This window comes from Streptomyces sp. NPDC025651, assembly GCF_055558735.1.
The window spans coordinates 115343-173013 of sequence record NZ_JBVHLZ010000009.1 but is presented as its reverse complement, the minus strand read 5'-3'; the positions used below and the strand labels follow the sequence as shown (position 1 = coordinate 173013).

General features: G+C 73.1%; 50 protein-coding genes and 2 pseudogenes (2 of these 52 running past the window's edge). 25 read left to right on the top strand and 27 right to left on the bottom strand.

Annotated elements, in window-relative coordinates; all coding sequences use genetic code 11:
• Both ACZ4D5_RS29545 and ACZ4D5_RS29540 read left to right on the top strand, forming a co-directional pair.
• On the top strand, window positions 1-686 hold the end of the coding sequence (locus ACZ4D5_RS29545; protein WP_467775485.1) for a hypothetical protein. The gene continues 1648 nt to the left of window position 1, outside the view; only the last 686 of its 2334 coding nucleotides appear in the window; the start codon falls outside the window, past its left edge; the stop codon is at window positions 684-686.
• Between the two features lie 188 nt (window positions 687-874).
• Window positions 875-3769 (top strand): CHAT domain-containing protein, encoded by a 2895-nt coding sequence (locus tag ACZ4D5_RS29540; RefSeq protein WP_467775484.1) that lies wholly within the window; start codon window positions 875-877, stop codon window positions 3767-3769.
• A gap of 25 nt (window positions 3770-3794) precedes the next feature.
• Here the strand turns inward: ACZ4D5_RS29540 and ACZ4D5_RS29535 are convergent, their stop codons facing one another.
• The 5 genes from ACZ4D5_RS29535 to ACZ4D5_RS29515 form a co-directional block, all read right to left on the bottom strand.
• The gene (locus tag ACZ4D5_RS29535) at window positions 3795-5687 is read right to left on the bottom strand and encodes a caspase family protein (RefSeq protein WP_467775483.1); all 1893 of its coding nucleotides are present in this window, start codon (window positions 5685-5687) and stop codon (window positions 3795-3797) included.
• 69 nt (window positions 5688-5756) lie between these two features.
• Window positions 5757-6164, bottom strand: a complete 408-nt coding sequence (msrB, locus tag ACZ4D5_RS29530) for a peptide-methionine (R)-S-oxide reductase MsrB (protein WP_467775482.1) — start codon at window positions 6162-6164, stop codon at window positions 5757-5759.
• A 23-nt stretch (window positions 6165-6187) separates the two neighbouring features.
• Window positions 6188-7591, bottom strand: coding sequence for a UDP-N-acetylmuramate--L-alanine ligase (gene murC / locus ACZ4D5_RS29525; RefSeq protein WP_467775481.1), 1404 nt, complete (start codon window positions 7589-7591; stop codon window positions 6188-6190).
• A 119-nt stretch (window positions 7592-7710) separates the two neighbouring features.
• On the bottom strand, window positions 7711-8175 hold the full coding sequence (locus tag ACZ4D5_RS29520) for an indole-3-glycerol phosphate synthase (protein WP_467775683.1): 465 nt from the start codon (window positions 8173-8175) through the stop codon (window positions 7711-7713).
• Window positions 8176-8325: 150 nt separating this feature from the next.
• On the bottom strand, window positions 8326-9174 hold the full coding sequence (locus ACZ4D5_RS29515; protein ID WP_467775480.1) for a pyrimidine reductase family protein: 849 nt from the start codon (window positions 9172-9174) through the stop codon (window positions 8326-8328).
• A 36-nt stretch (window positions 9175-9210) separates the two neighbouring features.
• On the opposite strand from ACZ4D5_RS29515, the gene zapE reads away from it, so the two are divergent.
• The 3 genes from zapE (at window position 9211) to ACZ4D5_RS29500 (ending at window position 12813) form a co-directional block, all read left to right on the top strand.
• Window positions 9211-10302, top strand: a complete 1092-nt coding sequence (zapE, locus tag ACZ4D5_RS29510) for a cell division protein ZapE (RefSeq protein ID WP_467775479.1) — start codon at window positions 9211-9213, stop codon at window positions 10300-10302.
• A 150-nt stretch (window positions 10303-10452) separates the two neighbouring features.
• Complete coding sequence (locus tag ACZ4D5_RS29505; protein WP_467775478.1) at window positions 10453-11814, top strand: alkaline phosphatase PhoX; 1362 nt, start codon at window positions 10453-10455, stop codon at window positions 11812-11814.
• Between the two features lie 54 nt (window positions 11815-11868).
• Complete coding sequence (locus ACZ4D5_RS29500; RefSeq protein WP_467775477.1) at window positions 11869-12813, top strand: PPK2 family polyphosphate kinase; 945 nt, start codon at window positions 11869-11871, stop codon at window positions 12811-12813.
• Here the strand turns inward: ACZ4D5_RS29500 and sph are convergent, their stop codons facing one another.
• Complete coding sequence (sph, locus tag ACZ4D5_RS29495) at window positions 12814-13803, bottom strand: sphingomyelin phosphodiesterase (protein ID WP_467775476.1); 990 nt, start codon at window positions 13801-13803, stop codon at window positions 12814-12816.
• 244 nt (window positions 13804-14047) lie between these two features.
• Between sph and ACZ4D5_RS29490 the strand changes: the two are divergent.
• Window positions 14048-14705, top strand: a pseudogene (locus ACZ4D5_RS29490) (SAM-dependent methyltransferase); the annotation flags it as partial.
• 26 nt (window positions 14706-14731) lie between these two features.
• Here ACZ4D5_RS29490 and ACZ4D5_RS29485 read toward each other — a convergent pair.
• From ACZ4D5_RS29485 to ACZ4D5_RS29460, 6 genes are all read right to left on the bottom strand, one after another.
• Window positions 14732-15796, bottom strand: a complete 1065-nt coding sequence (locus ACZ4D5_RS29485) for a cytochrome P450 (RefSeq protein ID WP_467775475.1) — start codon at window positions 15794-15796, stop codon at window positions 14732-14734.
• A gap of 182 nt (window positions 15797-15978) precedes the next feature.
• Complete coding sequence (locus ACZ4D5_RS29480) at window positions 15979-16059, bottom strand: tryptorubin family RiPP precursor (RefSeq protein ID WP_365450461.1); 81 nt, start codon at window positions 16057-16059, stop codon at window positions 15979-15981.
• Between the two features lie 325 nt (window positions 16060-16384).
• Window positions 16385-16963, bottom strand: coding sequence for a TetR/AcrR family transcriptional regulator (locus ACZ4D5_RS29475; RefSeq protein WP_467775474.1), 579 nt, complete (start codon window positions 16961-16963; stop codon window positions 16385-16387).
• A gap of 49 nt (window positions 16964-17012) precedes the next feature.
• Entirely contained in the window at window positions 17013-17465 is a 453-nt protein-coding gene (locus ACZ4D5_RS29470) for a RidA family protein (RefSeq protein WP_467775473.1), read from the bottom strand.
• A 5-nt stretch (window positions 17466-17470) separates the two neighbouring features.
• A complete protein-coding gene (locus ACZ4D5_RS29465) occupies window positions 17471-18724 on the bottom strand; it encodes a Cmx/CmrA family chloramphenicol efflux MFS transporter (protein ID WP_467775472.1) in 1254 nt (417 codons plus the stop codon).
• A 185-nt stretch (window positions 18725-18909) separates the two neighbouring features.
• The gene (locus tag ACZ4D5_RS29460; protein WP_467775471.1) at window positions 18910-20058 is read right to left on the bottom strand and encodes a methyltransferase; all 1149 of its coding nucleotides are present in this window, start codon (window positions 20056-20058) and stop codon (window positions 18910-18912) included.
• Between the two features lie 348 nt (window positions 20059-20406).
• Between ACZ4D5_RS29460 and ACZ4D5_RS29455 the strand changes: the two genes are divergently transcribed.
• Together ACZ4D5_RS29455 and ACZ4D5_RS29450 are read left to right on the top strand one after the other, a co-directional pair.
• Entirely contained in the window at window positions 20407-21099 is a 693-nt protein-coding gene (locus ACZ4D5_RS29455) for an alpha/beta fold hydrolase (protein ID WP_467775470.1), read from the top strand.
• A 149-nt stretch (window positions 21100-21248) separates the two neighbouring features.
• Window positions 21249-22163, top strand: a complete 915-nt coding sequence (locus ACZ4D5_RS29450) for a polysaccharide deacetylase family protein (protein ID WP_467775469.1) — start codon at window positions 21249-21251, stop codon at window positions 22161-22163.
• 55 nt (window positions 22164-22218) lie between these two features.
• On the opposite strand, the gene ACZ4D5_RS29445 is transcribed toward ACZ4D5_RS29450, so the two are convergent.
• Window positions 22219-22887: an ABC transporter gene (locus ACZ4D5_RS29445; RefSeq protein ID WP_467775468.1), complete on the bottom strand. Its 669-nt coding sequence runs from the start codon at window positions 22885-22887 to the stop codon at window positions 22219-22221.
• Between the two features lie 29 nt (window positions 22888-22916).
• Complete coding sequence (locus ACZ4D5_RS29440) at window positions 22917-23831, bottom strand: ABC transporter ATP-binding protein (RefSeq protein ID WP_467775467.1); 915 nt, start codon at window positions 23829-23831, stop codon at window positions 22917-22919.
• Window positions 23832-23900: 69 nt separating this feature from the next.
• Between ACZ4D5_RS29440 and ACZ4D5_RS29435 the strand changes: the two genes are divergently transcribed.
• Together ACZ4D5_RS29435 and ACZ4D5_RS29430 are read left to right on the top strand one after the other, a co-directional pair.
• The gene (locus tag ACZ4D5_RS29435) at window positions 23901-24644 is read left to right on the top strand and encodes a peptidyl-tRNA hydrolase (RefSeq protein ID WP_467775466.1); all 744 of its coding nucleotides are present in this window, start codon (window positions 23901-23903) and stop codon (window positions 24642-24644) included.
• Between the two features lie 128 nt (window positions 24645-24772).
• Entirely contained in the window at window positions 24773-25459 is a 687-nt protein-coding gene (locus tag ACZ4D5_RS29430; protein WP_467775465.1) for an HAD family hydrolase, read from the top strand.
• Between the two features lie 76 nt (window positions 25460-25535).
• Here ACZ4D5_RS29430 and ACZ4D5_RS29425 read toward each other — a convergent pair whose 3' ends face one another.
• The 9 genes from ACZ4D5_RS29425 to ACZ4D5_RS29385 form a co-directional block, all read right to left on the bottom strand.
• Window positions 25536-26441 (bottom strand): NAD-dependent epimerase/dehydratase family protein, encoded by a 906-nt coding sequence (locus tag ACZ4D5_RS29425; RefSeq protein ID WP_467775464.1) that lies wholly within the window; start codon window positions 26439-26441, stop codon window positions 25536-25538.
• 74 nt (window positions 26442-26515) lie between these two features.
• Complete coding sequence (locus tag ACZ4D5_RS29420; protein ID WP_467775463.1) at window positions 26516-27691, bottom strand: hypothetical protein; 1176 nt, start codon at window positions 27689-27691, stop codon at window positions 26516-26518.
• Window positions 27685-28860, bottom strand: a complete 1176-nt coding sequence (locus tag ACZ4D5_RS29415; RefSeq protein WP_467775462.1) for a cytochrome P450 — start codon at window positions 28858-28860, stop codon at window positions 27685-27687. The genes ACZ4D5_RS29420 and ACZ4D5_RS29415 overlap by 7 nt, the downstream gene beginning before the upstream one ends.
• Window positions 28857-29744, bottom strand: coding sequence for an HIT family protein (locus tag ACZ4D5_RS29410; RefSeq protein WP_467775461.1), 888 nt, complete (start codon window positions 29742-29744; stop codon window positions 28857-28859). Before ACZ4D5_RS29410 ends, ACZ4D5_RS29415 begins: the two co-directional genes overlap by 4 nt.
• Window positions 29745-29762: 18 nt before the next feature.
• A complete protein-coding gene (locus tag ACZ4D5_RS29405; RefSeq protein ID WP_467775460.1) occupies window positions 29763-30425 on the bottom strand; it encodes a DUF6182 family protein in 663 nt (220 codons plus the stop codon).
• Entirely contained in the window at window positions 30422-31051 is a 630-nt protein-coding gene (locus ACZ4D5_RS29400) for a dTMP kinase (RefSeq protein ID WP_467775459.1), read from the bottom strand. Before ACZ4D5_RS29400 ends, ACZ4D5_RS29405 begins: the two co-directional genes overlap by 4 nt.
• Before the next feature lie 42 nt (window positions 31052-31093).
• A complete protein-coding gene (locus tag ACZ4D5_RS29395) occupies window positions 31094-31978 on the bottom strand; it encodes a hypothetical protein (RefSeq protein ID WP_467775458.1) in 885 nt (294 codons plus the stop codon).
• Complete coding sequence (locus ACZ4D5_RS29390; protein ID WP_467775457.1) at window positions 31975-34734, bottom strand: PEP/pyruvate-binding domain-containing protein; 2760 nt, start codon at window positions 34732-34734, stop codon at window positions 31975-31977. The genes ACZ4D5_RS29395 and ACZ4D5_RS29390 overlap by 4 nt, the downstream gene beginning before the upstream one ends.
• Entirely contained in the window at window positions 34731-35591 is an 861-nt protein-coding gene (locus tag ACZ4D5_RS29385; protein ID WP_467775456.1) for an AfsA-related hotdog domain-containing protein, read from the bottom strand. Before ACZ4D5_RS29385 ends, ACZ4D5_RS29390 begins: the two co-directional genes overlap by 4 nt.
• Before the next feature lie 1006 nt (window positions 35592-36597).
• Between ACZ4D5_RS29385 and ACZ4D5_RS29380 the strand changes: the two genes are divergently transcribed.
• The 8 genes and pseudogenes from ACZ4D5_RS29380 (at window position 36598) to ACZ4D5_RS29345 (ending at window position 44943) form a co-directional block, all read left to right on the top strand.
• Window positions 36598-37254, top strand: coding sequence for a TetR/AcrR family transcriptional regulator (locus ACZ4D5_RS29380; protein ID WP_467775455.1), 657 nt, complete (start codon window positions 36598-36600; stop codon window positions 37252-37254).
• 148 nt (window positions 37255-37402) lie between these two features.
• Window positions 37403-37651 (top strand): maleylpyruvate isomerase N-terminal domain-containing protein, encoded by a 249-nt coding sequence (locus ACZ4D5_RS29375; RefSeq protein ID WP_467775454.1) that lies wholly within the window; start codon window positions 37403-37405, stop codon window positions 37649-37651.
• Window positions 37652-37717: 66 nt separating this feature from the next.
• Entirely contained in the window at window positions 37718-38485 is a 768-nt protein-coding gene (locus tag ACZ4D5_RS29370; protein WP_467775453.1) for a DUF4142 domain-containing protein, read from the top strand.
• A 279-nt stretch (window positions 38486-38764) separates the two neighbouring features.
• Window positions 38765-40216 carry an MbnB/TglH/ChrH family RiPP precursor modification enzyme gene (locus ACZ4D5_RS29365; protein WP_467775682.1) on the top strand — a complete coding sequence of 484 codons (1452 nt, stop codon included), beginning with the start codon at window positions 38765-38767 and terminating at the stop codon, window positions 40214-40216.
• A gap of 4 nt (window positions 40217-40220) precedes the next feature.
• A complete protein-coding gene (locus ACZ4D5_RS29360; protein ID WP_467775452.1) occupies window positions 40221-41324 on the top strand; it encodes a TIGR04222 domain-containing membrane protein in 1104 nt (367 codons plus the stop codon).
• Window positions 41325-41466: 142 nt separating this feature from the next.
• Window positions 41467-42210 (top strand): annotated as a pseudogene (locus ACZ4D5_RS29355) (DUF4142 domain-containing protein); the annotation flags it as partial.
• Window positions 42211-42456: 246 nt separating this feature from the next.
• Window positions 42457-43230 carry a TIGR04222 domain-containing membrane protein gene (locus ACZ4D5_RS29350; protein ID WP_467775451.1) on the top strand — a complete coding sequence of 258 codons (774 nt, stop codon included), beginning with the start codon at window positions 42457-42459 and terminating at the stop codon, window positions 43228-43230.
• A gap of 111 nt (window positions 43231-43341) precedes the next feature.
• Window positions 43342-44943: an alpha/beta hydrolase gene (locus ACZ4D5_RS29345; RefSeq protein WP_467775450.1), complete on the top strand. Its 1602-nt coding sequence runs from the start codon at window positions 43342-43344 to the stop codon at window positions 44941-44943.
• Window positions 44944-45007: 64 nt separating this feature from the next.
• Here ACZ4D5_RS29345 and ACZ4D5_RS29340 read toward each other — a convergent pair whose 3' ends face one another.
• The 3 genes from ACZ4D5_RS29340 to hemG form a co-directional block, all read right to left on the bottom strand.
• Window positions 45008-45382, bottom strand: coding sequence for an RNHCP domain-containing protein (locus tag ACZ4D5_RS29340; RefSeq protein WP_467775449.1), 375 nt, complete (start codon window positions 45380-45382; stop codon window positions 45008-45010).
• Window positions 45383-45550: 168 nt separating this feature from the next.
• Complete coding sequence (gene hemQ, locus ACZ4D5_RS29335; protein WP_467775448.1) at window positions 45551-46279, bottom strand: hydrogen peroxide-dependent heme synthase; 729 nt, start codon at window positions 46277-46279, stop codon at window positions 45551-45553.
• Window positions 46280-46283: 4 nt separating this feature from the next.
• Entirely contained in the window at window positions 46284-47747 is a 1464-nt protein-coding gene (gene hemG / locus ACZ4D5_RS29330; RefSeq protein ID WP_467775447.1) for a protoporphyrinogen oxidase, read from the bottom strand.
• Between the two features lie 125 nt (window positions 47748-47872).
• Between hemG and ACZ4D5_RS29325 the strand changes: the two genes are divergently transcribed.
• From ACZ4D5_RS29325 to ACZ4D5_RS29315, 3 genes are all read left to right on the top strand, one after another.
• Window positions 47873-48823 (top strand): DUF4349 domain-containing protein, encoded by a 951-nt coding sequence (locus ACZ4D5_RS29325; RefSeq protein ID WP_467775446.1) that lies wholly within the window; start codon window positions 47873-47875, stop codon window positions 48821-48823.
• A gap of 93 nt (window positions 48824-48916) precedes the next feature.
• Entirely contained in the window at window positions 48917-50296 is a 1380-nt protein-coding gene (locus ACZ4D5_RS29320; RefSeq protein WP_467775445.1) for an FAD-dependent oxidoreductase, read from the top strand.
• Between the two features lie 614 nt (window positions 50297-50910).
• Complete coding sequence (locus tag ACZ4D5_RS29315) at window positions 50911-51837, top strand: NAD-dependent epimerase/dehydratase family protein (RefSeq protein ID WP_467775444.1); 927 nt, start codon at window positions 50911-50913, stop codon at window positions 51835-51837.
• A gap of 237 nt (window positions 51838-52074) precedes the next feature.
• Here the strand turns inward: ACZ4D5_RS29315 and hemE are convergent, their stop codons facing one another.
• Window positions 52075-53148, bottom strand: coding sequence for a uroporphyrinogen decarboxylase (gene hemE, locus ACZ4D5_RS29310; protein ID WP_467775443.1), 1074 nt, complete (start codon window positions 53146-53148; stop codon window positions 52075-52077).
• A gap of 86 nt (window positions 53149-53234) precedes the next feature.
• Here hemE and ACZ4D5_RS29305 point away from each other — a divergent pair, with 86 nt between their 5' ends.
• From ACZ4D5_RS29305 to ACZ4D5_RS29290, 4 genes are all read left to right on the top strand, one after another.
• A complete protein-coding gene (locus ACZ4D5_RS29305; protein WP_362334608.1) occupies window positions 53235-53894 on the top strand; it encodes a DUF3000 domain-containing protein in 660 nt (219 codons plus the stop codon).
• 226 nt (window positions 53895-54120) lie between these two features.
• Window positions 54121-54783 carry a response regulator transcription factor gene (locus tag ACZ4D5_RS29300; RefSeq protein ID WP_030687574.1) on the top strand — a complete coding sequence of 221 codons (663 nt, stop codon included), beginning with the start codon at window positions 54121-54123 and terminating at the stop codon, window positions 54781-54783.
• Window positions 54784-54861: 78 nt separating this feature from the next.
• Window positions 54862-56127 (top strand): HRDC domain-containing protein, encoded by a 1266-nt coding sequence (locus ACZ4D5_RS29295; protein WP_467775442.1) that lies wholly within the window; start codon window positions 54862-54864, stop codon window positions 56125-56127.
• A 322-nt stretch (window positions 56128-56449) separates the two neighbouring features.
• A protein-coding gene (locus ACZ4D5_RS29290) for a thiolase family protein (RefSeq protein ID WP_467775441.1) crosses the window boundary here: on the top strand, window positions 56450-57671 show its 5' portion. Its footprint extends 5 nt past the window's final position; the window shows 1222 of its 1227 coding nt (coding positions 1-1222); its start codon is at window positions 56450-56452; its stop codon lies beyond the right edge, outside the window.

The window sequence follows — 57671 nt, the reverse complement described above, 5'->3', positions numbered from 1 at the left end:
CCGGGTTCGGCGATCTGATCCTGGGCTACGGCGACCGAACCGGCGCGGCCGACGTCATGGCCAAGGCCACCGAACTGGAGGCCAGACGCATCGCCCGGCTGCCCGACGAGCAGCGCTCCGCCGCGCTCGCCGCGTTCCTGGACGGCGAGGCCGACCCGTCGGACGCCCCGCCCGAGCACCCTGTGGACACCGGCGCCCTCGACGAACTCCTGGACGTCCACGACCGGTTGAGGCCCCGCATCCCCGCCGGCTGCCGGGAACACCGCTTCCTGCGCGACATGCGCGGCATGCTGCTCGTACTGAAGGCCATGCACACCCCGGGCGACCAGAAGACGCGGCTGCGGGCGATGCGGGAGGCCCTGCCGCTGATGCGGGAGTCGATGGAGACGATGCCCGCCCTCCTCCAGGAGATCGGGGTCACGCCCGAACTGTTCGGCGCGCACACCGCGTTGGCATACGCGGACGAGTCACCGTTCGACCGCTTCGACGCGCCGGAGCGAGCGGTGAAGGGCTGCCGCCGCTCCGTCGCCGAGCTGGCCCCCGGCTCGCCGGAGCACACCGAGGCCCGCGCCTGCCTGGCCATGAGCCTGTTCACGCGCCACACCCGCTGTTCCACCGCACCCTGGCGCCCGCGATGCCGGCCGCGCGCCCGCTGCCCGCCGCGCTCGCCCTGCACCGCACGGTGAGCGCGCTGCGCCACAGCCACCGGGACCGGCCCTGGACGTGGTCGAGCCTGGTGCACGCGGGGGAGTGAGGGGCCTCGCCGTACGCACGCGGAAGGACGCCGTCCGGCACTCGGATGCCGGGAGAGCGGATGCCGGGAAAGCGGATGCCAGCAGAACAGGCATCGGGAGAACGAACACCGGGAGGGCAGATGCCGGGAAAGCCGTACGACCTCCACGCCTTGCTGTGGGAGATCAAGCAGACGTCCGCCCAGGGCCTGTCGAGCGCCCACGACCTGACGCGGCTCACGACGCTGATCCTCGACCGGCTCGGCTGCGCCACGGCGGCCGAGGCCTTCGCCGTGCTCCACGCCGACTGGCGTGCGCTGCCCGCGGGCACGATGCTCTCCGGCACGCGCGCGGGCCAGATCCTGAACATCCTGCCGCTGCTGGGGTTCGCCGGACAGATCCCGTCCGACGGAATGGACGAACTCCGCCGCGCGGCGAAGGACCACGGCCCCTCGGACGCGCAGTGGCAGGCGAACATCACCGCCCTCGACACGGTGGCGGTGACGCAGTTCCCCTCGACGCAGAGCCCCGCCGAGCTGGAGGCGGCCCTGGTGCGGATCGAGCACGCCAGGCAGGCGCTGCCGCAGGACAGCCCGCTCCGCGACGCCTTCGACATGGTGCACGCCTGTCTGCGGGCGCACCTGGCCCAGCTCCACGGCGGCGTCGACGACTTCGACTCGGCCGTGGACGACCTGGCCCGGCTGCGGGACTCGCCGGTCCTCACCGCGGACCAGCGGCTGACGATCGACGGCCAGCTCGCTTCGTTCCGGGCCATGCAGGCCGCCCGGCGCGAGGACGAGTCGGCCCTCGCCGCGCACGTCCGCGAGCAGGAGGCCGTCCTCGCGCGACTGCCGCCCGACCACATGGACCGCGTCCGGATGGAGGCGCAGCTCAACGCGGACCGGGGCAATCTGACGATCCTGCGGGCGCACCGCGCCGGGCTGCCCGACCCCTACAAGTCGCTTCCCTACCGCGACCCCGCGGCCCTGGCGGGAACGGCGACGGTGGGCGAGGTGCGGCGCCAGATCACCAGCATGCCGCGCAACGCTCGGGCCGACCTCTTCCTGGAGGCCGGGAGCACCCGCATGGGACTCGCCGTCTCCGCCGAGTCCCCCCAGGAAGTGGTCCTGTCCATGGGCCTGTTGGAGGACGCCCTCGACCTCCTCGAACCCGACGACGAGCGGTGGCTGCGCGCCGCCTGCGCGCTCGGCGGCGGGCACTACATGCAGTCCCAGCGTCGGGGAGTGCCCCGCGCCGACCGCGCCCGCCACCTCGACCAGGGCATCGCCTGGCTCGCCCACGCACGACGACTGACCGAGGGCCCCGAGCACCCGATGCGGGTCAACACGGGCATGATCCTGGCCGGTGCCTATCGCACACGCGGCGAAGAGAACAAGCGCAACTCCCGTGCCAGGGAACTCAATTACGCCGAGGCCCGCCGAGTGGGCCTGGACGCGGCGCGGGCCTCGTCCTGGAGCGCCCTGCTCCAGTCCGGCAGCGCGCACGCGGCACAGAGCGCGCGCCACGCCGGGGACCAAGCGCTCAGCGTGGCCCGGTGGTGCATCGCCGACGGCTTTCTCGACGACGCGGTACACGCCCTGGACTGCGGACGCGGCCTCGTGCTGCACGCGGCCACCGTCTCGGCATCGGTGCCCGAGATGCTGGAGTCCGTCGGCGCGGCCGCCCTCGCCGACGAGTGGCGGGCGGCGGGGGCCGTGGGGCCCGAACCGGGCGACGCGGCCGTGCTGACCGGCCGGGCCGCGGCGTCGGGCCCCTCCAGCCGGCTCCGCCGCCGCGCCCTGGAGGCGCTCGGCGCCTCACCGGTGCGGCGGCGGCTCCTCGACACCCCCTCGCCCGGGGACATCGGACAGGCCCTGCGCGCCATGGGCACGACCGCGCTGGTCTATCTGGTGCCCGCGGGCGACCACATTCCCGGCACGGCGCTCGTCGTCTCCGCCGACGGATCCGTCAGTGCGCTGCGGCTTCCCGAACTCGCGCTGGACGCGCCCCCGTTGAAGGAGTACCGCACGTGGAGCGGGCCCGGGCGCGACGCGGGCGGACCCCCGGCCGCCGCGCAGAATCCGGCCTCTCCCCCGCCCCCCGTGCCGTCCCCGGCAGACGGCGGCCGGGCGCTGGAGCGGCTGTGCGACTGGGCGGGCAGAGCGGTGATGGGCCCGCTCCTGGAGAAGCTGCCCCGCGGCTACGGCACGGCCCCCTCCCTCGTACTCGTCCCCATGGGAGAGCTGGGCGTGGTGCCCTGGCACGCCGCCCGCCTGCCCGGCCGGTGGCGGGGCGCACGCCGCCACGCCTGCCAACAGGCACAGATCTCGGCCGTGCCGTCCGCCCGCATGCTGTGCGAGGTGGCGGCGCGCCCGCCGGCCGGCGGGCGCCACGCGGCAGGCGCCCCGGACGCCCTCGTCGTCGGCAACCCCACCCGGGACCTCCACCACGCAGGCGAGGAGGCCGCGGCCATCCACCGCGCCTTCCACCCGGGCGGCAGCCTCCTGGGCCCCGGCACGGCCACGCCCGCCGCCGTACGGGACTGGCTGCGGCGCCAGCACGGCGGGACGCTGCACCTCGCCTGCCATGGCGTGGTGCGCCAGGGCGAGCGGCACAGCGCGTATCTCGCCCTGTCCGGAGGCGAGTTGGCGGCGGAGGAGCTGACCGACGGCATGTCGGGTCACCGGCGGCTGGAGCTGGTGCTGCTCGCGGCGTGCCGCACGCATGTGTCGGGGCGCGGCTACGACGAGGCGTACAGCCTGGCAACCGCCTTCCTCGTCGCGGGGGCCCGCTCGGTGATCGGCTCGATGTGGCCGGTGCCGGACGAGGCGACGTCGCTCCTGATGTACATGACGCACCACTTCATGAGCGGCGAGGGCCTGCCGCCGGGCCGGGCCCTGCGCCGCGCCCAGCTGTGGATGCTGGACGACGGGCGGCGGGCGCCGGACGGCATGCCGCCGCACCTGCGGGCCCAGGTGCCCCGCATCAAGGGCGACGACCTGACGGGCTGGGCCGGCTTCACACACCTCGGCTGGTGAGCGGCAAGAGTCCCGAGGACCGGCCTCAGGGCACCTCGGTGCGGATCGTCACCGACGCCGTGCCCCAGCGGCCGGCGCCCCGCGGCGCCGCACCCGCGTCGCGGCCGGCCGCCCGCCCGGCCAGCCACACCAACTCCCCTCCCCCGTGGCCGGCTCCGGCGCCTCGCACACCCGTCGAACCCCCGGGCGACCAGGCAGGCAGCACGAACGGCGCGGTGTTCAGCTCGTTCTCCGCGGCGATCACCTTCAGTACGTCCCGGGTGAAGGCGCCGCGCACCACGGAACGCCCCGGCGGCAGCCGCAGCCACACCGGTTCGCCCTGCCGCGCGAGGCCCGCGCGACCGGGCCCGACGAAGTCGCCCTCGTAGAGCGCGGGCGACACCGCATAGCTGTCGGTCAAGTCAAGGAGCACGCACCACAGTTGCCGGTGCCAGTCATTGTGGATCCGCACCCGGACCTGCGGTTCGGCACGGTCGCGCGTGTACGAGCAGACGGTCTCGCCGCCACCGTCCGTGTGTACGTCGATGTCGCCCACCAGGGGCTCGACGGTGATCCGCAGCCGCTCCGACAGCCTCCGGTCGGGGTTGGCGAGGTCCCGCAGATGGTGCCAACGCACCACGTGGGCAAGGCAGTCGGCGACCGCGGCGGCATCGCCGGCCGTCCGCAGCGGCAGCGGGGGCAGGGGGTGCCCGGCCCCGCCGGAGACGCGGGCCAGACCGTCGCCGCCCACCGCCACGCCCAGCGGCAGCCCGTCGCCGCCCCTGGCCAGGAGCGGCTGTCCGTCGAGGGCCGTCGAGAGCAGGCGTACGGCCGCGCCGGGGCCGGAGAGCGTGACCGCGGCCGGTGGGAAGGCCAGCGCGGACGGCGTCACGCCGTGCGCCGCGTCCCGGTCGGCGGGGCCCGGCCACCAGCCGACCGGCTCCACGAGCGCGGACTCGGGTCGCAACGCGCGCACCACGACCACCCGCGGCGGCGCGCCCGGGGGGCCGCCGTCCGGCTCCGGGAGGGTGAACTCGGCGCCCACGGCGCGCAGTCCGTGCGCGGACCCGCAGTTCACCTCCCAGCCGTCGCGCGTGTGGCGGAGCAGGAAGGGCGACGCGGGCAGGGTGTCGCCGTGCAGGAAGCGGCTGCTCGCGGGGCCGCGCAGCTGGGGGTTCTGGTCGCGGTGTGCCGCGCGCACCCGCTCCTCGGTGAGGGCGTGCAGGGCGCCGTAGGTGGCCGTGGTGTCCAGGCGCCGCAGCGACTGGAGCAAGGCGCGGCTGAAGCAGCCGTTGCTGCGGCCGTCACGCCACGTCTCGTAGGCGTTCTCGCTCGGCCGGCACGCGGCGAGCACCACGTGCCGCCCCGCTTCGGCGCCCGGCCCGCCGGCACCCCGCCACGCGCGGCCGACGGGCGCCGTACGCATCCCCCGGCGCCCCCGCGTACGCCACCACGGCTGCCACGCGACGCCACGGGTCCGCGCCCCCGGACCGGTGCTCTCGCGGGTCGCGCCGCCCGCGTGACAGCAGTCGAGGACGGCGACGACATGGGCGCCCCCACGGGCGATCCGGTCGAGGAGCGCGCCGAGTTCGCTGTCACGCAGAAGCGGCTGCCCGCCCTCGCGGAGGCTGTCGTGGCACACCAGGGACTCGCTTCTCCCGGTCGCGGCACGCGGATCACCGGTGTCCCGCTCGCTGCCGTGCCCGCTGAACCACAGCAGGGCGGTGTCACCGGGCCCGCTGCGCCCCAGATGCCCCTCGATGGCGTCAACGACCCTTTGCCGGGTGGCCTGTTGGTCGTGCAGGGCCAGGACACGGGGCTCGATACCACGCTGCCCGCACAGCCAGTCCGCGGCCTCGGTCACGTCGTTGACACACCCGTCGAGCGGCTTGCCCGGGTAGTCGTCGATGCCCACGAAGAGTGCGTTCACGGTCCGCATCCGGCGATCCTGCCAGCTCACCGTGGGCACGGACAGGCCGCTTCGGTGCCGGGAAGCGGCCGACGGGCGTCAGCCCTCGTCCGGCGTCAACCGCAGCGAGATGCTGTTGATGCAGTACCGCTGATCGGTGGGCGTCGGATACCCCTCGCCCTCAAACACGTGCCCGAGATGCGATCCGCACCGCGCGCACCGCACCTCCGTGCGCACCATGCCGTGCGACGTGTCCTGGAGCAGCTCGACCGCGTCGGTGTCCTTCGGGTCGAAGAAGCTCGGCCAGCCGCAGTGCGACTCGAACTTCTCGCCGGAGGTGAAGAGTTCGGCGCCGCACGCCCGGCAGGAGTAGACGCCCTTGGTCGTGGTGTCGGTGTACTCGCCGACGAACGCGGGCTCCGTGCCCGCCTGGCGCAGGACCGCGTACTCCGAGGGGGTCAGCTGCGCGCGCCACTCCTCGTCCGGCTTCTCCACGTCGTACGACATGACTCAGAACCCCTTACGTCGACTTACTTCGACAGCTCGGCCAGGATCTGCGGGCCGAGGTCCGTGACGTCGCCCGCTCCCATGGTGAGAACGAGATCGCCGGGCTTCGCCATTCCCGCGATCGTCCGCACGGCCTCCGTCTTGTCGTGCGCGGCCACCACCTCGGCGCCCGCCGCGCCCGCGGCGTCGATGATCAGGGCGCTGGTGATGCCGGGGATCGGGTCCTCGCGCGCCGGGTAGATGTCCAGGACCACGGAGGAGTCGGCGAGGGCGAGGGCCTCGCCCATCTCCTTGCCGAGCTCCTGGGTGCGCGAGAAGAGGTGGGGCTGGAAGAGGACGAGGATGCGCGCGTCGCCCGCGGCGGAGCGCATCGCCTCCAGGTCGGCCGTCATCTCGGTCGGGTGGTGGGCGTAGGAGTCGATGACCTGGACGCCCGCGGCCTCGCCCTTGAGCTGGAGGCGGCGCTTGACGCCGGTGTACGACTTCAGGGCGCCGGCCAGGTTCCGGGACGGGATGCCGAGCGCGATGCCCGCCGCGAGGGCCGCGACGGCGTTGTTCGCGTAGTGGCGGCCGGGCACCGAGACGGTGAAGGTGAGCAGCTTGCCGTCGAGGAGGACGGTGACCTCGCTGGTCAGACCGCGCGCGGTGATCTTGTGGATGCGCAGGTCGGCGGTCTCGGACTCGCCGTAGGTGACGACCTTGAGGTGCCCGAGGTCCCGGACGCGCCGGGTCAGCTCGACCGCGCCGGGCTGGTCCGCCGAGACGACGAGCGTGCCGCCGGGGACGACCTTGCCCGCGAAGACCTCAAAGGACTCGTAGATCTCGTCCATCGACGCGTAGTTGGCGTGGTGGTCGAGCTCCACGTTGAGGACGATGGCGACCTCGGGCGTGTACTTGTGGAAGCTGCGGTCGCTTTCGTCGGCCTCGGCGACGAAGATGTCGCCCTTGCCGTGCAGCGCGTTCGTGCCGGGGGCGTCCAGGTCGCCGCCGATGGCGTACGACGGGTCGAGGCCGAGGGTGGAGAGCGTGACGGCGAGCATCGAGGTCGTCGTGGTCTTGCCGTGCGTACCGGCGACGGCGATCGGGCGCAGGCCGTCCATCAGGGAGGCCAGGGCGTCCGAGCGGTGCACGACGGGGATGCCGAGCTCGGTGGCGCGGGCCAGCTCGGGGTTGTCGGCGCGGATCGCGGAGGAGACGACGACGCAGGTCGCGTCGGGCGCGAGGTGCGCGGCGTCGTGCCCGATGTGGACGGTGGCGCCGAGCGCGCGCAGGGCCTCGGCGGTGGCGGAGTCACGGGCGTCACTGCCCGCGACCTCGGCGCCGCGCTGGGCCAGGATCTTCGCGATGCCCGACATTCCGGCGCCGCCGATGCCGATGAAGTGCGGTCGGTCCATGTCGGCCATGGACTGGGGCAGGCCGGGTGCCATGCGTGTGTCTCCCCTGGTGTTGCGTTACGTGTGTCGTACCCCGCGCCGTGCGACGCGTGGGCAGCCCCAGCCTATTGCCTTCGCGGGGGCGAGCCGCCGGGCCCGCCGGGACGCTCCGGCTACGCCTCGTCGACGGCGCTGTGCGAGAACAGCTTCAGGACGGGCACGCCCACCTTGTGCCGCGCCCGCGAGGCCCAGTCCCGGTGGAAGAACTCCTCCACGTAGTGCGGGTCGGTCAGGACGATCACCTCGTCGGCGTCCACGTCGTCGACCAGGCTCTTGAGGGCGTCCAGCGGGTGGTCCTCGATGAGCCGCCCCTGCGCCGCGCAGCCCGCCGCGCGCAGCGCCGTGAGCGAGACCTGGAGCGCCTGCTCGCCGGGGCCCTTCGCGTCCTGCCCCTCGGGGGTCTCGCCCTCGCGCGCGGCCTCGTCGAGCTCGCCGAGGGCGACGTCGTCGATGGCCCGAAGGAGGCGGTCCGCCTGGTCGCCCCTGGGCTGGAGCAGCACGTGGAAGGTGACGGGCTCGTCCCCGTGCAAGGTGGTGACGAACTCCACGTCGGCGGACGTCAGGGCCTTCTCGATCATCAATACGCTTGTGAACACGCCAGGCGCCCTTCTCATCCGTGGGCCGTCCTGAGGCCCTTGCGGAAACCATCCTGCCCCGTGCCCGCACGGGGTCTGCGAGATCTAGTGTGCCCAGCCGAAGCCAAACGGAACGGCTGATTCCGCTGATTGTCAGGTACGACGGTATCGGGTGTAGAGGAACCCGGCCTCCTCCAGTACGGACGCCAGTACGAATCGTTCCGGCACCTCGAGCGCGGGCCCGACCGAGATCCGCTGCGCGTCCCCTGCGGTCAGCATCGGCGACACCGACAGACAGAGCTCGTCCAGCGCCCCGGCGGCCACGAACTGGCCGAGCATGCGGGGCCCGCCCTCCGTGAGCAGCCGGGTCAGCCCTCGCTCGGCCAGCGCGGGCGCCACCCGCCCCGGCTCCACGGTCGCGCCCTCGCCCGCGACCACCACGACGGCCCCCGCCTTCCCGGCGGCGTCGATGCGGTCGGCGGGCGCCGCGGCCCCCGTCACCACGAAGGTGGGCGTCAGGGGCGAGGCGAAAAGCGGAAGCGAAAAGTCCAGGTCAAGGCTTGCGCTGACCACCGCGATGGCCGGCGCGGGCGTCTGCCCGGCGGCGGCCCTGCGCTCCGCGAAGGCCTCACGCGCGCGTGCCGGGCGATAGCCCTCCTTGCGGACCGTCTCCGCGCCGACGACCACGACGTCCGCGAGGGCGCGCAGGGTCCCGAAGATCCGCATGTCGGTGTCGCTGGAGATGGGCTGGGAGCGGCCGTCGTGCTGGGCCGCGCCGTCGAGCGTGGAGACCATGTTGGCCCGCAGCCAGGTCGCCTCCCCCGAGGGGTAGGCGTAGGCGTCGGCCAGTTCGTCGAGGCTCCACTCCCGGTCGGCCGTCTCGTCCGACCGGTTGTTCCTCCGGTCATCCGTCCGATCGTCCCTCCGGTCAAGTGTCCGGTCCTCCGTCCGGGTGTCCGTCCGGTCGGCTGTCTGGTCGGTCACAGGGAACAGGCGTCGCATGTCCGCAGTCTTGCACGCCCCCTAAACTGAGGAACTGTGTCGTCCTGCACCACTGCCTCCGGGCCAAGCCCCCTAGCCGACGTCGGGCCGCAGTCCCTGTGCGCCCGCGAGCCGCGCGTTCCCGCCGACCGCCTGGTCGCCGAGATGGTGCCGCCGCCGCGCTTCGACTCGGTCCGCTTCGATACGTACATCCCGGACCCGACCCAGCCCAGCCAGACCGAGGCGGTCCGCGTCCTGAGCGGCTTCGCGGCGGGACTCGGCGGAGCGCACGCCTCCGGCGCGGGCAAGAAGCGGTGGTTCCAGAAGAAGGCCGCCGCCCCCACCGGGCCCCGCGGCGTCTACCTCGACGGTGGCTACGGCGTCGGCAAGACCCACCTCCTCGCCTCCCTCTGGCACGCGACGCCCGCGGCGCCCGAGCAGAAGGCGTTCGGCACCTTCGTCGAGCTCACCAACCTCGTCGGCGCGCTGGGCTTCCAGGAGACCGTGCGCACCCTCAGCGGCCACCGGCTGCTCTGCATCGACGAGTTCGAGCTCGACGACCCGGGCGACACGGTCCTGGTGTCCTCCCTGCTCGCCAAGCTCGTCGAGCAGGGCGTGGCGCTCGCCGCGACCTCCAACACGCTGCCGGGCAAGCTCGGCGAGGGCCGGTTCGCGGCCACGGACTTCATGCGCGAGATCCAGGGCCTGTCCGCCCACTTCAAGGCGCTGCGCATCGACGGCCAGGACTACCGCCACCGAGGCCTGCCGGAAGCTCCCGCTCCGTACTCGGACGAGCAGGTCACCAAGGCGGCGTACGCGACCGACGGCGCCTCGCTCGACGACTTCCCGCACCTGCTCGCGCACCTGGCCAAGGTCCACCCCAGCCGGTACGGCGCGCTGACGGACGGCCTCACCGCCGTCTGCCTCACCGACGTGACGCCGGTGCCGGACCAGTCGACGGCCCTGCGCCTTGTGGTGCTCGCCGACCGGCTGTACGACCGAGAGGTACCGGTGCTCGCCTCCGGCGTGCCCTTCGACAAGCTCTTCAGCGAGGAGATGCTGAACGGCGGGTACCGCAAGAAGTACTTCCGGGCCATCTCCCGGCTCACGGCGCTCGCGCGGGACGCCAAGGGGCTCGTGGACGGGTAGCTCCCGGTACGGCACAGAACACACAGGACGCGCACAGCGATACGCAAAAGGACGCGTGAAACGGAAGCTACGCGCGTGGTTCCCGTGCACCGAGGCGCGTGGTACACACATCCGGTCACATTCCTGTCCGCCAGCAGGAGGTTGCCCATCATGTCTGCCACACGACGTCAGGTCCTTGCCCGCACCGGTGCGCTGGGCGCGGGAATCGCCTTCACCGGCGCCCTCTCGGAACTCTTCGCGGGCACCGCGGCCGCGCACGGGAAGGCCGGGTACGGCCCCCTCGTCCCCGACCCCGAGGGACTGCTCGACCTGCCCGAGGGGTTCCGCTACAAGGTCCTCTCCCGCGAGGGCGACGAACTGCGCTCCGGCGAGGGCAAGGTGCCGAGCAACCACGACGGCATGGCCGCCTTCCGAGGAAGGCACGGCGGCGTCAACCTGGTCCGCAACCACGAGAACCGCGTCACCGGCAAGATCGGCGTGCCGACGGTCGAAGGCCTCACGTACGACCCGATGGCCAAGGGCGGCTGTACGACGCTCTCGCTCGACCGGAGGAACAACGTCGTCGGCGAGCGCGTGGGGATCGCCGGCACCGCCGTCAACTGCGCGGGCGGGCCCACCCCTTGGGGCACCTGGCTCACCTGCGAGGAGACCGAGGACAAGGCGGGCACGAACGGCTACACCAAGGACCACGGCTTCGTCTTCGAGGTCGACCCGGTCGACCCGCACCGCACCGGAGCCGTGCCGCTCACCGCGATGGGCCGCTTCCAGCACGAGGCGATCGCCGTCGACCCCAAGCGCGGCATCGTCTACGAGACCGAGGACGCCTTCCAGAAGCCCTTCGGCCTCTTCTACCGCTTCCTGCCCAACAGGCCCCAGGGCGGCCGGGGTTCACTGCGCGCGGGCGGCAGGCTGCAGGCGATGCGGGTGCCGGGCGTGCCCGACCTGTCCTCGATCCAGGAGACGGGCGCGTCCTTCGACGGCATCGAGTGGGTCGACGTACCGGACCCGCTGGCGGCCCGAACCCCCATCCGCCTCCAGGACTTCGGCCCCAAGGGCATCACCCACGCGCAGAAGCTGGAGGGCTGCTACTGGGGCGGCTCGTCCGTCTACTTCGTCTCCTCCTTCGCGCGCAGCGCGGAGGGCTCGGCCGGTGACCACTTCGGGCAGATCTGGCGGTACGACCCCTCAAGACGCCGCCTCACCCTCGTCATCGCCTTCGGCCCGAGCACCGACATCCAGCTGCCCGGCGAGTCCCCGGACAACATCTGCCTGGCGCCGAGCGGCGGCCTGATGGTGTGCGAGGACGGCGACGGGGTCCAGCACGTGTACGGCCTCACCCGGCGCGGCGAGGTCTACGCGATGGCCCGCAACCGGCAGAACATCGGCACCCCCGAGAAGCCGGAGTGGGGCGAGTTCGCGGGCGTCGCCTTCTCGCCCGACGACGACACGATGTACGTGAACTGCTACACGCCCGGCACGACGTTCGCGGTGACGGGGCCCTGGCACGAGTAGCGCCCCGTCCGCCCTCATCGCACGATCGAGGGACACGACCGGAAGGGGTGCGCGGTGGCGAAGGCCAAGAAGGACGGCAAGGGCGCCAGGAAGGACGGCAAGGGCGCGCGGAAGAAGGGCAGGGCCGGCAAGAAGGCGCCGGCCCCGCCCCTCCTCACCGACCTGCTGCGCATCCCCGAAGGAGAGCGGGTCGACCTCTCCTCCCACGACGCCGCCGGGACCCCCGCGGGCCCCTCCGACAAGCGCGCGGGACTCGCGGCCACCGCCCTGATGGGTGAACGCCTCGCCGACCTCCAGGAGCGCCTGTACGCGGCGAGCACCAAGGGCGACCGCCGCCGGATCCTCCTGGTCCTCCAGGGCATGGACACCAGCGGCAAGGGCGGCACGGTCAAGCACGTCATCGGCCTGTTCAACCCCTCGGGCTGCCGCATCAAGGCCTTCAAGGCACCGACGCCCGAGGAGCAGAACCACCCGTTCCTGTGGCGCATCATGAAGGCGCTCCCCCAGCCCGGCGAGATCGGCATCTTCGACCGCTCGCACTACGAGGACGTCCTGATCGCCCGCGTCCGCGAGCTGGCCCCGCGCAGCCAGCTGGGCCGCCGCTACGGCCAGATCAACCGCTTCGAGAAGGCCCTCGCGGACGACGGCGTCACGATCGTCAAGTGCTTCCTGCACATCTCGTACGAGCAGCAGGGGCGCCGCCTGCTGGAACGCCTCGACAACCCGGACAAGCACTGGAAGTTCAACCCGGGCGACATCGAGGAGCGCGCCCTGTGGTCCGCGTACCAGGAGGCCTACGAACTGGCCCTGGAACGCTGCTCCACACCACCGGCCCCCTGGTACCTGATCCCGGCGGACCGCAAGTGGTACCGCAACTGGGCGATCAGCAAGCTGCTCCTCGAGCACCTCGAAGAGCTCGACCCCCATTACCCGAAGGCGGACTTCGACGTGGCGGAGAGCCGAAGCCGCCTTCAGGAAACGGCGAGGCGCGAGGCGTGATCAGCGGCCGATCACCGGGTAGTGGTCCGACAGGTTCGTGTACGTGTACTGCTTGCCCCAGCTGGAGACCGTCCACGGGGCGCTCTGTTCCTTGACGACCTCGTTGGTCCAACTCGCGGGGCGGGCGTGGCCCTTGCGGTGGAGAACGTAGTCGAGGTCCTCGCGCGGGTCGTCGGGGTAGCGCTCGGCGGCGATCGAGTTGTCCTGGGTGTCGAAGGAGTACGGGTGGCCGGTGCGGGTGTCGGCCGGGACGAAGCCGCCGTCCGTGAGCATCGAGGCGTACTCGGGGCTGTGCGAGTCGACGTTGAAGTCGCCCGCCACGAGGACCTGTTCGTCCGCCGGGATGTTCTTGGCGTCCAGGAAGGCGTCCATCTCCTTGAACTGCTTCGCGCGCGTGGCGGCGGCCTCGCCGCTGCCGCAGCCCGGGTCGGTGGACTGGGCGTGCGTGCCCACGACGTGCGCCTTGGTGCCGTTCACGTCCAACACCGCGTAGACGAAGCCCTTGTTGGAGTAGGAGTCGGCGCCGCACGCGTCCTTGTAGACGTACTGCTCCTTGCGCACGATCGGCCACTTGCTCAGGACCGTCACACCGCCGTCCTCCGGCGTCACCGAGGAGTACGCGCCGCCGGTGGCGTCCCAGCCGTCCTTGCTCCGGCCCATCACCGGGGTCTGGTGCGGGTAGCGGTCCTCGGCATTGGCCTGCAGCGCGTCGGACGAGGAGTTGTCGAAGGCCTCCTGGAGCACGACCACGTCCTGCCCCTGGAAGAAGTCGGCGGCCGGGATCGCCTTGGCGCGGTGGTCCTGACCCCAGTTCGGGTACAGCGTCTTGCTGAACAGGAAGGCGTTGTACGTGAGCACCTTCAGCGAGGGCGTGGCCGCGGGGGTGGCGTCGGCGGCCGTCGCGGAGGGGGTGGCGGCGGCGAGCGTGGCGGCGGCGAGCACGGTCGTGATCGCGGCCGCGTGGGTCCTGCGCAGCGCTGCGTACGGCACGGAAACTCCTGAGGGTGGGGGGTTGTTGGTGCTGTGACGGGTGGTGCGGATGCTGCCGCCGGTGCGGCGCTCGCACATAAAACCAGCTGGGATTACTTCTGGGGATACTGCGCGTGAACAAGCCCCGTCGGCGGGATCGCGGAAGAGGCTCTGGCGGCCTCGCCCTGACCCCCCTCGCAACAGCCCCTGACCTGGTCCTTCATCCGCCCCGGACCTACAATCGGCCCTCAGGGACGGGGACTTGGTGGACCGCGCCATCCGCACGACGGACGATGTGATGAGGCTTCTGGACGGCCTGTTCGCGCCCGAGGCCGACCGCTGGACGGCCGAAGGCGCCGCCTGGTGGGACGGGTTCTACGCGGACCGCGACAGGCCGGTGCCGTTCTTCGCCGCGAAACCGGACGAGAACCTCGTCTCGTACGTGGAGCGCGGCATCGTCACGCCGGGCCGCGCCCTCGACCTGGGCCGAGGACCGCGCCCGCGAGGCCGGGGCCGGGGCCCGCGTGCGGTTCCACCGCGGCGACGCCTTCGACCTCACGGCGACCGAACTGACGGGCCCCTACGACCTGATCCACGACTCGGGCCGCTTCCACCACCTGCCGCCGCACCGCCGCGTCAGCCACCTGGCCCTCGTCGACCGCGTCCTGGGACCCGGCGGCCACTTCTCCCTCACCTGCTTCGCGGCGGGCGAGCAGGGCATGGGGTCCGAGCTGGACGACGCGGACTTCCACCGCGGGGGCGGGCTGCACGGCGGCCTCGCCTACACCGCGCAGTCGCTGCGCGGCGTCTTCCGCGACCTGACGGAGGTCGAGGTGCGCCGCATGCGGGACGAGCCGCCCGGCTCGCCCCTCTTCGGCGAGCCCTTCCTGTGGACGGCCCTGTTCCGGCGCGGCGCCCCCGCTCCCGACTCCCGGGCCGCGCCCGCCCGTCAGCGGCGCCCCGCCCCGCTCCCCCGCTCCAGCCGCACCTTGTCGACCCCGAGCAGCCCCGCGAGCGGCACCTTCGCGGTGGTCTGCCCCGGGCTGACCCGCAGATCCGCGGCGCGCATCGCGTCCAGCAGCATCCCGGCCAGCGGCATCACCATGTGCCGCCCCCAGCAGCGCTCGGAGGCGTGGCCGAAGGGGAGGTATCCGGGGTGGTCGTCGGGGTCGAGGGTGGCCCAGCGCTCGGGGCGGAACTCCTCGGGGTCGTCCCAGAGCGCCGGGTCGCGGTGGCTGAGCAGCGGAAGGAGCAGGACGTCGTCGCCCGCGCCGATGCGGCCGTCGAGAGCCGGGTACTCGGGGGACGCGTTGCGCAGGATGTTCCAGGACGGGGGCAGCAGCCGCATGGCCTCGTAGAGGATGGGCTCGTTCGGCGTCCCGTCGTCGAAGGGCGCCCCGAGCCAGTACGCGCCCGCGACGAGCGTGGAGACGGTGAAGCAGACCGGGGCGGCCGCCCGCCGGTACAGGCCCATGGCGTAGCGGCGGTCGCTGTAGGTCTTCGCGTTCGCGGTCAGGCCCGCGATGCTGGTGACGGGCGCCCCGGGGCGCAGCCTGCCGGGCAGGGCGGCACCGGTGGCGATGACGGTCCAGGTCAGCTTGGGCGTCAGCTCCAGGGTGCGGTCCATGAGGACGCGCAGCCGGTACGGGTCGGCGCCGAGGATCAGATCGCGCAGGTAGACGTGGCCGACGTGCGGCCACTCCCCCGACAGGTCGACGCCGCGCGGCGCGGGCTTCTTCAGCGCCGCGCGCACGTCGCGGCCGATGGCCTGCATGACGGTGGACGCCTCGGTGCGGGGGATGGAGCGTCCGTGCAGGGGCTTGAAGGTCGGGCGTTCGCGTTCGGTGGCCGGCCTGGCGGCGAGGATCCGGTCGGTCAGGTCGTGCCCGGCGACGCCCACGGTGTCGGCGTCCAGGCGGAACACGTCCTCGCCGCGGTGGTCACGCAGCAGGGCGTGCAGGCGCGGCGCGAAGGCGGTGGTCCGGGTGAGCCGGTCGGTGCCGGACATGGACATCTGAGGTCTCCCAGTACGGGAGGCCCGTGCCCGGCGGCGAACACGGAGCACACCGGGCGCGGGCCTCGTCAGCGAATTACGTCCCCGAAGGACCGTCCCTGGGGGACCGTCCCCAGAAGACCGCCCCCAGAGGGCGCGGACGCGCATCCGCACGGGATGCGCGAGGTGACCGATTCGCCGGCTTAGTACCAGTGGTACCAGGCGTAGGCCTTGAGGCTCTTCTCGCCGGTGATCTTCTTCTTGAGGGAGCGGACGATCTTCATGCACGTACCTCCGGTCGCTTCGGTCTGCCCATGGGGTCATGGACTCGCGGAGCGTCCCTCGGTCCGATCAACGCACGATAAACGGCCAGGTGATGCGCTATGTCAGGCATATCCGGAGCATCCCGTGGGCGGCCTCGGACCGTTCGCGTGAGCGAAACGTCAGCGGGCGCCTCGCGGCCGTCCACGCCGCCCCGCGCCGGATGCTCCACCACACCTCGGGGTTCTCCGCCACCCGCGTCGGCCCGCCCTGACAGAGGGCGCCGAGCCGCACGCCGTTCCGTCCCGTGAGAAGCGAGACGGCGGCGCCGACCCGAGGAGCCACCGGTCAGAGGTCCGCGAGCGCGCCGTCCACCGTCGCGATCAGCACCTCGCGGTCGTCCTGGACGCGGCCGAGGACCCGCAGCCCGTAGTACGTGCTCTGCACCCGGCGGGCCACCGTGCGCGCGTCACCGGTGGCGCGGATCTCGCCCGCGCGACGCCCCTCCTCCACGACCGCGCACAGCTCGTCCTCGACCCGGTCGAAGCTGCGCCGCACCGCCTCCCTGATCTCCGGGTCGAGCCCGGCGACCTCGACGGCCGCGTTGATCGCGAAGCAGCCGCGCGCGCCCTTCGCGTCGAGGTCGGCGTCGACGGCGTGGATCATCATGGCGCGCAGCCGCTCCTTCGCGGGGCCGCCGCCGCGCAGGATCTCGACCTGCGCGGCGGTGGCGGTGTCGTAGTAGCGCTGGAGCGTGCGGAGGTAGAGCTGCCGCTTGCCGCCAAAGGTGTTGTAGAGGCTGGAGGGGCCAAGGCCCGTGCTGTCGCACAGGTCGCGCGTCGACGTGCCCTCGTACCCCTGGCGCCAGAAGGTCTCCATGGCCGCGGTGACGACGCGGTCCTCGTTGAACTCTCGTGGTCTGGCCATGGCCTCACGGTAACCGTTTTGGAATGCTCTTACAAAACCTGGTACGCCCCTACGAGACGTCGCCCGCGCCCTGCTCCACGGCGCCGATCGCCTCGATCTCGATCAGCCACGCGGGGTCGGCGAGCGCGGCGACCTGGACGAAGGACTCCGCGGGGAACGGCGCGGCGTAGAACCCCGCACGCAGCTTCGCGAAGACGTCCTGGTGGGCCATGTCGGTCACGAAGACCGTGAGCTTGACCAGGTGGTCGAGGCCCGAGCCCGCGTGGGCGAGGACGGTGGACACGTTGGCCAGCGCCCGCCGGGCCTGGGCCTCGAAGTCCCCGGCGCCGACGGTCGCGCCGTGCTCGTCGACGGGCGCCTGCCCCGAGGTGAAGACCAGGTCGCCGACGCGGATGCCGAGGGAGATGCCCGCCGACTCGTACCAGTCGGGGTCGGCGGTGACCCGTACGCGCGCCGGAGCCGCATCCGTGGCCGCGACCGCAGCCGTTTCGGTTCGTCGCATGGTGCTCATGCCTCCGCCTTCACCGCCCGGCGCGCGGCCGGGACTTCCTGCGATCCGATGGTTTCCCGCGCTCCGGTGGCTTCCCACGCCCCGATGACGTCCGGCCGCTTACGCTCCGCCCGCCGCAGACGCGCCGCCCACAGCACGCCCGCCGATCCCACGGCGGCCAGCGCGGCGCCGACCCAGGCCACCGACGCGTAGCCGTACCCGGCGTCGATGGCCAGGCCGCCGAGCAGCGGGGCCACGGTGTTGCCGACGTTGAACGCGGCCGTGTTGGTGGCGCCGACCAGCGTCGGGGCGCCCGGCGCGAGGGTGAACACCCGTGACTGCAGGGCGGGGTTGGTGACGTAGCCGACGAGGCCGAGCAGGAAGACCAGGGCGATCACCGCGGCCGTCACGTGCGCGGTCAGCGCGAGGAGGGCGGAGAAGAGGGCGAGGGCGCCGAGCCCCAGACCGAGGGTGGCCAGGGGCCGGGACTGGCCGGTGCGCCCACCGATCACGATGCCCGCCATCCCGCCGACGCCGAACAGGGCGAGGACCGCGGGCACCCACCCCTCGGGGACCCCGCTCACGTCGGTGAGCAGCGCCGCCAGGTAGCTGAAGGTGACGATGACCGCCCCGAAGGCGAAGGCCGTGATCGCGTACGAGAGCCACAGCTGGGGCCGTGCCATGCCCCGCAACTCGGCTCGCACGGAGGGGCGTTCGCCCTCGGGCCGGCCGCCGGGGACGACGAGCAGCGTGCAGAGAAGACTCACCAGGGTGGCCGCGGCCACCGCCCAGAACGCGGCGCGCCAGCTGGAGAACTGACTGAGGACGGTGCCCGCGGGCACGCCGACGACGGTGGCGAGCGTCAGCCCGCCGGCCACCACGGCGACCGCCCGCGCCTTGGCCTCCGCGGGGACGAGCGCCACCGCCGTGGCCACCGCGACGCCCCAGTACCCGGCGTACGCGAGGGCGCTGACCACGCGCGTCACGAACAGGACGGCGTAGCCGGGCGCGAGGGCGCCGACCACGTGGGCCGCGACGAAGGCGGCCTGCAGCGCGACGAGCGCCGTGCGCCGCGGCCAGCGGAGCGTGGCGACGGCGAGCAGCGGGGCGCCGACGACCATGCCGATCGCGAAGGCCGAGATGAGGAGTCCGGCGTCGGGGACGGAGACCCCCAAGTCGTCGGCCATGCCCGGCAGCAGGCCGGACAGCATGAACTCCGATGTTCCCTGGGTGAAGATGCCGAGCCCGACCATGTACACCGCAAGCGGCATGGAGGCGATCCCCCTTTTGGAGCGAGTGCTTCAGAACTGACGAGTGAGGACGCTAGCACATTCTGAATCGCTCGCTTCAAAACGGGCGCCGCCGCACAGCGGGCGCCCGCTTCAACACCGCGCTCGCTTCAGAACAGTGCTCGCTTCAGCACCGTGCTCGCTTCAGCACAGGCGGGCCACCACGGTCACCCCGGCGTCAGCCGCCAGAGCGAGGTGACCTCGGCGGCACGGGCCGCGTGCAGCGGGTCGGCGGTGTCCGCCGCGCGCGGGTGGCGCGGCGCGACGTCGAGGCGGTCCACGACCCGCAGCCCCGCCGCGTCGAAGGCCGCCAACAGCTGGTCGCGCGACCGGAGTTGGAGGTGTTCGGCCAGGTCCGAGAGGACCAGCCAGCCCTCCCCCGCCGGTTCCAGGTGCGCCGCGAGCCCGTCGAGGAAGCCGTGCAGCATCGCGCCGCCCGGGTCGTACACGCCCTGCTCGACGGCGGACGTCGGACGCGCGGGCAGCCACGGCGGGTTGCACACGACAAGCGCGGCGCGGCCCGTCGGGAACAGGCCCGTGTCCTCGACCTCCACCCGCCCGGCGAGGCCGAGCCGTTCGACGTTGTCGCGCGCGCAGGCCAGGGCGCGCGGGTTGATGTCGGTGGCCACGACCCGTTCGACGCCCCGGCGGGCGAGGACGGCCGCGAGCACGCCGGTTCCCGTGCCGATGTCGAACGCCGTACACGGCCGGGGCGGGCCCTGCGGGGCGGCGGCCGGCAGCGGCGCCTGTGCGACGAGGTCGACGTACTCGCCCCTGACCGGCGAGAACACCCCGTAATGCGGATGGATCCGGGCACCGATGGCGGGCACGGGCACGCCCTTCTTCCGCCACTGGTGGGCGCCGATCACGCCGAGGAGTTCACGCAGGGAGACCACCATCGGCCCGTCGGGCGGCCCGTACGCCTCCCGGCAGGCGGCGCGGACGTCGGGCGCGCGGCGCAGGTCCATGCCGTGGTCGCCGTCGAGGCGCACGAGCAGCATGCCGAGCACCCTGGCCCGGTGGCCGCGGGCGCGGCGGTGCAGATGGAAGGACTCGGCGGGCGTGGCTCCCGGCCCCGGCGCCTTCCGGTCGACGCGGCGGCCCAGGGCGCTCAGGAGCCTGCGGGCGCCGTGGAAGTCGCCGCGCCAGAGCAGCGCGGTGCCCTCGCAGGCGAGGCGGTACGCGGCGTCGGCCCTCGTCCGGTCGTCGGCGACGACGACCCTGCGGGGCGGCGCCGCGCCGCTCTCGGAGTGCCAACGGGCGTACTGACGGGGCGGGTTGACGATGTCGTTCTCGGTCCACTCGATGCGGGGCATCAAGGACTCCTCGTGGTTCGCGGGCGCTGGGACACGAAGAGCGCTTCGACGCGGGAGACCTCAAGGGCTACCAGAGAACGGGCTGCCGGGGAGAGGGAGTTGCCGGACATCCGGCGGCTTCACCGGCGGCTTCAGGGCAGGCGGAAGCCCCGCGTCGCTGCGCGCGAGCGGACGTCAGCCGAGAACCATGCCCATCGTCATGATCGCGACGCTGCCACACGCGGCCCGCCCCTGGCAAGCCGGTCGCCGCCGCACCGCGGGTGTGACCGGCTCGATACCGGAACGCGCCGGTTCACGTACAAGATCGACGTGTGCCGCACGGCCCACGTATGCGAGAAAGGCACCACCATGAAGCTGCACACCCATGAATGGGGCACCGGCGACCGCGTCGCCCTCCTGATCCACGGGATCATGTCGGACCACCGCACCTGGCGACGCGTGGGGCCGGCCATCGCCGACAAGGGCTACCGCGTGATCGGCGTCGATCTGCGCGGGCACGGCGCGAGCGGGCGCGGCGAGTACGGCGCGAAGATCTTCGCGGACGACCTCGTCGAGACCCTGCCGACCGGCGCCGAGCTGGCGATAGGGCACTCGCTCGGCGGCCTCGCCCTGGCCCTCGCGGCCGAGCGGCTCGCTCCCCGGCGGGCCGTGTACTCCGACCCGGCGTGGGCGCTCGGCGTCGGCGGTCCGGTCGACGCCGCGGCGTTCGTGGGGTTCAAGCGGGCCACGCGCGCGATGATCACGGGGTTCAACCCGCGCTGGGAGGAGGCCGACGTCGACGTCGAGGTCGCCACGCTGGCCGCCTGGGACACGGACACCGCACTGTCGATCTCCGGCGCGCACGCCGTCGACCACACGCCGGGCGCGCCCGTCGTGCCCTCGCTCGTGCAGGTCTCCGACCCCAGCCTCCTCGTCGACGAAGCTCTCCAGGAGGAGTTGGTGCGGCGCGGGTTCGAGGTGCGGACGGTCCGGGGCGCGGGGCACACCATCCATCGCGACGACTTCGACGGGTTCATGGCGTCGCTGGAGGGGTGGGTGTGAGGACGGGGGCCGTCCCCCGGCGTCCGCCGCGCTGAGCCCGGTTCGCCGCCGACGGGCGCCGGACCTGTGGGCCCCGGACGGGTGGTGACGGGGCGGGGCGGCGGGGCATGCTGTGCGATTTGTCGCATTCGCACATATATCGTCGCCGGGTGATCACTCTCGTACGGAGATGCGCCGCGCTCTGCGCCCTCACCGCCGTCCTCGCCGGATGCGCCGTCGACACCGCCGCGCCGGGGCACCCGGGCCATCCCGCCCGGCCCTCGACGAGCCCCGCCGCCCCCTCTCCGCCGCCCGCACCGCCCACGCTCGCGCCGGGCCCCGCCGGGCTCACCCCCGTGTTCACGAACGGGTCCCGTACGCAGGGCCGCACCGTCGCGCTCACCTTCGACGCCGACATGACCGCGGACCAGGGGCCGCGGGCGGCGGCGGGCGAGCGGTTCGACAATCCGGCGCTGGTCGCCACGTTGCGGCGGCTCAAGGTGCCCGCGACCTTCTTCATGACGGGGCGGTGGGCCGAGGAGTACCCGGCGCAGGCCAAGGACATCGGCCGCGATCCGCTCTTCGAGGTCGCCAACCACTCGTACAGCCACCATGCCTTCACCGGCAGCTGCTACGGCCTGCCGACCGTCCCCGCGGCCCGGATGCGGGCGGACGTGGAGCGCGCCTTCGACGCGTTCCGCGCGGCGGGGGTCGAGCGTCCCGTGCCGTACTTCCGCTTCCCCGGCGGCTGTTACGACCGGCGGGCCCTGCGCGCGCTCGCGCCCGGCGGGGTCACCGCCGTGCAGTGGGACGTGGTCAGCGGCGACGCCTTCGCGACGGACTCCGCGGCGGTGGCCCAGCAGGTGCTCGACGGGGTGCGGCCCGGCTCGGTCGTCGTCATGCACTGCACGCGCAGCGCGGCGCCCGCGACGGAACGAGCGCTGCGGACGATCGTCCCGAAGCTGCGGGAGCGTGGGTTCCGGTTCGTCCGGGTGTCGGAGCAGATCGGTTCGACGGGTGCGGGGGCGCCGGGCGCGGCGGGCTCCCCGGCCGCGTCGAAGGAGGCGGCCGGGGGGCGGGGCTGAGGCAGCATCGGCAAACACCGAAGCAGGAGCCCGGCGAGCGCCGGGGCAGGGTCGCTCAGCCTCGGCGTGAACTCAGCGCGCACGCCGCCCACATGGCCGCCGCCGCGGCGGCCAGCGCTCCCGCCAGGGCGCCCAGCGGCACCGGCACCGTGCCCTCCCGCGACCCCGTGGTCAGGTCGGTGAGGACCGACTGCGCCGGGGATCCCGTGGTGACCAGCAGGAGCAGGGCGCCGAGCAGCGTCACGGGGACGGCGCGGCCCGCGGTGCGCAGCAGCGGCCAGTTGGCGAGCGCGCCGAGCGCGGTGCCGAGCAGGGCGCTGACCAGCATGGCGAGCAGCCCGGCCGCGCCCGCGGGCAGCCGGGGCACCGGCACCCGCGAGTCGGTGCTCGCCGCGTCGCTGACGGCGGTGACGACGAGCACGGCCGCGGTCCCGAGCGCGGACGCCGCGAGGAACGCGGCGAGCAGCGAGGCGAGGTGGGCCCTCCCCGGGCCTGCCGCCGCGGCGGAGCAACTGCGCGCCGCGGGCGGTTCGTTGGTGACGCAGATCCGCACCAGCCAGGCGGCGACGGGCAGCAGGGCCGCGGCGGCGTACGCGAGGGAGTCCAGGACGGGCTGCCCGCCCTGCACGCCGACGGCGAGGAAGACCGCGTACAGAATCACGGCGGGAAGCCACCGCTGGGACCGCACCAACAGGGCGACCTGATAGCGCAGCAGAGCCCTCATCACCGGGCCCGCCTTTCCCGGCACCCTCATCAGCGGGCCTGCCCTTCCCGGCCGGGGACGGGCCGACCGGCGTCCTCCGGCTCCGCTCTGCGCACCGCCACCACGTGCCAGGGCGGCCGCGCCGTCAGGAGTTCCCTCAGGGTCCGGTCCGAGTGGGGTTCCGGGACCGTGAGGCTGATCGTGCCGTCGGGGGTCGCCGAGGACGTGTCCGTGGCCGTCGCCGTCGCCTGCGGGGGGAGTTCCGCGCCTCGGGGGCCCTGGACCTCGATGGTCACCACGGGGCCCGTCGGGCCGGTCTCCCCCGAAGTCCCTTGCCGCGCGCGGTGGTTCAGGGATGTGCCCACGACTCCGTACACCTCGTCCGCCACTCCCGCGAGGCGCCGCGGATCGTGGTCGACGAAGACCACCGAGCCGCCCGCGGCCGCGCGTTCGGCCACCGCGCGGTCGAGTTCGGCGCGGGCGGGCGCGTCCAGGCCCGTCCACGCCTCGTCGAGGACCAGCAGGTCGGGGTCGGCGAGGAGCGCCTGCGCCACGGCGACCTTCTGACTGCTGCCCTTGGACAGCTCCGACAGCGGCGTGCGCGCGTACCCTGCGGCGCCGAACCGCTCGAGCCACTCCGTCGCGCGCCGCCCGGCCGCGCCCCGCGCAAGACCGTGGACGCGGCCCAGGTGCGTGAGGTAGCCGTACGCCGTGAACGGCAGTGCGGCCGGGAAGCGTTCGGGGACGAACGCCGTGCGCGGACGCCCCGCGACCCGGCCCTCGGAGGGCGCGTCGATCCCCGCGACGAGGCGCAACAGCGTTGACTTCCCCGTGCCGTTGGCGCCTTCGATCCGTATCAGCGCGCCCGCGCGCACATCGAGGTCGACGCCGCGCAGCACCCACGGGCCGGCCATGCCGTAGCGGCGGCCCACGCCTTCGAGCCGCACCGCGAGATCACGTTCCATGCGGGCCATCCTCCCGCACCGGTCCCGAGCTCCCTGCGGCGCTGATCGAACACCTGGCAGACTGGACGCGTGAGCAGCGACGAGACCACCGTCCCCGGCAGACCGGGCGACGCCCAGGACAGCCCCTTCCGGCACGAGACCACCTCGCGCGACGAGGCCCCGCAGTTCGTGCTGCCCCTCGTCGCCCGTATCGAACGCGCCGCTCCCCCGGCCCGCACCGACGCCCTGGAGACCGCGGCCCGCGCCGTCCTCGTGATGCTGAGCGACGCCCGCTCCCTCGGCGAGGGCGAGTGGGCCCAGGCCATGCGCGACTGGCAGGACGCCCGCATCCGCAAGGTGGTGCGGCGGGCCCGCGGCGCCGAGTGGCGCAGGGCCGAGGCGCTGCCCGGCATCACGGTCACCGGCAAGTCGGCCGAGGTCCGCGTCTTCCCGCCGGTCCCCCTGGACGGCTGGCCCAAGGACCTGGCCCGCCTCCAGGTCTCGGGCACGGACCTGGACGACCCGGAGCCCCCGTCCGACGCCGACCGCACGCACCCCGTCCTGTGGATGAGCCCCGAGGTCGAGATGTCGGCGGGCAAGGCGATGGCCCAGGCGGGCCACGGCGCCCAACTGGCCTGGTGGGAGCTGTCGGACGAGGAGCGCACGGCCTGGCGCGACGCCGGCTTCCCCCTCTCCGTGCGCACCCCGGACCCCGCCGCCTGGCGCGCGCTCGCCGCGAGCGGCCTGCCCGTGGTCCGTGACGCGGGCTTCACCGAGATCCGGCCGGGATCGGCCACGGTCGTCGCGGATCACCCCGCCCTTCGCGCACGGTGAGCGGCGACGCCCGCGCTCCCCGCGCCTCCGCGTCCCGGGCAACGCCGCCAAGAACAGCGCCGCCGAAAGCAACGCCGTCAGAAGCGACACCGTCAGAAGCAACGCCGTCAGTTGAGGAGGAACGCCCGGTGCGCACTGGCCCCGAGGCTTCGCAGGAACACCGGATCCGGCACGTCGTCTGGGACTGGAACGGCACGCTCCTGGACGACAACCACGTGATGCTCGCCTCCGTCAACGACGTCTGCGCCCACTTCGGCAGGCCCACCGTCGACATGCGGGCGTGGCGGGCGGCCCTGCGCAGGCCCCTGTGGCTCTGCTACGGCACGATCCTCGACCGCGACGTGAGCGCGCCCGACGACTGGGCGGAGGTCGTGCGCCTCTACCGCACGGCCTACCGCGACCGCCTGGGCGAGTGCCGCCTGGCCGCCGACGCCGAGAAGACCATGATCCGCGTACGGGAGGCGGGGCTCACCCAGTCGGTCCTCTCGATGGCGCTGCACGACGACGTCACCTCCCTCGCGACGCGGTTCGGTGTGCACGCGTACGTGGACCGGATCGACGGCGTCCTTCCCGAGGCGGCCGGCGGCCACAAGGCCGGTCATCTCGCGGCGCACCTCGACCGGTTGGGGCTCGCGCCGCAGGAGTGCCTGCTCGTCGGCGACGTGGACGACGACGCGGCGGCGGCCGCGCAGGTGGGCACGGACTGCGTGCTCGTCACCACCGGCATGACCTCGGCGGACGAGCTCCGCGCGACGGGGCGCCCCGTGGTCGACAGCCTCACGGAAGCGTTCGCGTTCGCCGCCTCCCCCTCGTGACGGAAGGCGCGGGAGGCCTCGAACCGCTTCGGGGGAACACCTGCGGGCCAGGTGTTCCCCCGAAGCGGCGCACCGCTCAGCGCGTCGGCGCCACGGCCCCGATCGCGTCCCGGTACCACTGCGCGTAGCGCGGATAGGTCGCGCGGAAGCCGGGCCCGCAGGAGACGTCCACCGCCCGCCACAGCCGTGAACTGTCGTAGTAGTGGTCGGTGTTGACGAGGGCGAGGCGCCGGGACGCCGCGCTGCCCATCTTGGCCACGACCCGGTCGTGCGCGTCGTCGCCGATGCCCGACGTGAGGGAGTCCCCGGCGAGGACCTCCAGGATCTCCGCGAGCGCGGTGGGCTCGGGATGCGTCGCGTGCAGGACCTCCCCGTCCAGCTCGCCGGTCGGCAACTGCGCCACCGCGCACACCGCTCGGGCGAGGTCGTGGACGGAGATGAGGGAGAGCCGTGCCGCGCCGCTCGCCGGGTCGGCGGCCAACTGCCCCGCGAGCGCGGCCACCGTCGGGACGAACCAGCGGTCGCCCGCGCCGTACACGAACATCGGCCGCAGCACCGTTCCGCCCGCCTCGCGCACGCTGTGCTCGGCCACGAGGCGGGACCGGCTGGTCGGCGACGCGGGCGCGGGCTCGACCTCGTTCTCGGTGATGCCCCGGTGGACGCCCGCGCCGTACACGGCGGCCGTGCTGACGTACACGATGCGCCGCACGCCCGCCCGCCGGGCCTCGGCGACCAGAGCCGCCGTGCCGCGTTCGTTGACGGCACGGCACGCCTCCTCGCTGCCGTTGATGACGGAGGCGGCGTGCACGAGGGTCGTGACGCCCGCGCAGATGCCGTCCAGCGACGCGGGGTCGGCCAGGTCGCCGCGCACCGTGTCGCCGGAGTCGACGTCCGCGTGGTGCGCGAGGACCCGCACCGGGGTGCCGCGCTCCTGGAGGAGGCGGCGCACGTGGGAGCCGATGAAGCCGGCGCCGCCCGTCAACAGGACGGTTCCCGGGGCGTGTCGGCCCTGGGAACGCCGGACCTGCCCGGGGGCCGGCGTCGGGTCCGATGCGTTCACTGTTCCTCGCTTCCGCCGGTCACCAGGCGGAGCAGGTCGGCGACCGGCACGTCCTCGTCACGGCTCATCAGGGCGGTGGCCACGCGGTAGGGATCCGCGTACCCCAGGTTTCCGGTGAGCCGGGTCAGGTAGGGCGCCACGTCGACGCCGTCGGCCGGGCGCTCCGCGAGGAGCCGTTCGGCCCGCCGCACCCACCGTCCCAGGTGCTTGACGGTGAACGACTGCTGGGCGGTCCTGCCGAGGCCCGCCACCAGGTACAGGCGCAGGCCGAGGCGGAACGCGGCCAGGCCGTGCCGCTCGACCAGGGGTCCCTGGAACGCGTCGAGCGTGTACCCCTCCCAGCCGCCGGCCCGCGCCGAGCGCGTGACGCCGTCGAGCGGGACGCGCGGCACCTCGAACCGCGCCACCTTCGCGCCGAGCGTCTCCAGTACGTGGGCCACGGTCCGGTAGTCGGAGCGCAGTTCGACGTCGTGCGCGAGGACGACCAGGTCGTAGCGGGGCAGGACGGGGATCAGCTCGCGCAGGAGGTGGATCAGGTAGTTCGCCTGCCCCTCCTCGCTCACGACGAGCCGCAGGGGAAGGCCCTTGCGGGTGGCGTCGAGATAGACGGGGGCCGCGAGCGGCCGCCCGTCCAGGCACGCGTCGTGGCGCACGAGGAGGTCGATGACCTCGTCGGTGGGCGCGAGTTCGGGCCTGCCGCGGCCGAGCCCGGGATCGGCCATGCCAAGGCGCCGGTAGTGGTTCTCCCACAGGTCCAGGAGCCGGTCGCTGACGGGGTGGACCCAGCCCTCCTCGGCCCGCCGGACCACCGGCCGGATCGCGGCGTACGGTGCGGCCGCCCCCTCGCTGTGGTGGGCGACGTAGAGGTGGCCGATGTCCTCCTCGCCGAGCGCGGCCGCGTCGATCCCGGGGTGGCGGCGCTCCAGGTACTCCCAGAAGCCCGCCACCTGACGGCTGCCCGTGTACACGGTGTGGTGGTAGGCGCAGTCGATGTCCGCGAAGGCCTTCGTGGCCCGCATGATCAGGTCGAGGGACAGCAGGTACTTGAGGTGGGTGGGTGTCAGGGGTTTGGTGGGACTGACGGTGACCGGGGCGAGCAGGACCCTCCGGCGCCCGGCGGGCTCCGTCGTGTCGAGCCGCGCGGGCCGCCGCGCGGTGTCGGCGGCTACCACGTGACCGGCAGCTTCCGCACTCCGCGGACGTACATCCCGCTGCGCCACTCCAGCTCCTCCTCCGGTACGGCGAGCGTCAGTTCCGGCAGCAGGCGCAGGAGGGCGGCGAGCGCGACCTCCAGCTCCATCTGGGCCAGGGGCGCGCCCAGGCACCGGTGACGGCCGTGGCCGAGGGCCAGGTGCGGGTTGGACGGCCGGTCCACGTCCAGCGTGTCCGGGTCCGGGAACACCTCGGGGTCCCGGTTGGCGCCGTCGGTCACCGGCAGCACGACCGTGCCGGGTTCGAGCACGACACCGCCGAGGCTGACGGGCCGCTGCACGACGTGCGGCACGCCGCCCGCGGCGTTCAGGGACGTGTACCTGAGCATCTCCGACACGGCGGCCGGCATCAGCTCGGGGTCCGTGCGCAGACGCTCCGTCAGCTCCGGTTCGCGCTGCAGCAGCAGGAAGCACAGGCCGAGTTGGTTGGCGGTCGTCTCGTGGGCGGCGATCAGCAGCCCGTACGCCAGGTGCACCGCCTCGTTCGGGGCGAGGTCGCCGTCCCGGGTGGCCCGCGCGATCCTGCCGAACAGGCCGTCGGGGTCCGCGTGCGGCCCGGCGAGGAACTTCTCGAACTCGGCGAACATGGCGTGGTGGGCGGACTGCACCTCGGACTTGGCGTACGCCGTGATGGACATCATCCGTTCCACCAGGGGCAGCAGCCGCCGTACGTCGGTCTCCGACAGGTCGAAGACCCGGCCGATCACGCCGACGGTGAGCGGCACCGCGAAGTCCGCGAGGAGGTCGGCGGGGCCGCCCTTGTCGCGCATCGCGACCGCCAGGTCGCCGGCGAGCTCCGCCACGTACGGGCGCAGCTGATTGGCGCGCAGCGCGGTGAAGGCGTGCGCGACGATCTGGCGCCGCCGGGTGTGGTCGGGCGGGTCCACCGAGTTGAGCGCGAGCGACTCGGGCGAGCGCTGGCTGATGCCGAACCGGGAGGCGGGGAAGCGCGCGAAGGCGGAGTCGGTGAGCACCTGGCACATGTCCTCGTGCCGGTGGACGAGGAGCGCCGAGACACCGCTGCGCAGCGTCGCGGGCACCAGCCTCTCGCCGTGCGCCAGGGCACCGAACTCCGGTGCGGGCTCGACGCCTTCGTGCTCGGGGAAGGGGAAGGGGCAGGCCGAGGTCACGGTGCGACCTCCGGGTCCACGGGTTCGCCGAGGGCCTTGCGGATCGCCTGGACGGTCTCGACCGCCTCCGCTTCGGTGCAGTGGCCGGGGTTGCCGACGAGGGGGCGGCCCCGGGGCCCGTCCTCGCCGATGCGCGGCATCAGCCAGGTGTGGAAGTGCGGGGTCCCCTCCATCGACGAGAACGTGTAGACGCGCGGCGATCCGGTGGCCTCCTTGATCGCGGTGGTCAGCCGGCGGACCAGCAGCGCGTGCGAGGCGGCCTCCTCGTCGGTGAGGTCGCTGTGGTCGACGAAGTGGCGGTGCGACTCGATGAGGAGCGTGCCGCGCGGCCAGTAGCCGGTCGGTCCGTGGCAGGCCCGCCACGTCCCGTCGTCCACGAGGTGGCCGCCGGGCGGCACGGGGCGCCCCGCCCAGGAGGGCACGGGTGCGCCCGCGTACTTCTCGCAGATCAGGCAGCGCTCGTGGAGCGGGGTGCTGTGGTCGAACAGCCGGCTGACCGGGTCGGCGACGTCGGCCAGGGGCTCCAGCTGGACGTGGCGCACGTACCACGCGTCGAGGTCCGCGGCCCGGGCCCGGGAGTCCGCCAGGTGCTCGGGTTCGCGCAGGGCCCAGCGCTCCTCGGCGTCCTTCGCGCTCAGTCCGGTGCGCTCGCCGATCCAGGTCCAGGACGCGCCGCGCGTCCGCAGGTAGGCGACGAGTTCGTCCTGGAGTACGGGGACGTCGTCGTTCAGGAGCCGCCAGATCCGCTCGGCGAGCGTGCTGTCGGCCTCGGCGGGGGCGTCGGGTTCGGCGACCGCCTTGCGGAGCTCGTCGGACAGGTCCCGCAGGCGCGTCGACAGCGCCAGGCGTGCCAGGTCCTGCTCGGTGTGGTGAGGGAGATCCATGGTCGTCTTTCTTCTCCGTCAGGGGGCCAGTGAGGTGTAGAGGCGAAGCTCGGGCGAGTCCTCGGCGGCGTAGTGCACGCGGGCGTAGCCGGGGTCGCCGTGCGCGTGCTCCGCGTCCAGGTCGGGCCGGTGCGTCAGCCGGAGCGGCTCGGTGGTGCCGAGCCGGCCGAGGAGCGTCGCCTCGGCGATGGTGTGGTGCAGATGGACGAGGTACTGAACCAGCGTCACATCGCGTGTGGCCAGCTGGAGTTCGCGCGCGGGGCCGCCGCCGCTGCCCGGCACGTCGAGCGTGTCGGGCAGCGGCGGCAGCGATCCGCTCAGCGGTTTCAGCAGGCGGCCCACGCCGGGCAGGCGGTCCTTCGGGTACGTGCCGAGCCAGGCGACCGTGCCGGACGGCGCCACCGCCCTCGCCGGGGTTCGGTCCGGCAGGTTCGCCGGGTTGCCGAACAGGAAGCGGGTGCGGGTCCACGAGCGCAGCCAGGTCATGGCCTCCGCGTGGGGCAGGTCCGCGGCGAACGCGCGGGCGCCCTGCACCACGTCGGCCACGTCCAGGCCGCGCAGCAGGACGAGGGCGGTGACGGGCGTGGTGTCCGTGGTGGACTCGGCCACCAGGCGGGCGCGCTCGTCGAAGAGGGCGGAGAGCCGGTCCTGGGCGCGGGCCGCCGCCAGGGCCGGCGTCATCGCGCCCCCTGCGGTTCGAGGACGGCCAGGATCTCGTCGAGCACGACGTCCGGGGGCACGTCGCCGTCGACGACCGTCAGCGGCAGCTCGGCGACCTCCTTGAGCAGGGTGCCGCGCAGCGCGTCCTGGAGCCCGGTGAATCCCTCCCGGGTCGGCTCCTGCCCGAAGTGTTCGAAGCAGTTGAGCCGTTCGCCCTCGCGGCTGCGCTCCCACGCGACGTCGGAGCTCACGTCCAGGTAGAGCACGCCGTCGGGCTGCGGGAACGACCGCCACTGCGCGAACAGTTCACTGTCCTCCAGGCCCAACAGGGCGCACTTGGAGAGCAGTTTGTAGTAGTACGAGTCGACGACGACCCGCTCCCGGTCCGCGGCGCGCGCCAGCTCGTCCCGCAGGTGGAGCACGATGGGGTGCAGCGCCGCGAGGACCATCTCCGGCGAGTAGCGCTCGCCGCGGTGGGCGAACGCCTCCCCCACCCAGTTCTCGCGGAGCAGCCGCACCATCGGGGCGGACTCCAGGTAGCGGTCGTCGTAGGAGACGACGTGCCAGCCGTGTTCGGTGTGCAGCCGGGTCAGGACCGTCGACTTTCCGGAGAAGTCCGGCCCGAGCAGTGTCCAGAATCCGGTCAAGGGACTACCCCCTTCTGTTGCTTCTTACGGTTTGGGGCTCTGTCACAGCGCGTTGACCAGGCCGATGGCCGCGAACGAGGAGAAGGACAGCAGCAGGAACAGCACGGCGAGGCCCAGCGGCCACCGGGGCGCGCCCCGGTGGAAGCGGGCCGCCGCGAGGACGGGCACGGGCAGCGGGACGAGCACCAGCCAGCCCGCGGCCTGGCCGGGCGCCCACGGCCGCAGCGCCGCGATCTGCAGCGCCGCCGCGCCGAACGCGCACGCGAGCACGGTCCACGCGGTGGCGTTCACGCCCAGCGTGTGCACGTACGTGCGCGTGTGCGGCGCCGGGTCGCGCACGAGCCGCCGCGCGAACTCCATGTGCGCGAGCAGCAGGACGAACCCGAGAGCGACGACGAGGTCCAGCGCTCCCGGCGCGTGGTCCCGCCCGTGCGCGGTGCCCAGGTAGACGTAGCCGCACATGAGCGTCTGGTGCGGGATGTTGACCAGGAGCTGGGTGAGCAGCCGGTCCGGCTTGGGCCACTCCCAGCGCCACTCGATGAACAGCACGACGCAGACGTACGCGAGGACCGCGCCGTAGGCGGCCGCGGGCAGGCCGCGTGGTGCGTTGGCGAGCACCAGCACGGCCATACCGGCGAAGAACAGCGTCATCAGGTCGCCGACCCGTACCGCACCCGTGACCAGGGCCCGGCCCGGGTTCTGCACCCGGTCGTAGTCGAGGTCGCGCACGTCGTCCACGGCACGGAACAGCAGGAGGTTGACGGCGATGGTCACCGCCGTCAGGGCGAGGCCGGGCGCCGACGCGACCCCCTCTGTGCGGTGGACCGCCTGGTAGACGAAGGTCAGGCCGTAGGACCAGCCGAGACCGAGGACCGCGTAGAACCAGAGGGGGTACGTCAGTGCGTACTTGACGAGCCGGGTGATCACGAGGCGTCCACGGCTCCGGGCTCGGACTGGGACTCCGCCTCGGGCTCGTCGAGCACGGTGATGGTGCCCCGGTCGCCGTCGACCTCGATCCAGGCGCCGTCGGGGACGCTGTCCACGACCCCGGGCACCGCGACCACCGTGGGCACCCCGAAGATCCGGCCGGTGATGGCCATGTGGGAGAGCACGGTGCCCCGTTCGGCCACCAGACCCTTGGCCACCAGCATCAGGACCAGCCAGCCCGGGTCCGTCTCCCTGGCCACCAGGATCTTGCCGCGGCACGACTCGGGGTCGATGTTCGGGTCGGTGACCACACGGGCCCTGCCGCGGACCACGCCGCCGCTGGAGGCCAGGCCGGTCAGCGTGGACGCGGTGTCGCTCCGGTTGGTGCCGGCCGAGGCGAGCGCCACGGTCAGCGGCACGTCCGCGTCGGTGGCGAAGACGTTCGGCGGGTCCGACCGCTCGGTCGCCTTCTGCCGGGTGGCGGCGCGCACCCGCGCCAGTTCGCGCAGCTCACCGCCCGCCCTGCCGCCCTCGTAGGCGCCGAGGACCTCCTCGATCGTGAGGTCGTACACCTGGGAGACGTCGTCCAACTGGCCCGCGTCGACGAGGTGTTGGGCCAGTGCGTTGACCATCCTGCGGGACGCGCCGAAGAGTTCGGTGCGGCAGAAGCGCGCGTTCTCCCGGATGAGCAGGTTGCGGCGCAGGGACCAGAAGAGCACGCGCAGCGCGGCGCGGCGCGCCGGGTCGGAGCAGTGGGCGCGCAGTTCGTCCTCGGCCTCCTGCCGTGCCCGGCGCTCCTCCTCGATGCTGTTCTCGACCGTGCGCCCGATGGAGATCAGCGGCCGCAGCTGGTCGATGAGGAGGTGCGGGACGTTCGCGACGACCGTGGACTCGAACTTGAGGTCGTGCAGGCCGCGGTCGCCGTACCGCTTCACGTGCGCCTGCGCGAGATCGGCGAGGTCGGTGCCGAACGCGCCGTCCGCGAGGCGGCTCCAGACCTCGGCCGAGTCCTTGTTGTTCAGGACGCTCTCGTTGGCCTCGGGGTGGGCGGCGACGGCCTCGGCGACCGTCAGGAGGGAGCGCAGCGCGAGGACGGAGCGGTTGACCGGGCCGTCGCACAGCATGCCGTTGAGCGCACCGCGGTCCGCCTGCGGGGCCCAGCGCTTCATCAGCCGCTCGGCCAGGTCGAGTTCGGCGATGACGTGGGAGTTGGTGACGAGCGTGCCGCCCCAGCGCAGGGCGACGTCCGCCCACAGCTCGCGGTAGTCCTCGACGATCTCGCCCGCCGACTGCGTCTTCGGGTCGGGCAGCGCGTCGCGCCGCTCGTCCCACCAGCCGAAGAAGCGGCGCATCCGTACGGGGGCCATGGCGCGGCGGGCACCGGCGGCCGGGATCTCGCGGGCCCGCATGGCGAGGCGCTTGAGCCGTCCCGGCGCCTGGACGGACACGGACGAGCCGACCGTGACCACGGCCTTCTCCCACTGCCGCTTGATGGAGGCGAACGCCCGCATCTGGCTGTGCAGTCGGTACCAGGACTCCAGGCGCATGTAGACGCGCCCGTCCAAGTAGCCGATCATGCGCCGCAGTTCGTAGCGGTGGCGCTGGAGGGTGCGCTCGCTGACGCCCATGCGCCGGTACAGCTCCTCGAAGCCGACCGCGTAGAGCTCGCAGGCCACGGAGTAGGTCAGCGTGGAGGTGAACCCGGCGAAGCTCTCGGAGATGTTGCCGTTGCTCCAGTGCAGCTCGCGCGCCACGGAACCGGCGGCGGCCGCGGCGGCGGGTGCGGGCGCGGCGGCGATGGCCGCGGGGCGCGCCTGGACGAGGTGGATGTCACCGTCCTCGGTGATCGCCCCCTCGATGTCCTGCGGCAGGCCGAAGTGGCCCTCGAGGGAGACGGCCAGTTCCGCGACGCGGCGCGCGGTGGCGTCGTCGAGGACGGGGCGGTCCGCCAGGGCCTCGGGCACCTCGTCGACGGTCGTCCCGCCGACCGTGTCGGGCACGACGCGGCGCTCCTTGCGGACGAGCTGCGACTCGACCGCTCCCGTCGAGCGGTGCACGGAGAAGTGGTCGACGTCCGCCTGCTCCTGCACGACGCCTTCGCCGAGGCCGTAGGCGGCGGCGACCAGGGACTGCTCGCCCGCGTGGGCGCCGCGCGGGTCGCGGCTGAACGCCACGAAGGACCGGGCGGCGGGCACCAGGCGCTGGATGCCCACGGCCATCCGCGTGACGGTGGGGTCGCCGCCGCGCGTGGCCCGGTACAGCACGCCCTCGGCGGTGAAGGCCGACGCCCAGCACTCGACGACCCGCTCGACCAGTTCGTCGCGGCCGACCGCGAGGAAGCTGCGCCCCAGACCGGCGAACGGGTCGTCGGCGGAGTCCTCGCCGCCTTCCTCGTCGTCCGCGCCGGGCACGGCGCAGGAACGGACCGCGACGGTGCCGGAGTCCCCCGCGAGGCGGTCGAACGCGCGCAGCAGTTCCGCGGCGAGGCCGTCGGGGGCGCCGGCGCGCAGCACCGCGTCGGTGGCGAGCTTGGACCAGTGGGCGAGCTCGTCGGGGCCGCTGTCGGGGGCGAGTTCGGGGAAGTCCGCCGCGGCGGCCTCCCGCATCCTGTCGAAGGCCGCCACGGGCAGACAGACGAACTCCGGTACGCGGTAGCCCGCCGCGCGCAGCTGTGCCTGGCGCGCGAACTTGTGGCCCACCAGCAGCGGGTCGGATGCCTCCGCCGCGGTGTCGGGGAAGGTCACTTCCTGCGTCATATCGCACGCTCCTCGACGTGTCGCCTGCGGAATCGAATGGTCTGGTACTGACGCGGGGTCACGATCATCGCGTCGAAGCGGGCGCTGCCGACCTCTTCGTCGACGTCGTCGCCCGACGAGCGGAACAGCCGCGCCGTGAGCGCGTACATACGGCCGTCGACGGGCGTGCGCACCCATTCCAGGGACACTTCGCCAGGTGTGAGCCCCAGCGGGACGTCCACCTCCAGCGCGCTCAGGATGAACTTGTCGCCGATGGGCCGCCCATAGCCCTCGTGTCCGATCAGGGTCACGAACTGCCGCGCCGACTCGATGAGTTCCGCCACGGGACGGGTGCGCAGCGGATGGCCGACGGGCGGCCGCTGCACCCGCGCGAGGAGCCGGTCCTCGGCCCACCAGGCCGCGCCGAGCAGGGCGTTCTCGGGCCGCTCGCGGTGGGTCAGTTCGGTCGCCGCCAGGGTCTGTCCGCGCAGGGCGGGAGCGGCCGGAACAAGGCGCTCCGCCGACTTGCGGTGCAGCACGGCCGTTCCGCTCACCGCCGTGGACTCGCCGATGGTGGCGGCCAGTTCCCAGGCGGTCTCGTCCTCGGTCTCGGGGACGGAGCGCGAGACGGACACCGTGATGTCGTCGTCCAGCTCGCAGAACTTCTCGAAGTCCAGCGCCACCTTGATGCGCCCGTCGGGCCGCGGTTCCTCGCTCTGGGCACGGATCAGATCGAGGAGCCCCGCGACGACGAGGATGCCGGGGACGTGGTCGAGGGCGTGGTCGAAGAAGAACGGGTCCTCCTTGTCCACCACCAGCCGCGCCGTCGCCCCCGCGGAACCCCGGTTCCACTCCCTCAGAATCGCTTTCTCTTTCATACGCTGCCTTTTCGGTTGTCTGCCGCTCGGGGCAGGGCCCCCGCCTCGGGCCTGATGGTTTTGCGGGCACGCCGCACGGCCGCCCGTGCGCCGGGAAACGGGCACGGCGGAACGCACCGATGCCGGGTGTGGTGCCGGCAGCATTTCGACGGCCCCCGCGGCGATCGTCTGGCGGGACCAATCGCGCGTGACGGGACCGGTGCCACGTACGGGTGAGGATTCGCGCTCAGAGCCGCCGCACGACGGGGCCGCGGGATGGCGCGGCGCACGGTCGTCGGAATGCGCGGACACTTCGGCAAGTGCAGGCGCGACGGCGAACGCGACAATCGACCGAGATCACCGGTCGGGAATCACCAGTGAACAGGTTCAGCGGCCCCATGGTCGGGGCGGTCGCGGCGATCCCTCGGGGTGCTCGGCGGTGAGCGACTGACCAGGCGGAAGGGTCAGGAAACCGTCGTGCGGGGCGTAGTTGGCCCGTGCGCCGACGTCGACATGAGGGAGACGGACTTCCCGCGAATGCGGAAGGTCACAGACTTTTGACGGAACCTTTTCGAAGGATTGCCATAAGGACAGCTGCCCGAAGGTCTCAAGCCCCCGGTTGATGACGGACTGCTGCACGTTTCCGAACCTCGCAGAAGGAAATTCGACATCCCGACGCAGCGGATGTGGCAGCATCGCCGAACTGAACCCGCAGGGGTATACACACCTCGCCCAAGGTTCGAGCAAGGCGGACACCACCAGCGAAGCTGATACCCCCCCACACCCCGTCGAGCGTATCGACTGGTGCCACAACATGAACAAATCGACGAATCGGGTACGGATTGGCATCCCCCGTGCCCGCCGGACCTCCAGAGCCTAAGAGTTTCGGACAACTAGCGTCAACCATTGATCACTTGTTGTCATGGCCGGAACGTGGTGTACGCGGAAGCGACTATTCATATCCCATGGCGCCCGCAACTACCGGGAACGGGAGGGGGATAATGGGGCGAGAGCGGAGGCCACCCACATGACATCGCGCACGCACACGGGCCGGCTCGACGGGCGCGTCGAGCGCGGCAACCAGACCCGCCGCCTCGTGCTGCGCCGCACCGTCGACATCGCCTCGGTCGAGGGGCTCGACGCCCTCTCCCTCGGCCGCATCGCCACCGAGTTGAACCTCAGCAAGAGCGGGGTCTTCGCGCTCTTCGGGTCGAAGGAGGAGCTGCAGCTCGCGACCATCAGGGCCGCGGGGCGCATCTTCCTCGACGCGGTGGTGGGGCCCGCCCGGCAGGAACCGCCCGGCATCGGGCGGGTGTGGCGGCTGTGTGCGGGCTGGCTCGCGTACTCCGAGGACCGGGTCTTCCCCGGCGGCTGCTTCTTCCACGGCGTCATCGCCGAGTACGACGCCCGCGAGGGCGCGGTGCACGACGCGCTGGCGCACGCCGACCGCGCCTGGACCGCCCAGGTGGAGGAGTGCGTCGCCGAGGCCCTCGCCGCGGGCGAGCTGCACGCGGACACGGACGTGCCGCAGCTCGCCTTCGAGCTCATCTCCTTCCTGGAGACGGCCAACGCGCACTCGGTCCTGCACGAGGAGCCACACGCCTACCGCAAGGCGGGCACGGCCGTCACGAACCGCCTGCGCGCCGCGGCGAGCGACCCCTCACTGATCCCTCGGCTGCCCTGACCCCTCCCCTGCGGACCTCTCCCTTCCACCTGTCCTGACTTGCTCCCCCAACCACCCTGCCGAGCAGCTCTTTTGAGCCATCGGGGCCGCCGGTGCCCGATGCGCCGAAGTATCAGCACGACCGTTCGTTTAGTTTTATGTTCGGCTCATGCCTCCTTCGCTGACCGACCTCGTCGCCCTCGACCGTGTCGCCGTCCAGGAGTCGCTCCGCGTCCTGTCCGCCGCCCGCGACGCGGCGGACTGGGAGCGCCCGACCCCGTGCGCGAGCTGGACCCTGCGCCGGCTCGTGGCGCACATGACCGCCCAGCACCACGGCTTCGCGGCGACCGCGCTCGGCGTCCGCGTCGACCTTCCCGACGCCGTCACCGGCGCCGCGTACGACGTCTCGCCCCGCTGAACATCCCACCCGTATCTTCCGTACTCCCCGGTACCACCGGCGACACGGAGCACCACGGGAGGCACCTTGCGGCGCGTCAACGGCACGGCTCTGATCATCGCGGCACTCGTCGCCACGCTGGGCGCGATCGCGTTCCCCGTGTGGTCGTACGCCGACCGCTCCGGCACGGGGCCCGCCGATCTGGCGGCAGGGTCCGTGGCCACCCGGTGGGGGCCGCTCTCGGCGGCCGACCGGGACCTGCTGGTGAAGGTGCGGCTCGCGGGGCTGTGGGAGATACCCGCGGGGCAGCAGGCCGTCGAGCGCGCGCCGACCGAGGCCGTCAAGGAGGCGGGCGACCACCTCATCGTCGGCCACACCGACCTCGACCAGCGGGTCCGCACCGTCGCGGCGCAGCTCGGCGTGGAGCTGCCCAATCAGCCGACGGACCAACAGCAGGGCTGGCTGGAGGAGTTGACCGAGGCGAGCGGCGAGACGTACCAGAAGAAGTTCGCGAACCTGCTGCGCGTCTCGCACGGCAAGGTCTTCGCCGTGATCGCCCAGGTGCGCGACAGCACCCGCAACTCCCTGATCCGGCAGCTCGCCACGGACTCCAACCAGACCGTCCTCGACCACATCACGATGCTGGAGGCCACCGGGCTCGTCGACTTCGACGACATCGCGAACGGTGCCGCGTCGACCGCGACCGCGAGCCCGACCGGGCCGCCCCCGCCGTCCGGGGCCACGCCCGCCGAGCCGGTGCCCGCCGGGCCCAGCGGCGGCGTGCCGACCACGTCCCGCCCCTCGCCCGCGCCGCCCGGCCAGGTCAACACGGACCGGCCGGAACCTCAAATGTAGCTCTGAACGTCTCTCTCCCAGGGTTCGCGCGCACCCGTCCCGGCCATGGTCCTGGGGACGGGGAACGGGGGACGAAGTGGGAGCGACATGCAGCGTCTGGAAATGCGCCCGGGGACGGGGACCGGGACGGGACCGGGTGCACGTACAGAGGCACGCACGGGGGCGCGTACGGAGGTGCGTACGAAGCCGCGTACGCAGCCGCGTACGGGCGCGCGCACGGGTGTCCGCCTGGGCACCGGCATCGGCTGGCGGCCCGAGATCGCGGAGGCCGTGGAGGCGATGCCCGGCATCGACTGGGTCGAGGTCGTCGCGGAGAACGTCTGCCCCGGGCACCTGCCCGACTCCCTGCTGCGGCTGCGCGAGCGCGGCGTGACCGTCGTGCCGCACGGCGTCTCGCTGGGACTCGGCGGCGCGGACCGCCCCGACGAGGGACGGCTCACCGCGCTCGCCGAGCGGGCCGTCGCCCTCGGCTCGCCCCTGGTGACCGAGCACATCGCGTTCGTGCGGGCCGGCGGCGCCCTCACCGCCACGCAGCCGCTGGAGGCCGGGCACCTGCTGCCGGTGCCGCGCACCCGCGACGCGCTCGACGTGCTCTGCGAGAACGTCCGCATCGCGCAGGACGCGCTGCCCGTGCCGCTCGCCGTGGAGAACATCGCGGCGCTGATCGCCTGGCCCGGCGAGGAGATGACGGAGGGTCAGTTCCTCTACGAGCTGGCCGACCGCACGGGCGTGCGTCTGCTCATCGACGTCGCCAACCTCCACACGAACCACGTCAACCGCGGCGAGGACCCGGCGCGGGCCCTGGACGAACTGCCGGTCGAGGCCATCGCGTACGTGCACGTCGCGGGCGGCTTCGAGCGGGACGGCGTCTGGCACGACAGCCACGCGCACCCGGTGCCCGAGCCCGTCCTCGCGATCCTCGCCGACCTCGCCTCACGCGTGTCCCCGCCGGGCGTCCTCCTGGAGCGGGACGAGAACTTCCCCGAACCGGCCGAACTGGAACGGGAGTTGACCGCAATCCGCACAACACTGAAGACGAGCCGTACGACACTCAACCCTTCGGGCAAATCCCCCGCGGACACCGTGAACGCCCCGGACGCCCCGGACGCCCCGGACGCCACGGACAGCCCGGAGGCCTTGGATGCCACGGACGCCACAGACACCGTCGACGCCACTGACGCCCCGGACGCTCTGACCGCCCCGGACGCCTTGAACACCCGAGACACCTCGAACGCCCCGGACGCTCCGGACGCCACGAACGCGCCGGACACCCGGCGCGACGTCGCGCCCGCCCCCGACGTCGCGTCCGCCTCCGACGCCGCGCGCCAGCGCACCGCGCTCGCCCAGGTCGCCCTGCTCTCCTCGCTGGTCGCGGGCACCCCCGCCCCCGAGGGCTTCGACCACGCGCGTCTGAAGGTGCAGAGCCACGCCCTGGCCGCCAAGCGGGCCGACGTCGTCGCCAAGGTCGCGCCCGAACTGCCCCGGATCCTGGGCGCGTCGTACCGCGCGGACTTCCTCGCGTACGCGCAGACCCGGCCCATGACCGGCGGCTACCGCCACGACGCGCTGCGCTTCGCCGAACACCTGCTGCTCGCGGACCGCCCCGAAGACAGCGGGGCCCGGCGGCAGTTGGGCGAGTGGTGGCGGGAGCGCTCGGGCCCGGCGCCGCTGTCCCGGCGGCCCGCCGCCAGACTGCTGGACGCCGCCCGCCGACTCCTGCCGAGGCGGTGACGCCATGACCGTCCTGAGCATGGTGTACACCGTCGTCGTCTCGCTGGCCGCGGCGGAGCTGATCCGCGGCGTGGCGGCCGCCCGCCGCACCGGGTCCCCGTACCAGACGAGGCAGCCCCTGGACCCCGAGCACGGCGTGTTCGTCCGGGGCACCCTGGAGGCGGCGTTCCTCTCCGGCGGGCCCGCACGCGCCACCGACTCGCTGATCGCGGGCCTGCACGAGGACGGCCGCCTCCTCGTCGCGGGGCCCGGCGTCGTCGGCATCACCCGGCCCGCGGCCAGGAACGCCGGCGAGCAGGCGGTCATCGACGCCCACGCCGCGGCGCCGAGCGGAGCGCTGCACTGGCTGCGCAGGGCCGTGATGCACAGCGCGCCGGTGCAGCAGACGGGCGAGGAGCTCGCACGGCGCGGCCTCCTCGTACGCCCCGGCCGCCAGCGCAAGTGGCGCGTCTGGGCCGGGACGCAGGTCTACGCGAGCCTCTTCGGATTCCTGGCGTGCGCCATGCTGATCACGGTGCAGCACGCCAACGACCATACGGAGCCCGGGAGTACGGACTCCGCACTCGACGACATCCTGGTGATGCTGCCCGGTCTCGCCTTCGGCATCACGAGCGGCCTGATCTGCCTCTCGGTCACCTCGAAGCAGCTCACCGTCGCGGGGCGCCACGCCCTGCGCGAGTACGTCGCCGCCTCGCCGCACATCACGGACGCGGCGCACCTGGTGGCGACGCGCGGCCTCGCGACGGCCCAACCGGACCTGCGGGCGCAGCTGATCGCCGCCGCCCGCATCCGCGTCCCGGCGGCCCCGGCGGGCCCGAACCTCGTTCCGCACCAGAGCCCGGCCCTGTGGAACTCGGGCGGCGGAACGCCCGTCTGGTGCGCGTCGGGCAGCGTAGGCGGGAGCGGCGGATTCGCCTGCTCCGGCGGAGGCGGAGGCGGAGGCGGCGGCTCGGCGTGCTCCGGAGGCGGCGGCTCGGCCTGTTCGAGCGGAGGTGGCGGCGCGAGCTGCTCCGGCGGGGGCGGCGGCTCCTCGTGCGGCGGCGGAGGCGGAGGCGGCGGGTCCTCGTGCGGCGGAGGCGGTGGGGGCGGAGGCGGCGGTTCATTCTGAGCAGGCGGCCCTCCACCTTCCGAGGGCGCACGCCGAGACCATCAACTCATGGCTCCGGTACGGCGGTTGACGTACTCCCGGCCGTATCGGACCGCGCCCCCACCGGGGCGCACTAACGTGCGGTGCCGCAACAGGAGGCACCATGCGATCCCGAACCATCAACGGCACCGGCCTCATCGTCGCGGGACTCGTCGCGACCCTGGCCGCGCTGATCTTCCCTCTCTGGTCCTACGAGGACCGCTCGGGCACCACCCTCGACCGGCTCAACGCCGAGACGGTGTCGACCGACTTCGGGCCACTGTCCGCCCTGGACCGGGACTTCATCACCAAGGTGCGCCTCGCGGGCCTGTGGGAGCTGCCCGCCGGGCAGCAGGCCGAGGAGCGGGGCACCACCAAGGCGGTGCGGACCGCGGGCGAGCACCTCGTCGAGGGCCACACGTTCCTGGACGCGCGCGTACGCGAGGTCGCGGCCCGGCTCAGCCTCGAACTGCCGAGCCAGCCCAACGCCCAACAGCGGGACTGGCTGGCGGAGTTGAGCGGCGCGCGCGGGGAGACGTACAACGAGAAGTTCGCGAACATCCTGCGCCGCGCCCACGGCAAGGTCTTCTCCGTCGTGGCCGAGGTGCGCGCCAACACCCGCAACACGCTGGTGCGCGAGCTGGCCGACGACGCGAACACCACCGTCCTCGACCACATCACGGTCCTGGAGGAGACCGGCCTCGTCGACTTCGACGGCCTCGCGCGGGACGCGGTGACGACCGGCCCCGCGGGCCCCGTGACCAGCTCCCCTCCCCCGCCGGGACCGACGGACGCCCCCGGCTCCGCCACCCCGGTCACCCCCTCCCCCACGTTCCCGCTGCCCCCGGCCGCGTCCCGCGCGAAGCCCGTGGATCCAGAACCAGAGAGGCCAGAGAGGAAGGAGCCGAAGAATCCGAAGAGGACCGAGAGGACCGAGAGGACCGAGAGGACAGGGAAGGCCGAGAAGACTGGGAAGGCCGAGGAGGCCCAGCAGTCCGAGGGGAAGCGCGGCGCCAACCCCCGCCCGAAAACGGAACGTTACCTACCCGTCACCCCCCGTCCGCATAGTGAATAAGCCATGGCGCACAGCCTCCCCTTCGCATAGAACACCGCCATGTTCTGGGTCCCCCTGCTCCTCCTCGCCTGGGCCGCGACCGGCCTGTCCTGCGGCCGGCTCTGCCTGGCCGCGAGCCGCGCCGCCGCTCGGGACAGGACCGCGGCCCGCGGCCACGAGCTCACCCTCTACGAGGCCGCGTTCCTGTCCGGCGGCCCCTCCCGCGTCGCCGACGTGACGCTGGTCGCCATGGCAAGGGCGCGGCGGCTCCTGATCGCGCACACCGGCTGGGCCACCGTGGTCGACCCGGTGGGCAGGGACGACATGGAGCGCTCGGTGCTCGGCGCGATCGGCCCCGCGGGACAGTCGCGGATAGCGCCGATACGGCGGGACACTGCTGCCGCCGCCCCGGTGCGGGCCCTCGCGGACCGGCTCGTCGCGGCGGGCCTCGCCGTCCCGGAGGGCGTCGCCTCGGGGGTGGCCGCCGCGGTGCGGCAGGTGCGGGCCGCCGCGGTGGCGGTCCTCGCGCTCGGCACCGTCGCGGTCCTGATGCCCTCGCAGGAGCGCACGGCCACGGGACAGGTGCCGGTCGGGGTCTGGTTCTCGCTGCCGCTGCTGATGTGCGCGGGCTGCCTCCTCATCGCGCGCGTCGAGGTCCACCCGTACACGCGGTGGGCGTCCCCCGCGGGCCAGCGCCTCCTCGGCTCGCTCTCGGCGCGCGGCGACCACCTCACCGCCGTGGCCGTGCGCGGCGTCCGCGCCACGGGCGACCCCGGGCTGCGGGCCGCTTTTTCCCACCGCGGCCCCGGCGAAACGGCGCAACGGGGTCATTGATCCGACACCGGCAAGCTGGTCCTTTACTTCGCCAAGTGCCGCACGAATCATCCCCTTTGTTCGATCATCACCCGGAAACGCACGGCCGGACATAAGGGGTAGACAAGCGCGATGAGAGCAGCAGCCGCCCGCTACGGAACCGCCGGATCCTTGGTCCTGACCGCCCTCGTCGCCGCCCCCGCGGGAAGTGCGAGCGGCGCCCCGCCCACCCCGGAGACACGCGGCACGGTGCTCGCCGCCCAGCGCGCCGAGGCCGCCGGTATCCGCTGGGGCGACTGCGCCAGGGCCGAGGGCCTCCCCCCGTCCGTCCGGTGCGGCACGGTCTCCGTGCCGCTCGACTACGCCCGGCCCGACGGCAAGCAGATCAAACTGACCGTCAGCCGCACCGAGGCCACGGGCAAGGCCGAGGGCAAGCAGGTCGCGCACCAGGGCTCGGTGGTCTTCAACCCCGGCGGGCCCGGCGCGTCCGGCATGTACTTCCCGATGGTGGGTGTCCTGCCCGAGTGGAAGCGCATCGCGGCGGCCTACGACCTGGTCGGCTACGCCCCGCGCGGGGTGGGCCGCTCGGCGCCGCTGTCCTGCCAGGACCCGAAGCAGTTCACCAAGGCGCCCACGCAGGCGCCGAGCCACCCCGACGCCTCGTACAAGCAGGAGCGCATCGCGCAGGCGAAGTCGTACGCGCGCGGGTGCGCGGCCCGCAACCCGGGCCTTCGGCACTACACGACGCTGAACAACGCGCGCGACCTGGACGTGCTGCGGGCCGCGCTCGGCGAGAAGAAGCTGACGTTCATGGGCGCCTCCTACGGCACCTACTTCGGGGCCGTCTACGCCACGCTCTTCCCCTCGCACGTGCGCCGCATGGTCTTCGACTCGGCGGTCAACCCCGACCCCTCGCAGATCTGGTACGACAACAACCTCGACCAGTCGGTGGCGTTCGAGCGGCGCTGGGCGGACTTCCGCGCGTGGGTGGCCAAGCACGACAAGACGTACCACCTGGGCACGACGCCCGAAGAGGTGCTCCGCAGCTACCAGAAGGTGCGCGCCGAGCTGGCCCACAAGCCCGCGGGCGGCAAGGTCGGCCCCGGCCAGCTGCAGGCCGCCTACCTCAAGGCCGGGTACTACGACGACTACTGGCCGATGCGCGCGACGGCGCTCGCCGAGTATCTGAAGGGCAACCCGAAGCCGCTGATCGAGCAGGCCGCGCCCGAGCCGCAGGCGGCCGTCGAGGAGGAGAACGGCAACGCCGTCTACACGGCCGTCGAGTGCAACGACGCGCCGTGGCCGACGGACTTCAAGAAGTGGGACCGCGACAACTCCCGCCTCGCGCGCGTGGCGCCGTTCGAGACCTGGGACAACGCCTGGATGAACCTGCCGTGCGCTTACTGGCCCGCGCCCCGGCAGAAGCCGCTCGACGTGGGCGCGGCCAAGGGCGCGCTGCCGCCGACGCTGATCCTGGCGGCCGAGCGTGACGCCGCGACGCCGTACGAGGGCGCGCAGGAGCTCCACCGCAGGCTGCCGGGCTCGGTCCTGGTGACCGAACAGGGCGCGGGCACGCACGGCATCGGCGGCGGCGCCAACCAGTGCATCAACGGGCACCTGGACGCGTACCTGTTGGAGGGCCGCCTCCCGGTGCGACGCGCGGCGTGCGCGCCGCACCGGGAGCCGGTGCCTCTGGCGGGTAAGCGGGCGGCGGAGCTTCCCAGGGAGCTCTGACTCCGTTGGCCTCTGCTGGTTCGTCGTGGCTGATCGCGCAGTTCCCCGCGCCCCCTACGGGGCGCTAGAGAGCCCCGAGGCGTTCCAGCGGGAACGGCGGCTGTGCCAGAGGGCGCACTGCCAATCGCGTCAGCGGCAAGGCGTTGTCATCGCCCGCCGTGCGATTGGCGTGCAGGACGCCGCAGTGGGTGCAGCGGTGGACGAGGACCCATTCGCCGTCTCCGCGTACGGATATGGCGAGGGGTTCCATCCGGGCGCCGCAGTCCGCGGCCCGGTCGCCGGGGGTGTCGTCGAGGTGACGGCTCCACAGGCAGTTGGGGCAGTGGTTGCGGTGCCCGGTGCCGGGGGCGGTCATCGAGACGTCGAGACCGCACTGCAGGCAGCGGAAGGACTGGGCGCGTGCTTCAGTGCGCGCCCGCCTGGAGGTGTTGCGGGACATGGTCGGAGTGACTCCTGAGCGATGCGGAATGGGGTGACTTCGAGAGATTCCGCAGGGCCCGGGGCATACAACACCAGCTTTCCGTAGACGCACGAGAGGCCGGGCCCAACAGGGTCCGGCCTCTCGATGAAACCCGCACCCCCGTGGGCGCGGCAAGCGAATTACCGGCTAGGCGAGGCCCTCCACCAGCTCCGCGACCGACTTGCGGCGGCCGGTGTAGAACGGCACCTCTTCGCGTACGTGCATACGGGCCTCGGAGGCGCGCAGGTGACGCATGAGGTCGACGATGCGGTACAGCTCGTCGGCCTCGAAGGCGAGCAGCCACTCGTAGTCGCCGAGGGAGAACGAGGCGACCGTGTTGGCGCGCACGTCGGGGTAGCCGCGGGCCATCTTGCCGTGGTCGGCGAGCATGCGGCGGCGGTCCTCGTCGGGCAGCAGGTACCAGTCGTAGGAGCGCACGAAGGGGTAGACGCTGACGTAGTCGCGCGGCGTCTCGTCGGCCAGGAAGGCCGGGATGTGCGACTTGTTGAACTCGGCGGGGCGGTGCAGCGCCATGTTCGACCAGACCGGCTCCAGGGCGCGGCCCAGCTTGGTGCGGCGGAAGAGGTTGTAAGCCTCCTGCAGCTCGTCGGCGGTCTCGGCGTGCCACCAGATCATGACGTCCGCGTCGGCGCGCAGGCCCGAGACGTCGTAGGTGCCGCGGACGGTGATGTCCTTGGCGGCGAGCTGGTCGAACAGGGCCTGGACCTCGTCGGCGTAGCCCGCGCGGACCGTACCGTCATCGGGTAGCACGTCGCGCAGCTTGAAGACGGACCACAGCGTGTAGCGGATGACCTCGTTGAGGTCCTTGGCCTTCTTGCCGGCGTTGGGGGTCTTGGCGGGGGCGTCGTCACTCATGCGGCTATTCTCCTCCGCCGCCGTGCAGGCTCTGCACCGGGTTGCGGGTGAGCTCCTGCACACCGGTGAGGTCACCGGCCAGCTGGTCGACGGCGGCGTTGGCGCTGGCGACGCACGCGGGGATGCCGACGCCGTCGTACGCCGCTCCGCAGACCGCGAGGCCGGGCAGCTCGGCGACGTGGGCGCGGATGCGGGCCACGCGCGCGTGGTGGCCGACCGGGTACTGCGGGAGGCCGTCGTTCCAGCGGGTGACGCGGGCGGCGACGGGCGTGGCGGTCAGGCCCGTGGCCTCGCGCAGGTCGCGCCGTGAGACGTCGACGAGTTCGGCGTCGTCGCGCTCCAGGATCTTCGTCTCGCCGTACCGCCCGACGGAGGTGCGCAGGACGAGCAGGTCCGGGTTCTGCCGGTCGATCCAGCCCCACTTGCGGCTGGCGAAGGTGGACGCCTTGATGGTGTGCCCGTCGACGGGCGGCACGAGGAAACCGCTGCCTTCGGGGAGGTCGATCTCGTCGCGTCGGTACGCGAGGGTCGTCAGCGCCATGGAGGCGTACTCGACGGTGCGCAGCTCGGCGGCAGCGGCGGGCGACGCGGCGTCCAGGAGGCGCGCGGCGGCGGGCGCGGGCAGGGCGACGACGACGGCATCGGCTTCGTAGAGGCCGCTTTCCGTGACCACGCGCCAGCCGTCGGCCGTCCGCACCAGCTCGGTGACCGGCGTGTTCGTGAGGATCTCGGCGCCACGCGCGCGTACCGACGCGGCGACGGCGAGCGGCAGCCGGCCGATGCCGCCGTCGATGCCCATGAACACGGGCCCGGTCTGCTGATGGGCCGCGGCGCGGGCCTGGATGGCGCGCACGCCCTCGGTGAGGGAGTCGTGCGTGCGGGCGGCCTCGAAGAGCTGCGGGACGGCCGAGCGCATCGAGATGCGGTACGCGTCCCCGGCGTAGACCCCGCCGAGCAGCGGCTCCACGAGGCGGTCGACGACCTCGCGGCCGAGGCGCGCCGCCACGTACGTGCCGACGGCGACGTCGTCGCCCACCTCGGTGGGCGGCAGCTCGCGGTCCCGCTCGATGCGGCGCAGGCCCTCTTCGGAGAGGACCCCCGCGAGGGCGGACGCGTCGCTGGGCACGCCCATGACGTGGCCCTTGGGCATGGGGCGCAGGGCGCCGCGGGTCCAGATCGCGGCGGTGGCGGTGGCGGGCGGCTGCAGCCGGTCGGCGAGGCCCACCTCGCGGGCGAGCGCGACGGCCTCGGGGCGGCGGGCGAGCATCGACTCGGCGCCGAGGTCGACGCCGACCCCGGCGATCTCGCCGGCGTGCAGCTTGCCGCCGAGCCGGTCGGAGGCCTCCAGGACGGTCACCCGCGTCCGCGGGTCGGTGGCGAGCAGCCGGTGCGCGGCGGCAAGGCCCGCGATCCCGCCCCCGATGACGACGGCGTGGCCGCTCCCCGTGCGTGTGTCCGTTGCGCGCATGGCCCCACTCTCTCAGACCGTCGAGTCCCGACCGTGACCGCATCGGGACCGGTCGGCAACCACCGTTTCGCCCTTGCCCGGCGTCGTAGGAGCACCAGTCACCACGTCCCTCGGGGGGTACGTCGATGCACACGTCCAGCAGGTCCACCCACCGCCCGCCCCGGCACCGCACGCTCCGGGCCCTTTCCGGGCTGCTGCTCGCGCTCGCCCTGGCCGTCACGGGGTGCACGGGCGGAGCGGGCGACAGCGACAGCGGCGGCGACAACAAGGCGGCGCGGGCCGAGGCCGGGGACGACGGGGCGGCCGGTGCGGATTCGGGCCACTCCGGGAAGTCGGAGGCCGATCGGTCCGGCGCGAAGAAGCCGCCGAAGCTCACCGGCTCGCATGTCATCCGCACCGCGAAGCTGACGGTGCGCGTCAAGGACGTGCCCGATGCCCTGGCGGACGCCCGCGCGGCGGCCGAGGACGCGGGCGGCATCGTCGGGAACGAGAACACCACCCGCGACTCCGAGGGCCGCGAACGCACGCGTGTCGTGCTGCGCGTCCCGCAGGAGAGGTACGAGGAGGTCCTCAAGTCCCTCGAAGGCACCGGCACGTTGATCGACCGCGAGGCCAAGGCGCAGGACGTCACCGACCAGGTCGTCGACGTGGAGAGCCGCGTCAAGTCGCAGCGGGCGAGCGTGGCGCGCGTGCGGGAGCTGATGGACAGGGCGACCAAGCTGAGCGATGTGGTGACCCTGGAAGGGGAGTTGAGCACCCGTCAGTCCGATCTGGAGGCGCTGCTCGCCCAGCAGGCCTCGCTGAAGGACCGTACGAGCATGGCGACGATCACGCTGTCGCTGAGCGAGAGCGCGGTGAAGGCGGAGGAGAAGGACGACGACCCGACGTTCATGGACGCGCTCTCGGGCGGCTGGGACGCGTTCGTCACGATGCTGCGCTGGATCGCCGTCGCCCTCGCCGCGGTACTGCCGTTCGCGGCGGTGCTCGCGCTGCTGCTCGCGCTGTGGCTGCGGATCGTGCGCACCCGGCTGCGGCGCCACCCGGAGGTGGAGCCCGTGCAGGGCGACGACGACTGAAGCTGTGGCGCCCCGTAAGGGGCGCGGGGAACTGCGCCCCCACTCACCCGCAGGTCTTCGCCGCTCCGCCGGAGCAGCGCCTAGCGTGGTCCCATGAGCAGCACACAAGAGCGACTCGTGGTCATCGGGGGCGACGCGGCCGGCATGTCGGCCGCGTCACAGGCACGCAGGCTCAAGGGCCCGGACGAGCTGGAGATCGTCGCGTTCGAGCGCGGCCACTTCACCTCGTACTCGGCGTGCGGCATCCCCTACTGGGTGGGCGGCGACGTCGAGGACCGGGACGACCTGATCGCCCGGACGCCGGAGCAGCACCGGGAGCGGTCGATCGACCTGCGGATGCGCACGGAGGTGGCCCGGATCGACGTCGCGGGCCGCCGTGTGCTCGCCCGGCAGCTGGAGACGGGCGAGGAGTACTGGACGGCGTACGACAAGCTCGTGATCGCCACCGGGGCCAGGCCGGTCCGTCCGGCGCTGCCGGGCATCGACGCCCCGGGGGTGCACGGGGTGCAGACCCTGGACGACGGGCAGGCGCTGCTCGACACCCTGGCGCGCACGGAGGGCCGCCGCGCCGTGGTGATCGGCGCGGGCTACATCGGCGTCGAGATGGCGGAGGCCCTGATCACCCGCGGCTACCGCGTCACGGTCGTCAACCGCGGCAAGGAACCGATGTCCACGCTCGACCCCGACATGGGGCGCCTGGTGCACGAGGCGATGACCGGCATGGGCATCGAGATGGTGAACGACGCCGAGGTCACCAAGATCCTCACGGGTGATGACGGGCGGGTCAGGGCGGTGGCCACGGAGGCCGCGGAGTACCGGGCGGACGTGGTGGTGCTCGGCATCGGCGTACGCCCCGAGACCACGCTGGCACGCGAGGCGGAGCTGCCGCTCGGCGAGCACGGCGGTCTGCTCACCGACCTCGCGATGCGGGTGCGCGGGCACGAGAACATCTGGGCGGGCGGGGACTGTGTGGAGGTCCTCGACCTGGTGTCGGGGCGCGAGCGGCACATCGCGCTCGGCACGCACGCGAACAAGCACGGGCAGGTCGTCGGCTCGAACGCGGGCGGGGGGTACGCGACGTTCCCGGGCGTGGTCGGTACGGCCGTCAGCAAGGTGTGCGACCTGGAGATCGCCCGCACGGGCCTGCGCGAGAAGGACGCGCGGGCGGCGGGCCTGCAGTACGTGACGGCGACCATCGAGTCGACGAACCGGGCGGGGTACTACCCCGGAGCGGCCCTGATGACGGTGAAGATGCTGGCGGAGCGGCGCACGGGGCGGCTGCTCGGCGTCCAGATCGTCGGCCGCGAGGGCGCGGGCAAGCGGGTCGACATCGCCGCGGTGGCGCTGACGGCGGGCATGACGGTGGAGCAGATGACGGCGCTCGACCTGGGCTACGCCCCGCCCTTCTCCCCCGTCTGGGACCCGGTCCTCGTGGCGGCCCGCAAGGCGGTGGCGGCGGTGCGCGCCGATTGACGGCGCGTCTGGTTCGCGCCCCTCCTCCGGCGGCAGAACGCGCTTGCCACGCAGGTCAGAACGCGCTTGCTACGCAAGGGCGTTGACACCTCGCCACCTTCCGCCTGGCCGAATCAGGAGGGTTCCCGCCACCCCTGATTCGCGCCCCGCGGGAGCGCGCCCACACGCGGCACGTGTATCCGGCACGCTTCGGCGGCGCACGATCCGACGACCCTCCTGAGCGGCCACGGTTGCGCGGAATCCATGACTCCGCAGCCCATCGCCCTCCCCTGCCGCCGCGCGCCGCCACCCCTGACGCAGTGCCAACTTTTTTGCGCCAGGTTTCACGGAATCAGCACAGACCCCACAGGTGGACCGCACCATGTGACGCGTCAGAGCGGCACGGACACACACTGCGACAGGTGTCCGCGCCGTCGGGGGACGGGGCGCGGGGTGGAGACACCCCCTCGGCCCGTCCGTGGAGGGGACCACACACCGCATGAATCACACCGCACGAGCGGCGGCCCTCGGCGCCGTCGCTCTGCTTCGCGCCTGCGCCCGCCCCGAAGCGGGCCCGCGGACGACGGAGTTCGCCCCGCACCGCCAGCCCCTCCGCAAGGGAGCGTGACGCGACCGTGCGGATTCTCATCCTGGGCTCCACCGGGTACCTGGGCGAGCACATCGCGGAGCTGCTGCGCGCCGTGCCGGGCGTGCGGCTGCTCCGCGGCGGCCGCGCCCCCGTGGACGACCTCCGGATCGACCTCGCCACCGCCACCCCCGGCGTCCTCGCCGAGCAGCTGATCCGGGCCGCGCCGGACGCCGTGGTGAACTGCGCGGGGGCGGTCGGCGGCGGCCCGCGTCCCCTCGCCGAGGTCAACTCCCGCGGCCCCGCGGTCCTCTGCGAGGCCCTGCACGCGGCGACGCCGAACGCGCGCCTGGTGCACCTCGGCTCGGCGGCCGAGTACGGCCCGACCCGCGTCGGCGAACGCACCCCGGAGGACGACCCGGCCCGCCCCGTCACCCCCTACGGAGCCACCAAGCTGGCCGGCACCCTCGCCGTGCTCGATTCGGAGCTCGACGCGGTCGTGCTGCGGGTCACCGACCCGGTGGGGCCGGGGGCCCCGGCCGCCGGTCTTCCCGGCCGCCTCACCGCCGAGCTGAGCCGCGCGGTATGCCGCCGCCCGCACGGCACGGTGCGGGTCGGCGACCTGTCCGCGCACCGGGACTTCGTCGACGTACGCGATGTCGCGCAGGCCGTGGCGCAGTCCCTCGCCCTGCCGGGGCAGCTGCCGCGCCTGATCAACATCGGCAGCGGCCGCGCCGTGCCGGTCCGCGACCTGGTGCACGGCCTGATCGACGAGGCGGGCTTCACCGGGCGTCTGGAGGAGGCACGCGGCACGGCCGGCCACCGGGCCGCGGTGTCCTGGCAGTGCGCCGACGTCACCGCGGCGAAGTGGGAGCTGGGCTGGCAGCCCCGGTTCACCCTGCGCGAGTCGCTGGCCGCGCTCTGGGCCTCGGACGGCGCCCCGCACCTGGCGCGGACGGCAGGGAAGGCACGGTGAGGCGCGGGCGGCCGGAAAGGCGGGCGACGGCTCGACATCGCTCGCCCCGATGTGCTCCGTCCCCTTCCTCCCGGCACACGCCGACACCCACCGCCCCGGCCTCTCGACGACCTCTCACCGGCCCCTCCTCGACGCACGGGAAGCCGAACCGGGACGAGTGGCGCGACCCTCGCCGGGGACGCCTTTAACAGAAGAAGGTCCCTGCCCGTTCGGGCAGGGACCTTTTTCGGACATCTTTCAGACGGCGGTGCGCGTGTGGACGTACTCCACGAGGCGGGTCAGCGCCTCGGGGTCCGTGCTGGGCAGGACGCCGTGACCGAGGTTGAAGATGTGCCCCTCCAGGCCGTTCGCGGCGGCGAGCACCTCGTCCGTCTTGGCCTCGACGGCCTCGCGCGAGGAGAAGAGGACGGCCGGGTCGAGGTTGCCCTGCAGCGCCTTGCCGGGCCCGACGCGGCGCGCGGCCTCGTCCAGCGGCACCCGCCAGTCGACGCCCACGACATCGGCGCCCGCCTCGCCCATGAGACCGAGCAGCTCGCCCGTGCCGACGCCGAAGTGGATGCGGGGCACGTTGTACGGGGCGACGGCGTCGAAGACCTTCGCGGACGCGGGCATCACCGCGCGCCGGTAGTCGGCGGGCGACAGGGCGCCCACCCACGAGTCGAAGAGCTGCACGGCGCTCGCGCCCGCCTCGATCTGCACCTTCAGGAAGGCGGCGGTGATCTCCGCGAGCCGGTCGAGCAGGTCGGCCCACAGCTGCGGGTCGCCGTACATCAGCGCCTTGGTGTGCTCGTGGTTGCGGCTCGGCCCGCCCTCCACGAGGTAACTCGCGAGGGTGAAAGGCGCACCTGCGAACCCGATGAGCGGCGTCGACCCGAGCTCGCCGGTGAGCATCCCGATCGCCTCGGTGACGTAGTGCACGTCCTCGGGGGTCAGGTCCCGCAGCTGCGCCAGGTCGGCGCGCGAGCGGATGGGGTTCTCGACGACGGGCCCGACGCCCGGCTTGATGTCGAGGTCGATCCCGATCGCCTTCAGCGGTACGACGATGTCGCTGAAGTAGATCGCGGCGTCGACGTGGTGGCGGCGCACCGGCTGCAGCGTGATCTCGGTGACGAGGTCGGGCCGCATGCAGGACTCCAGCATCGCGGTGCCCTCGCGGACCTTGCGGTACTCGGGCAGTGAGCGCCCCGCCTGGCGCATGAACCACACCGGCGTGTGCGGCACGGCCTCGCGCCTGCACGCCTTCATGAACGGGGAGTCGTACGTCGCTGCGTTCTGCCGGCCCATGGGGCCCCGGCTGTCATTGGCACTCACGCGGAAAGTCTCGCACGTTGACCGGGGGACCCCCTGACGGGTGTCTCTCCCTGCGCGAAGGCGCCGTTCCCCTTAACCTTCCCCGCATGGCTGCGGCTCAGGGACAACGGTCGGACGGCGCTGGCGAGATGGAGAGTTCGGAGGGGAAGGTGACGGATTCGGCTCCGTTGCCCTTCCGCGCGGCGGTCGACGCGCTGCGGGGGGCACGGCTGCGGCCGGAGATCGAGATCGATCCGACGCGTCCGCCGCAGCGGCTCGCGCCGTACGCGTACGCGTTGGAAGCGGCGGTCGTGGACGGCGACGAGGACCTCGCGGACGGGCGGCTCGTACTGCTCCACGATCCGGCGGGACACGACGCCTGGCAGGGCACCTTCCGGCTCGTCACGCTCGTACGGGCCGAGCTGGAACCGGAGATGGCGGCGGACCCGCTGCTGCCGGAGGTGTGCTGGTCCTGGCTGACCGGGGCGCTGCGGGCACGCGGGCTCTCGGCGGGCGAGGCGAGCGGCACGGTGACGCGCGCGGGCTCGCACTACTTCGGGGGGCTCTCCGAGCGGCCGCCCGCATCGCAGATCGAGATCCGGGCCTCGTGGACGCCCCGGGAGGGCGCCGGTGGGGTGCCGGACGCGGGGGCGCATCTCGCGGCGTGGTGCGATCTGCTCTGCCAGATCGCGGGGCTGCCGCCCGCGGGGCCCGGGGACGGGTCCGTGGTGTCGCTGCCCCAGCGGCGGGGACCGCTCTCCCCCTGAGCCGCCGGCTCGGGCCTCCGTGGGGTCACTCGGAAGGGGGCGTGTTCGGTTTGATCTTCGGATGATCGAGCACGTGTCCGAATTGCCCCAATTGCTGCTCACTAAATCGTGATCATTCCCTAAAGGCGGGCGGGTTTGGTGCCGAAGAGGTTTGTGACCTTGAAAAGCACGGTTCGTCCCGGCTTCATCCCCGAGCCGGCCCCGTCCCGCCACCCCAGGAGGCCTGGTGTCCGTTCTCCTCGAGCAGCCCGCAAGCCTGGTCGCCTACCGCCCGAACAAGCCGACCGCCATGGTCGTCGTGGCCGACCCCCGCGTCCGTTCCACCGTCACCCGCCACCTGTGGGCGCTCGGTGTGCGCGACGTCATCGAGGCCTCGTCCATCGCTGAGGCTCGTCCCCGCATCGGCAACCCGCGTGACATCTGCGTCGCAGATGTCCACCTTCCTGACGGCTCCGGCCTGACGCTCCTCTCCGAGACCCGTGCCGCGGGCTGGCCCAACGGCCTCGCCCTCTCCGCCGCCGACGACATCGGTGCCGTGCGCAACGCCCTCGCGGGCGGCGTCAAGGGCTATGTCGTCACCGGTACGCGTACGAACGTCGGACTCCCCACCCGTCCCGGCGCCGCCCCCATCGGCTCGGCCGCCGCCAGAATGCACCGCCGCCCTCCGGGCGCCCCGAGCCACCCCGGCGGATACCGCGAGCTGTCGGGCCGTGAGGTCGAGGTGCTCCGCCTGGTCGCGGAGGGCCAGTCCAACAAGGCCATCGGCGTCTCGATGGGCCTGTCCGCCCTGACCGTCAAGAGCCACCTCGCCAGGATCGCGCGCAAGCTCGGCACCGGTGACCGGGCGGGGATGGTGGCGGTCGCGCTGCGTACCGGAATCATCCACTGACTGATTTACAACCCTCTCGCGCCCGTCGACGGAACGTTCCGTCGACGGGCGCTGTCCATACACAGATACCCTTGACAGGTGACCGACGCCCAAGAGACCGCAGAAGACAGCTCACTGCGAACCACCGGAGGCGGCCCTCCGGACGACGTCGAAACGGCGCCGATCCCTTTGCTTGAGCCGCGTGACGGCGTGCCGCCGGTGATCGCCGACGAGGAATCCCTCGCCGCGACGGTCGCCGCCTTCGCCGCGGGCACCGGCCCCGTCGCCGTCGACGCCGAACGCGCGTCCGGCTACCGGTACGGCCAGCGGGCCTATCTCGTACAGCTCCGTCGCGAAGGCGCGGGCACCGCTCTCGTCGACCCCGTCGCCTGCCCCGACCTGTCCGGGCTCGGCGAGGCCATCGGCGACACCGAGTGGGTGCTGCACGCCGCCACCCAGGATCTGCCGTGCCTGCGGGAAATAGGCATGGTTCCGTCGCGGATCTTCGACACGGAACTGGCGGGGCGGCTCGCCGGGTTCCCGCGCGTGGGGCTCGGCGCGATGGTCGAGAGCGTGCTCGGCTTCGTACTGGAGAAGGGACACTCCGCCGTCGACTGGTCCACGAGACCGCTGCCCGAGCCCTGGCTGCGGTACGCGGCGCTGGACGTCGAGCTGCTCGTCGACCTGCGCGACGCCCTGGAGAAGGAGCTCGACCGGCAGGGGAAGCTGGAGTGGGCCCGCGAGGAGTTCGACGCCATCGCCTCCGCGCCGCCCGCGCCGCCCCGCAAGGACCCCTGGCGGCGGACGTCCGGCATGCACAAGGTGCGGCGGCGCCGCCAGATGGCGGTCGTACGGGAGCTGTGGACCGCGCGCGACCGGATCGCGCAGCGGCGTGACGTGTCGCCGGGCAAGGTGCTCAGTGACGGCGCGATCGTCGAGGCGGCGCTGGCGTTGCCGCCGAACGTGCACGCGCTCGCGGGACTGACCGGGTTCGGGCACCGCATGGGGCGGCGTCAGCTGGAGCAGTGGCAGGCCGCGGTCGACCGCGCCAAGGCGCTGCCGGACTCCGAACTTCCGCAGCCGGGGCAGGCGGTGAGCGGGCCTCCGCCGCCGCGGTCCTGGGCGGACCGGGACCCGGCCGCCGCCGCGCGGCTCTCCGCCGCGCGGGCCGCGGTGTCGGCTCTCGCCGAGCAGTTGCACATGCCGCAGGAGAACCTGATCACTCCGGACACGGTCCGGCGCGTCTGCTGGGAGCCTCCGGCTCGGGTGGACGGTGATGCGGTCGCCGCCGCGCTGGCCGGACACGGCGCACGGCAGTGGCAGATCACTCTGGTCACGCCGGTTCTGGTCACGGCGCTCGGCTGACGGCGGGCCGTCGGGCCCGCGCCCTCGACCGCCGCATCGCGGCGGATTCCGCCCGCCCACCCACCCGTTCGCCCCGCACCGCGGGGTGGACAGGCGGGTGGGTGGTTCGCGTTCGGGCGAGTGCGCTGCCGCCCCCTGCGGGCAGGCGTGCCGCAGGGCGGCACGGGCGGGTGAAGCCCCGGCGCCGGGCAGCGGGCGAGGGGGCGTCGAGGAGTGTGACCTTCGCCTCCCCGAGGCGGGCCTTGGCCACATAGTTACTGACAAGTAGCATGACCCCAGGAAGCGCGCCGCAGGCGCACCCGCACCCTGGAGGAGAGCCATCGTGCCTCGTACCGTCAGGGACGTCGTCTTCGTGGACGGCGTCCGCACCCCGTTCGGCAAGGCGGGCCCGAAGGGCATCTACCACGAGACCCGTGCAGATGACCTCGTCGTCAAGGCCATCCGGGAGCTGCTGCGCCGCAACCCGGACCTCGACCCCGCCAAGATCGACGAGGTCGCCATCGCCGCGACCACGCAGATCGGCGACCAGGGTCTGACGATCGGCCGCACCGCCGGCATCCTCGCCGGTCTGCCGCAGTCCGTGCCCGGCTACTCCATCGACCGCATGTGCGCCGGTGCCCTGACCGCCGTCACCTCCGTCGCGGGCAGCGTCGCCTTCGGTGCGTACGACATCGCCGTCGCCGGTGGTGTCGAGCACATGGGCCGCCACCCCATGGGCGAGGGCGTCGACCCCAACCCGCGGTTCGTGAGCGAGAAGCTCGTCGACGAGTCCGCCCTGTTCATGGGCATGACCGCCGAGAACCTGCACGACCGCTACCCGAGCATCACCAAGCGGCGCGCCGACGAGTACGCCGTGCGCTCCCAGGAGAAGGCCGCCAAGGCGTACGCCGACGGCAAGATCCAGGCCGACCTCGTGCCGATCTCCGTACGCCGGACGAACGAGGAGGCCGGCGAGACCGGCTGGGGCCTCGCCACCGCCGACGAGCCGATGCGTCCGGGCACGACGCTGGAGAACCTCGCGGGACTCAAGACGCCGTTCCGTACGCACGGCCGCGTCACCGCCGGTAACGCCGCGGGTCTCAACGACGGCGCCACCGCCTCCCTCATCGCCTCCGAGGAGTTCGCCCGCGAGAACGGCCTGCCGGTCAAGATGCGGCTGGTCTCCTACTCCTTCGCGGGTGTCGAGCCCGAGGTCATGGGCTACGGCCCGATCCCGGCGACGGAGAAGGCCCTCGCCCAGGCAGGGCTTTCGATCGACGACATCGGTCTCTTCGAGATCAACGAGGCCTTCGCCGTCCAGGTCCTCGCCTTCTTGGAGCACTACGGCATCGCCGACGACGACGCCCGCGTCAACCAGTACGGCGGCGCCATCGCGTTCGGCCACCCGCTCGCCTCCTCCGGCGTACGCCTGATGACGCAGCTGGCGCGGCAGTTCGAGGAGCAGCCCGAGGTCCGCTACGGCCTCACGACCATGTGCGTCGGCTTCGGCATGGGCGCGACGGTCATCTGGGAGAACCCCCACCACAAGGACGCCGGAGGCGAGA

Coding starts and splice junctions, on each gene's coding strand:
- ACZ4D5_RS29540 (WP_467775484.1), top strand. CDS start 875: ATGCCGGGAAAGCCGTACGACCTCCACGCCTTGCTGTGGGAGATCAAG.
- ACZ4D5_RS29535 (WP_467775483.1), bottom strand. CDS start 5,687: ATGCGGACCGTGAACGCACTCTTCGTGGGCATCGACGACTACCCGGGC.
- msrB (WP_467775482.1), bottom strand. CDS start 6,164: ATGTCGTACGACGTGGAGAAGCCGGACGAGGAGTGGCGCGCGCAGCTG.
- murC (WP_467775481.1), bottom strand. CDS start 7,591: ATGGCACCCGGCCTGCCCCAGTCCATGGCCGACATGGACCGACCGCAC.
- ACZ4D5_RS29520 (WP_467775683.1), bottom strand. CDS start 8,175: ATGATCGAGAAGGCCCTGACGTCCGCCGACGTGGAGTTCGTCACCACC.
- ACZ4D5_RS29515 (WP_467775480.1), bottom strand. CDS start 9,174: ATGCGACGCCTGTTCCCTGTGACCGACCAGACAGCCGACCGGACGGAC.
- ACZ4D5_RS29505 (WP_467775478.1), top strand. CDS start 10,453: ATGTCTGCCACACGACGTCAGGTCCTTGCCCGCACCGGTGCGCTGGGC.
- ACZ4D5_RS29485 (WP_467775475.1), bottom strand. CDS start 15,796: ATGTCCATGTCCGGCACCGACCGGCTCACCCGGACCACCGCCTTCGCG.
- ACZ4D5_RS29480 (WP_365450461.1), bottom strand. CDS start 16,059: ATGAAGATCGTCCGCTCCCTCAAGAAGAAGATCACCGGCGAGAAGAGC.
- ACZ4D5_RS29475 (WP_467775474.1), bottom strand. CDS start 16,963: ATGGCCAGACCACGAGAGTTCAACGAGGACCGCGTCGTCACCGCGGCC.
- ACZ4D5_RS29470 (WP_467775473.1), bottom strand. CDS start 17,465: ATGCGACGAACCGAAACGGCTGCGGTCGCGGCCACGGATGCGGCTCCG.
- ACZ4D5_RS29465 (WP_467775472.1), bottom strand. CDS start 18,724: ATGCCGCTTGCGGTGTACATGGTCGGGCTCGGCATCTTCACCCAGGGA.
- ACZ4D5_RS29460 (WP_467775471.1), bottom strand. CDS start 20,058: ATGCCCCGCATCGAGTGGACCGAGAACGACATCGTCAACCCGCCCCGT.
- ACZ4D5_RS29455 (WP_467775470.1), top strand. CDS start 20,407: ATGAAGCTGCACACCCATGAATGGGGCACCGGCGACCGCGTCGCCCTC.
- ACZ4D5_RS29445 (WP_467775468.1), bottom strand. CDS start 22,887: ATGAGGGCTCTGCTGCGCTATCAGGTCGCCCTGTTGGTGCGGTCCCAG.
- ACZ4D5_RS29440 (WP_467775467.1), bottom strand. CDS start 23,831: ATGGAACGTGATCTCGCGGTGCGGCTCGAAGGCGTGGGCCGCCGCTAC.
- ACZ4D5_RS29410 (WP_467775461.1), bottom strand. CDS start 29,744: ATGGATCTCCCTCACCACACCGAGCAGGACCTGGCACGCCTGGCGCTG.
- ACZ4D5_RS29405 (WP_467775460.1), bottom strand. CDS start 30,425: ATGACGCCGGCCCTGGCGGCGGCCCGCGCCCAGGACCGGCTCTCCGCC.
- ACZ4D5_RS29390 (WP_467775457.1), bottom strand. CDS start 34,734: ATGACGCAGGAAGTGACCTTCCCCGACACCGCGGCGGAGGCATCCGAC.
- ACZ4D5_RS29385 (WP_467775456.1), bottom strand. CDS start 35,591: ATGAAAGAGAAAGCGATTCTGAGGGAGTGGAACCGGGGTTCCGCGGGG.
- ACZ4D5_RS29380 (WP_467775455.1), top strand. CDS start 36,598: ATGACATCGCGCACGCACACGGGCCGGCTCGACGGGCGCGTCGAGCGC.
- ACZ4D5_RS29375 (WP_467775454.1), top strand. CDS start 37,403: ATGCCTCCTTCGCTGACCGACCTCGTCGCCCTCGACCGTGTCGCCGTC.
- ACZ4D5_RS29365 (WP_467775682.1), top strand. CDS start 38,765: ATGCCCGGCATCGACTGGGTCGAGGTCGTCGCGGAGAACGTCTGCCCC.
- ACZ4D5_RS29360 (WP_467775452.1), top strand. CDS start 40,221: ATGACCGTCCTGAGCATGGTGTACACCGTCGTCGTCTCGCTGGCCGCG.
- ACZ4D5_RS29350 (WP_467775451.1), top strand. CDS start 42,457: ATGTTCTGGGTCCCCCTGCTCCTCCTCGCCTGGGCCGCGACCGGCCTG.
- ACZ4D5_RS29345 (WP_467775450.1), top strand. CDS start 43,342: ATGAGAGCAGCAGCCGCCCGCTACGGAACCGCCGGATCCTTGGTCCTG.
- ACZ4D5_RS29340 (WP_467775449.1), bottom strand. CDS start 45,382: ATGTCCCGCAACACCTCCAGGCGGGCGCGCACTGAAGCACGCGCCCAG.
- hemQ (WP_467775448.1), bottom strand. CDS start 46,279: ATGAGTGACGACGCCCCCGCCAAGACCCCCAACGCCGGCAAGAAGGCC.
- hemG (WP_467775447.1), bottom strand. CDS start 47,747: ATGCGCGCAACGGACACACGCACGGGGAGCGGCCACGCCGTCGTCATC.
- ACZ4D5_RS29325 (WP_467775446.1), top strand. CDS start 47,873: ATGCACACGTCCAGCAGGTCCACCCACCGCCCGCCCCGGCACCGCACG.
- ACZ4D5_RS29320 (WP_467775445.1), top strand. CDS start 48,917: ATGAGCAGCACACAAGAGCGACTCGTGGTCATCGGGGGCGACGCGGCC.
- ACZ4D5_RS29305 (WP_362334608.1), top strand. CDS start 53,235: ATGGCTGCGGCTCAGGGACAACGGTCGGACGGCGCTGGCGAGATGGAG.